Annotated in this window: 53 protein-coding genes and 1 pseudogene (2 of these 54 only partly in view); 18 read left to right on the top strand and 36 right to left on the bottom strand. The window is 63.5% G+C overall.

The window, feature by feature from the left end; translation table 11 throughout:
* The 7 genes from K288_RS0111080 to K288_RS45230 form a co-directional block, all read right to left on the bottom strand.
* On the bottom strand, window positions 1–802 hold the 5' portion of the coding sequence (locus K288_RS0111080; protein WP_027579615.1) for an MFS transporter. The gene continues 419 nt to the left of window position 1, outside the view; the window shows 802 of its 1221 coding nt (coding positions 1–802); the start codon lies at window positions 800–802; the stop codon falls past the left edge of the window.
* A 174-nt stretch (window positions 803–976) separates the two neighbouring features.
* Window positions 977–1633 carry a carboxymuconolactone decarboxylase family protein gene (locus tag K288_RS0111085; protein WP_244443126.1) on the bottom strand — a complete coding sequence of 219 codons (657 nt, stop codon included), beginning with the start codon at window positions 1631–1633 and terminating at the stop codon, window positions 977–979.
* 20 nt (window positions 1634–1653) lie between these two features.
* Window positions 1654–2802: an alpha/beta fold hydrolase gene (locus K288_RS0111090; RefSeq protein WP_027579617.1), complete on the bottom strand. Its 1149-nt coding sequence runs from the start codon at window positions 2800–2802 to the stop codon at window positions 1654–1656.
* A gap of 45 nt (window positions 2803–2847) precedes the next feature.
* Entirely contained in the window at window positions 2848–3465 is a 618-nt protein-coding gene (locus tag K288_RS45220; protein ID WP_051334472.1) for a hypothetical protein, read from the bottom strand.
* Window positions 3466–3535: 70 nt separating this feature from the next.
* Window positions 3536–3973 (bottom strand): MarR family winged helix-turn-helix transcriptional regulator, encoded by a 438-nt coding sequence (locus K288_RS45225; RefSeq protein WP_051334473.1) that lies wholly within the window; start codon window positions 3971–3973, stop codon window positions 3536–3538.
* Window positions 3974–4053: 80 nt separating this feature from the next.
* The gene (locus K288_RS0111105; protein ID WP_027579618.1) at window positions 4054–4422 is read right to left on the bottom strand and encodes a YciI family protein; all 369 of its coding nucleotides are present in this window, start codon (window positions 4420–4422) and stop codon (window positions 4054–4056) included.
* Between the two features lie 112 nt (window positions 4423–4534).
* Window positions 4535–5398 (bottom strand): AraC family transcriptional regulator, encoded by an 864-nt coding sequence (locus tag K288_RS45230; protein WP_160168959.1) that lies wholly within the window; start codon window positions 5396–5398, stop codon window positions 4535–4537.
* A gap of 231 nt (window positions 5399–5629) precedes the next feature.
* Here K288_RS45230 and K288_RS0111115 point away from each other — a divergent pair, with 231 nt between their 5' ends.
* The 3 genes from K288_RS0111115 to K288_RS45240 all read left to right on the top strand — a co-directional run bounded on the left by K288_RS0111115 (window position 5630) and on the right by K288_RS45240 (window position 8740).
* Window positions 5630–6607: an aldo/keto reductase gene (locus K288_RS0111115; protein ID WP_244443122.1), complete on the top strand. Its 978-nt coding sequence runs from the start codon at window positions 5630–5632 to the stop codon at window positions 6605–6607.
* Window positions 6608–7475: 868 nt separating this feature from the next.
* Entirely contained in the window at window positions 7476–7790 is a 315-nt protein-coding gene (locus K288_RS45235; RefSeq protein WP_043159631.1) for a helix-turn-helix transcriptional regulator, read from the top strand.
* A 74-nt stretch (window positions 7791–7864) separates the two neighbouring features.
* A complete protein-coding gene (locus K288_RS45240) occupies window positions 7865–8740 on the top strand; it encodes a reverse transcriptase family protein (RefSeq protein ID WP_160168960.1) in 876 nt (291 codons plus the stop codon).
* 436 nt (window positions 8741–9176) lie between these two features.
* On the opposite strand, the gene K288_RS0111125 is transcribed toward K288_RS45240, so the two are convergent.
* On the bottom strand, window positions 9177–10073 hold the full coding sequence (locus K288_RS0111125) for a LysR family transcriptional regulator (RefSeq protein ID WP_027579620.1): 897 nt from the start codon (window positions 10071–10073) through the stop codon (window positions 9177–9179).
* A gap of 287 nt (window positions 10074–10360) precedes the next feature.
* Here K288_RS0111125 and K288_RS0111130 point away from each other — a divergent pair, with 287 nt between their 5' ends.
* Window positions 10361–11095 (top strand): SDR family oxidoreductase, encoded by a 735-nt coding sequence (locus K288_RS0111130; RefSeq protein ID WP_027579621.1) that lies wholly within the window; start codon window positions 10361–10363, stop codon window positions 11093–11095.
* Between the two features lie 37 nt (window positions 11096–11132).
* Window positions 11133–11735, top strand: coding sequence for an NADPH-dependent F420 reductase (locus K288_RS0111135; protein WP_256378821.1), 603 nt, complete (start codon window positions 11133–11135; stop codon window positions 11733–11735).
* Between the two features lie 133 nt (window positions 11736–11868).
* On the opposite strand, the gene K288_RS0111145 is transcribed toward K288_RS0111135, so the two are convergent.
* From K288_RS0111145 to K288_RS0111160, 4 genes are all read right to left on the bottom strand, one after another.
* Window positions 11869–13137, bottom strand: a complete 1269-nt coding sequence (locus tag K288_RS0111145; RefSeq protein WP_043159643.1) for an Hsp70 family protein — start codon at window positions 13135–13137, stop codon at window positions 11869–11871.
* Window positions 13137–14735 (bottom strand): glutamine-hydrolyzing GMP synthase, encoded by a 1599-nt coding sequence (gene guaA, locus K288_RS0111150; protein ID WP_027579624.1) that lies wholly within the window; start codon window positions 14733–14735, stop codon window positions 13137–13139. Before guaA ends, K288_RS0111145 begins: the two co-directional genes overlap by 1 nt.
* Before the next feature lie 212 nt (window positions 14736–14947).
* Complete coding sequence (locus K288_RS0111155) at window positions 14948–16249, bottom strand: RsmB/NOP family class I SAM-dependent RNA methyltransferase (protein WP_027579625.1); 1302 nt, start codon at window positions 16247–16249, stop codon at window positions 14948–14950.
* Window positions 16250–16258: 9 nt separating this feature from the next.
* The gene (locus K288_RS0111160; protein WP_027579626.1) at window positions 16259–16642 is read right to left on the bottom strand and encodes an MAPEG family protein; all 384 of its coding nucleotides are present in this window, start codon (window positions 16640–16642) and stop codon (window positions 16259–16261) included.
* Window positions 16643–16780: 138 nt separating this feature from the next.
* On the opposite strand from K288_RS0111160, the pseudogene K288_RS45245 reads away from it, so the two are divergent.
* Window positions 16781–17622: pseudogene (locus K288_RS45245) on the top strand (metallophosphoesterase).
* Here K288_RS45245 and K288_RS45250 read toward each other — a convergent pair.
* The 6 genes from K288_RS45250 to K288_RS0111195 form a co-directional block, all read right to left on the bottom strand.
* A complete protein-coding gene (locus K288_RS45250) occupies window positions 17582–17896 on the bottom strand; it encodes a hypothetical protein (protein ID WP_064737315.1) in 315 nt (104 codons plus the stop codon). The pseudogene K288_RS45245 and the gene K288_RS45250 sit on opposite strands and share 41 nt — an antisense overlap.
* 209 nt (window positions 17897–18105) lie before the next feature.
* Window positions 18106–18366 (bottom strand): hypothetical protein, encoded by a 261-nt coding sequence (locus K288_RS45255; protein WP_201449661.1) that lies wholly within the window; start codon window positions 18364–18366, stop codon window positions 18106–18108.
* Window positions 18367–18613: 247 nt separating this feature from the next.
* The gene (locus K288_RS0111180; protein ID WP_027579627.1) at window positions 18614–19636 is read right to left on the bottom strand and encodes an NADP-dependent oxidoreductase; all 1023 of its coding nucleotides are present in this window, start codon (window positions 19634–19636) and stop codon (window positions 18614–18616) included.
* 120 nt (window positions 19637–19756) lie between these two features.
* A complete protein-coding gene (gene guaB / locus K288_RS0111185) occupies window positions 19757–21253 on the bottom strand; it encodes an IMP dehydrogenase (protein WP_027579628.1) in 1497 nt (498 codons plus the stop codon).
* A gap of 300 nt (window positions 21254–21553) precedes the next feature.
* Window positions 21554–21961, bottom strand: a complete 408-nt coding sequence (locus K288_RS0111190; protein ID WP_027579629.1) for a helix-turn-helix transcriptional regulator — start codon at window positions 21959–21961, stop codon at window positions 21554–21556.
* Between the two features lie 8 nt (window positions 21962–21969).
* Window positions 21970–22212, bottom strand: a complete 243-nt coding sequence (locus K288_RS0111195) for a type II toxin-antitoxin system RelE/ParE family toxin (protein WP_027579630.1) — start codon at window positions 22210–22212, stop codon at window positions 21970–21972.
* 194 nt (window positions 22213–22406) lie between these two features.
* Here K288_RS0111195 and K288_RS0111200 point away from each other — a divergent pair, with 194 nt between their 5' ends.
* The 3 genes from K288_RS0111200 to K288_RS0111210 all read left to right on the top strand — a co-directional run bounded on the left by K288_RS0111200 (window position 22407) and on the right by K288_RS0111210 (window position 26142).
* Window positions 22407–23882 (top strand): MFS transporter, encoded by a 1476-nt coding sequence (locus K288_RS0111200; RefSeq protein ID WP_027579631.1) that lies wholly within the window; start codon window positions 22407–22409, stop codon window positions 23880–23882.
* A 93-nt stretch (window positions 23883–23975) separates the two neighbouring features.
* Window positions 23976–24251 carry a FeoA family protein gene (locus tag K288_RS0111205; protein WP_027579632.1) on the top strand — a complete coding sequence of 92 codons (276 nt, stop codon included), beginning with the start codon at window positions 23976–23978 and terminating at the stop codon, window positions 24249–24251.
* A gap of 19 nt (window positions 24252–24270) precedes the next feature.
* Complete coding sequence (locus K288_RS0111210; protein WP_027579633.1) at window positions 24271–26142, top strand: ferrous iron transporter B; 1872 nt, start codon at window positions 24271–24273, stop codon at window positions 26140–26142.
* A 127-nt stretch (window positions 26143–26269) separates the two neighbouring features.
* Here the strand turns inward: K288_RS0111210 and K288_RS0111215 are convergent, their stop codons facing one another.
* Window positions 26270–26962 (bottom strand): RlmE family RNA methyltransferase, encoded by a 693-nt coding sequence (locus K288_RS0111215; protein WP_027579634.1) that lies wholly within the window; start codon window positions 26960–26962, stop codon window positions 26270–26272.
* Between the two features lie 16 nt (window positions 26963–26978).
* Window positions 26979–28034 (bottom strand): Ppx/GppA phosphatase family protein, encoded by a 1056-nt coding sequence (locus K288_RS0111220; RefSeq protein WP_084799552.1) that lies wholly within the window; start codon window positions 28032–28034, stop codon window positions 26979–26981.
* Between the two features lie 197 nt (window positions 28035–28231).
* Between K288_RS0111220 and K288_RS0111225 the strand changes: the two genes are divergently transcribed.
* Entirely contained in the window at window positions 28232–30607 is a 2376-nt protein-coding gene (locus K288_RS0111225) for a xanthine dehydrogenase family protein molybdopterin-binding subunit (RefSeq protein WP_027579636.1), read from the top strand.
* A gap of 152 nt (window positions 30608–30759) precedes the next feature.
* Here K288_RS0111225 and K288_RS0111230 read toward each other — a convergent pair whose 3' ends face one another.
* The gene (locus K288_RS0111230; RefSeq protein WP_027579637.1) at window positions 30760–31557 is read right to left on the bottom strand and encodes a hypothetical protein; all 798 of its coding nucleotides are present in this window, start codon (window positions 31555–31557) and stop codon (window positions 30760–30762) included.
* A 114-nt stretch (window positions 31558–31671) separates the two neighbouring features.
* Here K288_RS0111230 and K288_RS0111235 point away from each other — a divergent pair, with 114 nt between their 5' ends.
* The 3 genes from K288_RS0111235 (at window position 31672) to K288_RS0111245 (ending at window position 35183) form a co-directional block, all read left to right on the top strand.
* Window positions 31672–32184, top strand: a complete 513-nt coding sequence (locus K288_RS0111235; protein ID WP_244443123.1) for a YaiI/YqxD family protein — start codon at window positions 31672–31674, stop codon at window positions 32182–32184.
* Window positions 32184–33995 (top strand): ATP-binding cassette domain-containing protein, encoded by a 1812-nt coding sequence (locus K288_RS0111240; protein ID WP_027579639.1) that lies wholly within the window; start codon window positions 32184–32186, stop codon window positions 33993–33995. The genes K288_RS0111235 and K288_RS0111240 overlap by 1 nt, the downstream gene beginning before the upstream one ends.
* Before the next feature lie 108 nt (window positions 33996–34103).
* On the top strand, window positions 34104–35183 hold the full coding sequence (locus K288_RS0111245; RefSeq protein WP_027579640.1) for a D-TA family PLP-dependent enzyme: 1080 nt from the start codon (window positions 34104–34106) through the stop codon (window positions 35181–35183).
* A gap of 47 nt (window positions 35184–35230) precedes the next feature.
* On the opposite strand, the gene K288_RS54065 is transcribed toward K288_RS0111245, so the two are convergent.
* The 9 genes from K288_RS54065 to K288_RS0111290 form a co-directional block, all read right to left on the bottom strand.
* Window positions 35231–35377 carry a hypothetical protein gene (locus K288_RS54065; RefSeq protein ID WP_201449662.1) on the bottom strand — a complete coding sequence of 49 codons (147 nt, stop codon included), beginning with the start codon at window positions 35375–35377 and terminating at the stop codon, window positions 35231–35233.
* Window positions 35378–35684: 307 nt separating this feature from the next.
* Window positions 35685–36899 carry a TIGR03862 family flavoprotein gene (locus K288_RS0111255; RefSeq protein ID WP_152535475.1) on the bottom strand — a complete coding sequence of 405 codons (1215 nt, stop codon included), beginning with the start codon at window positions 36897–36899 and terminating at the stop codon, window positions 35685–35687.
* Window positions 36900–36901: 2 nt separating this feature from the next.
* Window positions 36902–37819, bottom strand: coding sequence for an SDR family NAD(P)-dependent oxidoreductase (locus K288_RS0111260; RefSeq protein WP_027579642.1), 918 nt, complete (start codon window positions 37817–37819; stop codon window positions 36902–36904).
* A 119-nt stretch (window positions 37820–37938) separates the two neighbouring features.
* Window positions 37939–38418, bottom strand: coding sequence for a MaoC family dehydratase (locus tag K288_RS0111265; RefSeq protein WP_027579643.1), 480 nt, complete (start codon window positions 38416–38418; stop codon window positions 37939–37941).
* Window positions 38419–38422: 4 nt separating this feature from the next.
* Window positions 38423–40156 (bottom strand): AMP-binding protein, encoded by a 1734-nt coding sequence (locus K288_RS0111270; RefSeq protein ID WP_027579644.1) that lies wholly within the window; start codon window positions 40154–40156, stop codon window positions 38423–38425.
* Between the two features lie 136 nt (window positions 40157–40292).
* Window positions 40293–41216 (bottom strand): 3-hydroxyisobutyrate dehydrogenase, encoded by a 924-nt coding sequence (gene mmsB, locus K288_RS0111275; protein WP_256378822.1) that lies wholly within the window; start codon window positions 41214–41216, stop codon window positions 40293–40295.
* Window positions 41209–42282, bottom strand: coding sequence for an enoyl-CoA hydratase/isomerase family protein (locus K288_RS0111280; protein WP_027579646.1), 1074 nt, complete (start codon window positions 42280–42282; stop codon window positions 41209–41211). Before K288_RS0111280 ends, mmsB begins: the two co-directional genes overlap by 8 nt.
* On the bottom strand, window positions 42279–43424 hold the full coding sequence (locus K288_RS0111285; protein ID WP_027579647.1) for an isobutyryl-CoA dehydrogenase: 1146 nt from the start codon (window positions 43422–43424) through the stop codon (window positions 42279–42281). The genes K288_RS0111280 and K288_RS0111285 overlap by 4 nt, the downstream gene beginning before the upstream one ends.
* A gap of 20 nt (window positions 43425–43444) precedes the next feature.
* On the bottom strand, window positions 43445–44941 hold the full coding sequence (locus K288_RS0111290; protein WP_027579648.1) for a CoA-acylating methylmalonate-semialdehyde dehydrogenase: 1497 nt from the start codon (window positions 44939–44941) through the stop codon (window positions 43445–43447).
* A gap of 176 nt (window positions 44942–45117) precedes the next feature.
* On the opposite strand from K288_RS0111290, the gene K288_RS0111295 reads away from it, so the two are divergent.
* Window positions 45118–46047 carry a LysR family transcriptional regulator gene (locus tag K288_RS0111295; protein WP_027579649.1) on the top strand — a complete coding sequence of 310 codons (930 nt, stop codon included), beginning with the start codon at window positions 45118–45120 and terminating at the stop codon, window positions 46045–46047.
* A gap of 82 nt (window positions 46048–46129) precedes the next feature.
* Here K288_RS0111295 and K288_RS0111300 read toward each other — a convergent pair whose 3' ends face one another.
* Both K288_RS0111300 and K288_RS0111305 read right to left on the bottom strand, forming a co-directional pair.
* Window positions 46130–46747, bottom strand: a complete 618-nt coding sequence (locus tag K288_RS0111300) for a TetR/AcrR family transcriptional regulator (protein ID WP_027579650.1) — start codon at window positions 46745–46747, stop codon at window positions 46130–46132.
* Between the two features lie 60 nt (window positions 46748–46807).
* Complete coding sequence (locus K288_RS0111305; RefSeq protein WP_027579651.1) at window positions 46808–47347, bottom strand: PaaI family thioesterase; 540 nt, start codon at window positions 47345–47347, stop codon at window positions 46808–46810.
* 133 nt (window positions 47348–47480) lie between these two features.
* Here K288_RS0111305 and K288_RS0111310 point away from each other — a divergent pair, with 133 nt between their 5' ends.
* From K288_RS0111310 to K288_RS0111320, 3 genes are all read left to right on the top strand, one after another.
* Window positions 47481–48251 (top strand): enoyl-CoA hydratase, encoded by a 771-nt coding sequence (locus K288_RS0111310; protein ID WP_027579652.1) that lies wholly within the window; start codon window positions 47481–47483, stop codon window positions 48249–48251.
* Window positions 48252–48528: 277 nt separating this feature from the next.
* The gene (locus tag K288_RS0111315; RefSeq protein WP_027579653.1) at window positions 48529–49725 is read left to right on the top strand and encodes an acetyl-CoA C-acyltransferase; all 1197 of its coding nucleotides are present in this window, start codon (window positions 48529–48531) and stop codon (window positions 49723–49725) included.
* Between the two features lie 169 nt (window positions 49726–49894).
* Window positions 49895–51187, top strand: coding sequence for an MFS transporter (locus tag K288_RS0111320; protein ID WP_027579654.1), 1293 nt, complete (start codon window positions 49895–49897; stop codon window positions 51185–51187).
* Window positions 51188–51269: 82 nt separating this feature from the next.
* On the opposite strand, the gene K288_RS0111325 is transcribed toward K288_RS0111320, so the two are convergent.
* The 3 genes from K288_RS0111325 to K288_RS0111335 form a co-directional block, all read right to left on the bottom strand.
* The gene (locus K288_RS0111325; protein WP_043159634.1) at window positions 51270–52616 is read right to left on the bottom strand and encodes a carbohydrate porin; all 1347 of its coding nucleotides are present in this window, start codon (window positions 52614–52616) and stop codon (window positions 51270–51272) included.
* A 19-nt stretch (window positions 52617–52635) separates the two neighbouring features.
* Window positions 52636–53655, bottom strand: coding sequence for a transporter (locus K288_RS0111330; protein ID WP_027579656.1), 1020 nt, complete (start codon window positions 53653–53655; stop codon window positions 52636–52638).
* A 134-nt stretch (window positions 53656–53789) separates the two neighbouring features.
* Entirely contained in the window at window positions 53790–54572 is a 783-nt protein-coding gene (locus tag K288_RS0111335) for an acetoacetate decarboxylase (RefSeq protein WP_027579657.1), read from the bottom strand.
* A gap of 152 nt (window positions 54573–54724) precedes the next feature.
* On the opposite strand from K288_RS0111335, the gene K288_RS0111340 reads away from it, so the two are divergent.
* Window positions 54725–55897 carry a patatin-like phospholipase family protein gene (locus K288_RS0111340; protein WP_027579658.1) on the top strand — a complete coding sequence of 391 codons (1173 nt, stop codon included), beginning with the start codon at window positions 54725–54727 and terminating at the stop codon, window positions 55895–55897.
* 105 nt (window positions 55898–56002) lie between these two features.
* On the opposite strand, the gene K288_RS0111345 is transcribed toward K288_RS0111340, so the two are convergent.
* On the bottom strand, window positions 56003–56882 hold the 3' portion of the coding sequence (locus K288_RS0111345) for a carboxyl transferase domain-containing protein (RefSeq protein ID WP_027579659.1). 680 nt of this gene lie beyond the right edge of the window; only the last 880 of its 1560 coding nucleotides appear in the window; the start codon falls outside the window, past its right edge — the gene reads right to left on this strand; it ends in the stop codon at window positions 56003–56005.

Below are 56882 nucleotides of genomic sequence, written 5' to 3' on the forward strand. Positions count from 1 at the left end.
GGCCGCCCATCCCCGCCAGACCCTCCACGCTGTAGATCGTGACGGCGGCGATCATCGGTATCCCGCAGCTGATCGCATAGCTCACCGTATGGATGATCGGCCCCGAATGCGTGGCGCAGCAGAAGAAATTCGTCGCGAGCAGAACGATGAACTGCGGCGAGCGTAGCGCTTGCGCCAGCGACATCCCCGGTTGCTGCTGGCCCACGCCGGAAGCCGGGGCGTGTTCGCGTTCGAGCGCCGGCGGGCGGCGCACCAGCAACGATAGGGGAATCATGATGCAGGCGACAACGACGGCCAAAATCTGAAGCGAGGTCCTCCAGTCATGGATCGAGACGAGCCAGGCCGCGAGCGGCGACATCGTCATGGGCGCCATCCCCATTCCCGCCGAAACCAGCGACACGGCAAGACTGCGATGGGTATCGAACCATCCGGTGACGCAGGCCATCATTGGCGCGAAAATAGCGGCGGCCGCGCCGCCCACCATCAGGCCGAAGATGAATTGAAACGCGACCAGCGATGAGGCGAGGCTGGCCAGCGCCAGGCTTGCCGCGAGCACGATCGACCCAGTCAGCACCACCGGCAGCGGCCCGAGCCGATCGGACAAGGTTCCCCAGATCATGCTCGTGAACGCCATCGCGAGAAAGCCAATGGTCATGGCGCTGGACACGCCAGTGACGGACCAGCCCGTATCCCGCGAGATCGGCAGGAGAAAAACCGGCAGCGAGAACATCCCGCCGATCGCAACGCAGCCCAGAAGCCCGCCGGCTCCGACAATCACCCAGCGATAGTGAGCATCCTTCATTCCCTGTCTCCACTGCAGCTATCCCTGGCTCCAAGACGAATGCGAGGCGCCAAAGACGACATGCGGAGGTTCGTTCCAGCTCACTTTTTTGCGAACGGCGCCGCATCCGTGGCTGGCCAGGAAAACAGCGGTGGAAGGCAGCGGTTCATTGCCCGCCCTGCGGACCAGCTTCCGTCATTCGGCAGCCTCCCGAGGGGTGACGCCCTGCTCGACGTCCAACTGCAGGATGTCGTTGAAGCGGTTGAACGCGCCGCACAGGGCGATGCGCCAGGTCAGTTCGACGATCTGAGCCTCGGAGAAATGCTGGCGAAGGCGGCTGAAGATCTCATCACGGGTCTTGTTCCAGTTGTTGGTGACCGCGATGGAATATTCGACGACCAGTTTGTCGACTGCATCCAGTTCGGGATGATCCTTGTAGTCGAGCAGGCGTTCGGCCCCCTCTTCCGAGACACCCTGGATCGCCAGCTTCGGCGCGTGATGCGACACGCAATAGTCGCACTTGTTCAACAGCGAGACCGTGACCAGCGCCAGCTCAAGATGGCGCTTCGATAACACCGCCTCGTCTGCCAGATCGACCAGCAGCGACCACGTATGCTTGAAGATCGGCGGCCGCTGCGCCATCACGCCGGCCTGATGCTCGAACGCCCCATAAGTGGTCATCTTATCCCAGAGCGGCTTCAGCTCTGCCGGCAGATCGTCTCTGGTCTTGATGGACACGCGCGACATGGATTCACCTTGAATCGGATGTTGAGAGGGGCGCAACGGGATGCAAGCAATCCTGCTACCACGGCGGCTGGCGCCGCTGGACGAGGATAGCAGCCCCGCCGCCACGTCAGTCAAGGCCCACGGGATTATTCGTCAAGCCATTGCATGAACTCGTCGACATGCTTCGCCCAGAGTTCTGGACGCGTCATCGTGTAGTGGCCGGGCGACGTCGGAGTTCCCGGCTGAACGACGTACCGGCCCAGCTTGAGCTTCGGCACGAGGCGTTGCAGAACCTTCAGCGTGTCAGGATTGAACTCGTCGTCGGCAAAATTGAGTGCGAAGAGCTTGGTCTTGATTTTGGAAAGCTCGGGCTCGGGGTTGTAGGTGAATGACGATTTGAGCGAGTAAAGGATATCATTCGGGTCGGTGTGCTCGGCCTGGAAGCGAGTGTTCGCGAGGAATTTGTCCGCCGCGGCACCATCAGGGATTTGTTGCTGAAGCGCCGGAGCGCTGTCGATCATCATTCGAAGCACCCGGAACCCGTAAGTCCAGCCGCGCGGAGGCTGCGTGTAGTCACCGTTGTTCCACTCCGGGTCGGAACGGATTTCATCGATCACCATGCGCCGCCACAGCAGGTTGCGCCCCGAGACTGTGATCGGCAGCGAGACCACGGGCATCACACCGTCCATCATGTCGGGATAGGCTTCGGCCCATTGCCACGCATTCATGCCGCCCATGGACATGCCGAGGATGGCGTGGAGATGCTTGATGCCCAGGGTCTCGGTGACGAGCCTGTGCTGGAGATCGACGATGTCGCCATAGTCGTAATTGGGAAATTTCGCCTTCAGGCCATCGCTCGGCTTGCTGGATTGGCCGTGGCCCACATTATCGGGAAAGATCAGGTAGTAACGGCTCGCATCGAGCGGGCGTCCTGGATCGAACAGCGCCTTGGTGTAGGTCGGGCTGACAAGGGCGCGGCTGTCCGCGCCGGTCCAGTGCAGGACGAGGACGGCATTGTCGATGTCGCCCTGGGCGTTGCGATGCGGCGTGCCGAGCGTCGCATAGTGGATCTTCAGCCGTTCCAGGGTCTCCCCATCCCGGAACTTGTAGTTGTCGAACCAGGCATCGGCCTGAACGGCCGCCTTGTTCACCTGCAGGTCCCACGCTGAAGCCGACCCGTTGGCAGCGGCGGCAGATGGCGAACTGGATTGGGCAAATCCGGTGCCTGCAAGCATTGTTCCGGGCAGCAGGCCGAGGAGGACGCCAGCTACAGCACGAGCACGTCGAGACTTCATGATGATTTCCTTGCACTGGTGGGAATGGCGAGTCTGCCGTCTCTGCTATGCGTTGGCGCGCTCGACGTGCTTGATCCCTACGCCACGACGAAGCAGGTCGAACGCCATGATGTGGCTCGCACCCGAAATGCCGACGCCATAAAGCGGGATCAGCGCCATCGGCAGCGTCTCGATGCCAGACATGCGCGGGTCGTTGAGGAGGAAGAGCGTCAGCCCCGTACCGACTGCCACGACAAAATCGGCGAACCCAAAGATGTGGAAGACGAGGTACCGGTTCCGACTTTCGGGCAGCAGCGTAACGCCAAGGGCCAGAAGACCCGCGACGAGGTCGCCCCATGCGGCGTTCCGAACAAAGATTTCCGGGAGGAGGTTGTACGCACCGTACCAGAAGAAGACCAATGCAGCCGCGATGCGCCAGATATGAAATGCCGTGAGCGGCCGCAGCCCGACGGCTTCGATGTACGCACGGAAGCCGTCGGATATCGCGTAGACGACAACGGGCACCACAATGCCCAAGGCAATGATGGGAGCGAGCACCAGCGGGTAGATGGCACGATAGACGCCTGCCTCGGCGGCGACGACGACGGCCAATCCCCAGATAGCCAGGACAGTCAGCAGGACGTGCGTTCCGTGGCGCTTTTGGTCCTCAATTTCGCGAGCCATGAGATATCTCCATTTTAGGTGTAGTAACACGTTTCTGAGCACCGAAGAGCGCCACGCTTTTTCTCGCTTCTCAGCCTGACAGCAAATCCAGAGCGGGTCTGAGTTCGTCCCAACGATTGGGGCCGATGCGACGATTGCTCTCCCGTTGCGCCGTTCGCCAGAGCGGCACCGCTTCCTTGAGAAGTGTCCGCCCTTTGGCTGTCAGCGTCAGACTGCGGATACGTCGATCTCCCGCGTCTGGCTGAATCGCAACGAGCGCAAAGGTTTCCAGGGGCCTCAAGTTGCGCGTGAGCGTCGTGCGGTCCATGCCGAGCAGATCGGCCATATCGCTGATCGGCATCGGCTTGTCGCGCTTCAACGCGGACAGGATCGTGAACTGTCCGGACGTCACGCCGATAGGCTTCAACGCCGCGTCGTACCGGCGCGATGTGGCGCGGGCCGCCCTGTTCAGACCAAGACACACGCAGGCCTCGTAAAAATCCGACGCTGTAAGATCGTCCTCTTTCATCTGTGACTCTTATAATAAGAGTTACTCACGCGCAAATCACGCTTATGGCAACAGCGTAAAGCTATCCACCCTGGGCTCCCTCATCGCAAATCAGCCATCTCGTACAGCGGCCGGATTTCGATCTCGCTCGGTCCCGGCATGGGATTGGGGCAGCGCTTTACCCAGGCGACCGCTTCGTCCATGTCCTTGACGTCCCAGAGCCAGAAGCCGGCGACCAGTTCACGGGTCTCGGCGAAAGGCCCGTCGATGACCGTGCGGCCGGGACCATCGAATGCAATGCGCTTGCCCTGCGAAGACGGTTTGAGGCCATCGGCGGCGCGCAAGATGCCGGCCTTGCGCAGCTCATCATTGAACCTGCCCATCGCCTCGAGCATCTCAGTCGTCTCAGGCGTGCGGAAAAAGCCCTTCTCGCTGTCTTCGGTAGCCTTCACGAGCACCATCACACGCATCGTCTGTCTCCTTGCTTTGGGCGGCCTTATCGGCTTGGCATCGGAACGACGAACGGGATTTTCGGAGGCCGACATCGTCCTGCGAATTTTTTGACGGTGAACTGCAGCCCGCTCAGGCGGCCCGCCCGAGTTTTAGCCCTTTGATGTCGCGCATTGGTGGCTCACCAAAGAGACGGCGGTACTCGCGATTGAACTGACTGACACTTTCATAGCCCACACGAATGGCCGCAGTTGCGGCATCCACCCCCTCGGACAGCAGCAGGCGGCGCGCTTCGTGAAGCCGGAGATGTTTCTGGTATTGAATCGGGCTCATCGTCGTGAGCTGTTGGAAGTGACGGTGAAGCGTTGAAATGCCCATGCCCGCTTGGTCGGAGAGCTGCTCGATCCGCAGCTTCTCGGTGTAGTGATCTCGCAACCACGCGATCGCCTTGGCGATACGATGGCTGGGCGAGCCGAGCCGGACAATCTGCCGGAGCCGCTCGCCATTCGGTCCCGCGGCTATCCTGTAGAGGATCTCGCGCTGGATCAGACCACTGAGCACGGGAATGTCCCGGGGAGACTCCACCAGCCGAACGAGACGGACCACCGCGTCAAGAAGCGGCTCGGTCAACTCGTCGATCGCCATGCAGGCGTCTTCGTGAGGAGTTTCGATATGATTGAGCTCGATCTCAGCGATAACTTGTCGCGCGATTTCGAGATTCAGATCGACCTGAAGGCCGATATAGGGATCGTCCGGCGCCGCTGCTTCGATAGTTATGATCGTTGGCATCTCGATGGCGGTCAGCAGAATGCGGTTGGCAGGATGCACAAACGTTCTTCCGCCGAGGTCGATCCGCTTTGCGCCTCGTACACACACGCACAGGCTTGGCCCATACAGATAGCTTGTCGGTGGCAGCGGGCTTGTGATCCACGACAGGCTCAGACCCGGTACCGAAGTTCTGACAATGGACCCCCGCCCTGTCGCAGCTTCGATCATACCCACGAGTTCCGCGCAGGCGGAGCGTCGCACCAAGTCTCCAGGGAGAGATTCAGATATCATAGGACCCCGATATTTCATCGCCCGTTTTAGCTAGGTCTCCGGCGGCAAGCATTCAAGAAACCCAACCGAGAGATTATCAGGCAATCATTTGGCAGGATTTGGCTCTCCTGCATCGTCGCATTCGCGATAGCGTTTTCGGTGAATCAACCAGACAACGGGACGCGGATGATGAGCGTGAAATTGCCGACGACAACGCTAGGTGAGCACGGTCCGGTGGTGGGCTCCCAAGGCTTCGGCTGCATGGCGATGGCCACCGGCTATTATGGCGAGACCGACGAGGCGGCAGCGCGCGCAACGCTCGATCGGGCGCTGGACCTGGGCGTGACGCTGTTCGATACGGCCGACGTGTACGGCGGGGGCGCGAACGAGGAGTTCATTGCCCCATTCGTCCAGGCGAACCGCGACAGGATCGTGATCGCAACGAAGTTTGGCCTTGTCCATCGCGACGGCAAGACCTGGATCGACAATCGGCCGGAATATATCCGCCAGTCGCTCGAGGGTTCGCTCCGCCGATTGGGAGTCGACACGATCGACCTCTACTACATGCACCGGCGCACGCCTGATGTGCCGATGGCGGACTCCGTCGGAACGATGGCCGACCTCGTGCGCGAGGGGAAGATTCGCTATCTCGGCCTCTCGGAAGTCTCCGCCGCGGAGCTACGTGAAGCTCACGCCATCCATCCGATCACGGCGCTGCAGACTGAATGGTCGTTGTTCTCGCGCGAGGTGGAAGCCGAGATCGTTCCTGCCGCCGCCGAACACGGCATCGCACTCGTTCCCTACTCTCCTCTCGGCCGGGGCCAATTGAGCGGCGCCACTCAGGGAGTCCAGCTCCAGGCGTCGGACGTGCGCCAGCACATGGCGCGCTTCAGCGAGGAGAATCGCGCTGCGAACGATGCGCTGATCGCCGGCATCTCGAACCTGGCCTCTCGGCACGACTCCACGCCGGCACAGGTGGCGCTGGCCTGGCTGCACCATCAGGCAGCCGTCCACAGTCTGACCATCGTTCCCATCCCCGGCACACGAAAGCCCTCGCGCGTCGAGGAGAATGTCGGCGGCGCAACGCTGCGATTGGCGGACGAAGATTTCGATGCTCTCGATCAGCTCGCGGACGCTGTAAGGGGCGATCGGAGCCGGACGATCTGATCTTCATTCCAGAGGGTGAATAGACTTCGGTGCAATTTGCTCGCCCAGACCGAATGGCGGATTACGCTTTGCACCTCAGCTTTTCGCGCTGCGACGGAAAGCTAGTCCACCCTGCCCTCGCTGCGGGAGAGCCGCGAGGGCGAAGTCACCTTCGAACATGATCGGCCGGTCAGCCAATTTCGGGACCCCGACGTCGACATCGTGGCGAAGGACTTGATACCCCGCTCGCGACGATCCTTCCAAGGCCGCCGCCTGAATCGAAGCGATCCGAGAAGACGTCAGAAAGCTAGGAGAGATTTGAACTCTCTGGCGCCCGATTCGGCGCTTGACGTCAAGTGTAAAAGCTGATTTTGTGAATAAAGTTCGCTGACAGCGAATTTAGTTTGGCGAATGGACGCGAATCAGAGATGGATGGAACCACGCTTGGGTGACATTCATGCCTCCCAAACCGAGCGCGGAAGCGCTCCTGGGGTTTGCAAGAGCCCTCCACTGACCGGCCCACGAGGCGCATGTGAGTGCGTCGCGCGGCCCCCGGCCATAGGCGCGCATCGATAAGGCTCGATGCGCGCCTGGGAAGCTTAGAGGTCCTTTCGTTCGAGATGCTCTTTGTTCAAAGGCACCGGGGCAATTCCGCTCCGGGGAACGGAGAGAAGATCAATGGTAGTTACCGGCGATCCACCAAGCGACGAACGAAAGCGTTCTGATTTCTGGAGACGAGTGCGCAGCTTAGGCCGCAACCTTGTCAATAGACAGACGTTCATTCTAGCAACTCGCATTATCATGTTGATCGTGCGGTTAGCTGAACTAGTGAGCAGGCTGCGCAGCGACCACTAAGCTAGTTTTCCCAATTCTCGAGAGGTTTAGAGCCATGTACGACCGGGCGCTGAAACTAATCCGGCAGTATCATCGTCTGTCGCAAGCGGAGCTTGCTGACTCGCTCAATCTTTCGCGTTCGTTTGTTTCCGAGCTCGAAAAATCAGGAGGAAAAAAACCCAGCATTGATGTGCTCGAACGTTACGCCAGCCACTTTAAGATCCCCGTTTCCTCACTTCTATTATTTGCGGAGCGTTCTGGATCGTCGGATTTGCGTGAGCGGTCGCGAACCTATGCTGCTGACAAAGTCTTGAAGATGCTGGAGTGGCTGGAAGAGACTACGAACGATGAAACAGGAACTCAACACTGAAGATGGCTAGGAAGCAGCGTAGGGACCTAAAGTTATCGGATTGCTGGCTTTACGCTGTTGCTTCGCCCGGCGACTTGGCCGAACGCCTTTCTACAAAAGGAAATAAGCTGACCGTCAAGGACCTCCGTGCGCTTGCGGCAGATGAAGGCAATTTTCAATTGTTCAACCTTGTAAATGACAAGGGTAAATCGCGCGCCATCCAATGGCCAAAAAGGCGATTGCAAAAGATTCATTCACGAGTGCACACACTACTGTCGAGGGTTGCAGTGCCAGCCTACCTTCACTCCGCTGTGGAAGGAAAATCTTACATTTCGAACGCGGTCGCCCACGAATGTGCTGTATCAGTCGTAAAGATCGACATAAAGAAATTCTTCCCGTCTGTCTCGCGCGCGGCAGTATTCAGGTTCTTTGCAGACCTGCTTAGGTGCCGTCGCGATGTTGCTGGCCTGCTTGCCGATATTTTGACCTACAATGCACATTTGCCGACCGGCGGTGCTGCCAGCCCAATCATCGCGTACTATTCATTCAAAGAAATGTTCGATGAAATCGACCGCCTTGCTCGATCGCGAGATGTCACCATGACGTGTTACGTGGACGACATGGCTTTAAGTGGCCCGCGCGCAGACAAGGGTCTGTTGCGTGATATTCGACAGATCATTTCGAAGTACGGTCTTAAGTCTCATAAAGCTCACAAATTTGCTGCTTCCCAGCCGAAGGTGGTCACGGGAGTTTGCATCACTGCCAACGGCCCTCGCGTTCCGAACAAGTTGCATCTCAAGATCAAGAATGGCTTTAAGGACTTGTCCCTTGCAGAGACGTCTGATGCAAAAGCAAAAGCCTTAAGCCCGCTCATTGGAAGAATGGAAGCCGCGGGACAGATAGACCCGACTTTTAAGGCGCGTGCAAAAACGCTCCGCGACCAGCAGCTCAAGCTCTTCCAACCCAGATAATCCTCTCGGGTCTAGAAAAATTTGCCTTGTCCAATGGACACTTGCCCTGACAGCTGAGTCCTAGGGAAGCCACTTCGGAGCTGCAGCTCGATAACTATCGACGCGACTTTCGGCGATTATCCCTCTACTCCCACTCGATTGTTCGCATCGTCCCTAATGAGTTGATTTGTCGTTGCAGAAAGTTCTCCGCCTTGAGAACTCCCGTCGCCCGAACCGTCAGATGCGCATGGCTTTTGAATTCAAAGAGGAATTTGACCGCTCCAGAAAATCTCCGCTTTCAGCGACTATCAATATCGATCGGTCCACTTTTCTCGAATCCACTGGCAGTGCCGCACCGCCGACATAGCCGAAGACTACCGTCAGCAGCACGAGTGGAGCGATCGCAGCTCGGCTTCCAACCGGATTACGGCAAGGCTCGCCGGCAACTTGCCGCGCGTCAGTCGCGCGATATGGACAGCCCCGCGAGAAGCGGAGCGTACGCGGCGAGCCTGCGGGATACGAACTCCGTGAAGAGTCGCACGCGCTTCGTCTTGCGTGTCTCCCCCTGTGTGAGAAGCCAGAGCGTTCCGTACATGTGCAGGTCAATGCCCGGCACCCTCATCAGTTGGGGGTCGGCATCTCCGACGAAGCACGGCAGTTTCGTCATCCCGATCCCTTGTCGTGCCGCAACGAGCTGCGCCTCGGCGTCAGGGGTCCTGAACGGAACCTCCGTGACGCGAACCTCTCCCTCACGGGCCCAATCCGGGAGTCCAAGATTGTCTATGACGATCCATCGGATGGGGTCAGGCGCGCCCGCACGCCACGCGGCTAGTCGATCGCGCGATATGTAGATGCCTCCGAACAGCTCCGGCCCCTTCAGGCCGTGAAGATTGAGCGGCAGAGTCTTGCGGTCGGAGACGATGCGGATCGCGATATCGGCCTCTCGGTTGGTCAGATTGGCCGGCTCGCCGGACGACTGGATTTCCATCTCGATGTCCGGATGCAGACGCGCGAAATCGGCGAAGTCCGGCATGAGCAGGTGTGTCGCGAAGAACGGCGGCAGCGTCACCCGCAGAAGCCCGCTCGCGCTCTGGTCGCGCCCGAAGACGCGCGTCTCCAGTCGGTGCGATGATGCTTCCATCTGGTCCGCGAACTCGAGGACCTCCTCGCCCGCGGACGTCAGGCGATAGCCCGAAGGCAGCTTTTCGAACAGATGCGCCCCGAGGTGTTCCTCGAGCTGGGCGATGCGTCGCAGCACGGTCGAGTGGTTCACCCCGAGGCGCTCGGCGGCGGCCCGCACCGAGCCTCCGCGCGCGACGGCCCGAAAGTAGCGAACGTCATCCCAATCGATCATGGTGCAATCCCGCACAGCGGGGCTTGCCTTCGAAAGCCCGAGTCCAACACCATCGAACATCCTCTCGAATGTGGGGTAGCACGGGCGGGTGATCACTGCCTATGCCGACAAGCACGGCCCAATTCCGAAAGGCGGGCACCGATCGCGCCTAGCGTCAGTCGTCCAGCCGGATCGATTTCGCACCACCGATGTGCGCGCCTCCGCACTCAACGCCTGACACCGGAACACCCATTTCGGCGGTCTCGGGGACCCCCCGATCAGCCAAAGACGGAGTCTGAAGGAAAGTCATGGAAAAGCTTGAGGGTAAGGTTGCAGTCATCACGGGTGGATCGAGCGGCATGGCGCTGGCAAGCGCCAGGCGGTTCGTTGAAGAAGGCGCCTATGTTTTCATCACGGGCCGGAGACAGGAGGCGCTCGACGAGGCCGTCAAGCTGATCGGCCGGAACGTGACCGGCGTGCGCGGCGACGCGTCCGATCTCGACGACCTCGACCGCCTGTTCGATACGGTCAAGCGGGAAAAGGGCAGGATCGACATCCTGTATGCGAGCGCCGGCACGGGCGAAGCCGTTCCACTGGGCGAGATTACCGAGCAGCATTTCGACGCGACCTTCGGCCTGAATGCGCGCGGCACCCTGTTTACGGTTCAGAAGGCTTTGCCGCTGTTCAACGATGGCGGATCGATCTTCATGACCGGGTCCGTTGCTTCGGTGAAAGGTTTTCCTGGTTACAGCGTGTATGCGGCGAGCAAGGCGGCGCTGCACGCATTCGCACGCGGGTGGCTCAACGAACTGAAGGGCAGGAATATCCGGGTGAACGTGTTGCACCCGGGGCCGATCGCCACACCGATGCAGGACCAAGTTCTCACCGAGGAGGCGAAGCGGATGTTCGAATCCCTGATCCCGCGGGGAAAGATGGGTCGTCCTGAGGAAATTGCGGCTGCCGCGCTGTTTCTTGCCTCAGACGATTCCAGCTTCGTGAATGGGGTGGAGCTGTCTGTCGACGGCGGCTTCTCGGCCATCTGAAAGGCGCGGAATCAATATCAACACGGATCGGAGAAGTATTATGAGCTATGCGATTGTAGGATTCGGTAAGGTGGGCCAGGCCCTCGCCCACGCCTTCGCCCGTAAAAACATCGACGTGACCGTCGCGAGCCGCCGGCCGCCCGAGGCGTTGGCGCCGCAGGCCCGGGCGATTGGACCCACGGTCATCGCCAAGTTGCTGCGGGAAGCACTCGAGGCCGACACAATCATCTTGGCGGTCCCGTTCGGGGAGCATCGCGAGGTTGCGAAGGCCCTGCCGAGCTGGAAAGGCAAGACGGTCATCGACGCGATGAACGCGTTGGTTCCCCCTGAGGAGCTGGACGGTCTCCTGTCCTCCGCCTTCGTCGCGAAGGCGTTCACCGGCGCCAAGCTCGTGAAAGCTTTTAATCACCTGGTTGCGGCCACCCTGGCTGCCGATCCGATCGTCGAGGGAGGGCACCGGGTCGTCTTTCTGTCTGGTGACGACGAGGACGCGATCGGTCCCGTGATGGCTTTGGCCAAACAACTCGGCTTCGCACCCGTCAAGCTGGGAAAGCTCAACGAGGGTGGCGCGCTGGTGCACGCACGCGGCCGCGTTTGGGGCCAGCTCATCTTCCAGGATTTGTTCAAGAAGGAGCAGTAATCGATCTACGACCGTGTGATCGACGCCGAGAACTGGTCGCGCGCGCCAACTTTCTTCGAGCAGCGCGCGACCGAATATTTGAAGTGGTGCGGCCAACGAAGGCTTCGGGCGGCCGGCATGAAAGCCCTTGAGGTTAAGACGTCCCGTAACGCCGTGCGGCCTCGATGGTCAGTCCCTTGCCGACAGCCCCGAACGTATCTCCATCAATCGCCCGCGCCGCTGGTAGTTTCGCCGTGATTGCCTTGCGGACATGGGCCAGTTGAACCGACCCTCCGGTCAGAAACACCGCGTCGATGTCGGCTCCCGCAAGGCCGGCCTGCTTCAGGCAAATGTCTATCCGCGCCTCGATGCGGTCGGCAAGGCGCTGGGTGTAACTGACCAGATCCTTGCGTCGTACCTCGGCTTCCAGGCCCTTCTCAATCCACTCCAACGCGATATTGGATTTCGGCGTCTCCGAGAGCCCTATCTTGACGCCTTCGACATCCATCGCAAGCGTGTGTCCGCGCTGCTCATCGAGGACCCGCACCAGACGATCGAGCAATTCCGGCTCCTTCGCCTCATAACGCACCTGACGTATTTCGCTGATGACTTTTGAGTCATACATGCGATTGATGCTCGACCACGTCGCGAGGTCGTGGAAATAGCTCGACGGGACTTCCAGATCCTCCCGCTTCATGGCCGAGCGATAGCCGAGCAACGGCATTACGACACCAAGGCTGAGATACCGATCAAAATCGGTGCCGCCGATGCGGACGCCGTCGTTGGCCAGGATATCGTCCTTGCGCTCGGCGTGGCGATGCCGCTCCGGCGACAACCGAACAACCGAAAAGTCCGACGTTCCGCCGCCGATATCGGCGATTAGTGCGATTTCCTCGGTCCCGATTTGACGTTCGTAGTCAAGCGCCGCTGCGATCGGCTCGAACTGAAATGAGATGTCATCAAAGCCCGTTCGCTTGGCTATATCGCGCAACGTCGCCTCCGCCCTGGCATCGCCAGTCGGATTGTCATCGACGAAGTGTACGGGGCGGCCATGTACGACGTGACGCAACGGGTATCCGACGACCTCTTCCGCGCGTCGCTTCACCGCACCAATATAGTAAGCGATGACATCACGGAAGCTGACGCGCGCGCGGCCGACGCGGGTGGTCTCGTCGATCAGCGTCGTGCCGAGCACCGATTTGAGGCTGCGCATCAGTCGCCCGGCGTCGCCCTCTACATAAGCTTCGATGGCACGACGGCCGATATGGGTGCCGGCGTCGGTTTTGTAGAAGATTGCGCTTGGAATCGTGGCGTGATCGCCCTCAAGCGCAGCCAACACCGGGCTATCGCCAATGATTGTGCCAAGCGTAGTGTTCGACGTCCCGAAATCCAGACCGCAAATCGCTCCCGGGCGGGAGTAAATTATTCCCACTCAATCGTCCCCGGCGGCTTGCTCGTCACGTCGTACACCACGCGGTTGACGCCCTTCACCTCGTTGATGATCCGCGTCGCGGTCGCGCCGAGGAAGCTCATGTCGAACTGATAGAAGTCCGCCGTCATGCCGTCGGTGGACGTCACCGCGCGCAGGCCGACGACGTATTCATACGTCCGGCCATCGCCCATCACGCCGACCGTCTTCACCGGCAGCAGCACCGCGAAGGCCTGCCAGATCGCGTCGTAGAGGCCGGCCTTGCGGATCTGGTCGATGTAGACGGCGTCGGCCTGGCGGAGGATGTCGAGCTTTTCGCGTGTGATGTCGCCGGGGCAGCGGATGGCGAGGCCGGGGCCTGGGAATGGGTGGCGCCCGACGAAGGCTTCGGGGAGGCCGAGCTCGCGGCCGAGCACGCGGACTTCGTCCTTGAACAGCTCGCGCAAGGGCTCGACCAGCTTCATGTTCATGCGTTCGGGGAGACCGCCGACATTGTGGTGCGACTTGATCGTCACCGACGGGCCGCCGGTGAAGGAGACGCTTTCGATCACATCAGGGTAGAGCGTGCCCTGCGCCAGGAATTCGGCGCCGCCGATCTTCTTAGCCTCCGCGTCGAACACGTCGATGAAGAGGCGGCCGATGGTCTTGCGCTTCTGCTCGGGGTCGGTGACCCCCGCGAGCTCGCCCAGGAATTGCTTCGACGCATCAACGTGAACCAGCGGGATGTTGTAGTGATGGCGGAACAGGTCGACGACGGTCTCGGCCTCGTTGAGGCGCAAGAGGCCGTGGTCGACGAAGACGCAGGTGAGCTGGTCGCCGATCGCCTCATGGATCAGCACGGCCGCGACCGCGGAATCGACGCCGCCGGAAAGGCCGCAGATCACCCTGCCCTTGCCGACCTGGGCGCGGATCTTCTCGATCGCCTCGTCGCGGAAGGCGCGCATGGTCCAGTCGCCGGTGAGGCCTGCGACCTTGCGGACGAAGTTGCGCAGCAGTTTTGCGCCGTCGGGCGTGTGCACCACCTCGGGGTGGAACATGAGGCCGTAATATTTGCGCTTCTCGTCCTGGATCACCGCGAACGGCGCGTTGGCCGAGATGCCGGCCACGGTGAAGCCCGGCGGCATCTTGGTGATGCGGTCGCCATGGCTCATCCAGACCTGGTGGCGGTCGCCCATCGACCAGGTGTCGTCGAACAGCTTGCTCGCGGTCTTCACTTCCAGATCGGCGCGGCCGAATTCGCGGTGATGGCCGCCCTCGACCTCGCCGCCGAGCTGGGCGGCCATGGTCATCTGGCCGTAGCAGATGCCGAGCACGGGGACGCCAGAGTCGAAGATCGCCTGAGCGGCGCGCGGCGAACCCTCCTCATGCACCGATTCCGGGCCGCCGGAGAGGATCACCGCCTTGGGCTTCATCTCGTTGAAGGCGGCCTCGGCCTTCTGGAACGGCACGATCTCGGAATAGACGCCCTCCTCGCGGACGCGGCGGGCGATCAGTTGCGTCACCTGACTGCCGAAATCGACAATCAAAATCTTGTCATGCGCCGAGGCCACTGATGGCGTCGACGACTCGCGGTCGGGCTTGGCGGCTGTCATGGACAGCAGATACGCGACGGGGGGCGGCATCGCAACCCTCCCGGGGACGGCGGAGATGGGCTTCCACGGGGTTTTGCGCGGGCCGGGCCCCGAAGGAGGCGGCCGATGGGGCGATTTGTAGGATGGGTAGAGCGAAGCGAAACCCATCATCCATGGCACGGGCGCAATTGATGGGTTTCGCTTCGCTCTACCCATCCTACGGCCCTACGCAGCTAGCCAGTTCGCTTCAAAATCGAGACAAAAAACCCGTCGGTTCCGGTGCGGCGGGGGGTCATCAGCCAGGCCTCGGGCGACGGCAGGGCCGCGGCGGCGAAGGCTTCGGCCTTGTCCCAGAGGACGCTGGCGGTCTGTTCGGGCGGGACGATGGAGAACTCTGGGTGGCGCGCGATGAATGCGTTGACCTGCTCGCCGTTCTCGACCGGGAGCACCGAGCAGGTGATGTAGGCGATCCGACCGCCTGCCTTCACCAATGGCGCCGCTCGCTCCAGAACCTCGGCCTGGTCCTTCAGCCGCACCTCCAGTGAACCCGGGCGCATCCGCCATTTGGCGTCCGGATTGCGGCGCCAGGTGCCGGTGCCCGTGCAGGGCGCGTCGATCACGACCAGATCGGCGCTGCCCTTGACGTCAGAGAGCGGGTCGCTGTCTCCCTTCGGCGTGCGGACATCGCAATTGTGCACGCCGGCGCGCGACAGGCGCTCATGGATCGGCGCGAGCTGGCGCTTGTCGCGATCGGTCGCGATCAGCCGACCCTTGCCCTGCATCATCGCGGCCAGCGCGAGCGTCTTGCCGCCGGCGCCGGCGCAGAGATCGATCACCTGCTCGCCCGGTTTTGCTGCGGAGAACAGCGCGGCGAGTTGCGAGCCTTCGTCCTGAACCTCGATGCCGCCCTTGACGAAATCCTCTTCGGCATGGATGCCGACATTGCGGGCGTCGGCGCCGAGCTCGATGCGCAGACCGAGCGGCGACCACGGCGTCTCCGTCGCGCCGAGATGCTTCAGCCGCGGCAGCATCTTGTCGCGGCTCGTCTTCAACGTGTTGACGCGCAGATCGAGCGGCGCGCGGCTCGCCATCGCGGTCGCTTCCGCCACGCGATCGTCGCCGAACACTTTTGCGAGATATGGATCAAGCCATTCCGGATAATCGCCGGCGATGTGCGCCGGCGCGCCGGCAAGCGAGCGCGAGGTAAGCGCGGTGCGCTCCGCATCGGTGAGCGGCGATGGCGCGAAGCGGCCGCCGTCGCAAAGGGCGGCGATGGCATCGACGTCCATGCCGCGCTCGAGATGGAGCATGCCGAGCACACGGGCGCGGGCGCTGTCGTCATCCATCAGGTACGCGCTGGAGGATTGCCGGCGCAGCACGTCCCAGATCAGGCCGCTGATTGCGGCGCGATCGCCGGAGCCGGCGTAGCGGTGCGCGGTGCCCCACTCCTTCAAGGCTTTCGCCGCCGGCACGCGCTCAGCGTCGATGGTGTCGATCAATTCAATGGCGGCGGAGAGACGCGCGGCGGGGGTCATCTAGAACTTTCAGATCAGGAGCAGGAGTTTCAGGGCGAAATAGAGCCACATCGCAAACAGCACTAGCGCGCTTGCGAGCCAGGCCGTCGAGCGTGGTGCGGAATCATTCGAAGTGACGAAGATGCCGGCATGGGCAAAGCGCGTCACCACGAACACCCAGGACATCAGCACGATGAAGAGATCGGCACGACGCAGCGGCAGCGCAAGTGCGATCAGGAGATAGAACAAGACAGGCAGTTCGAACTGGTCGCGGTAGCAGTCGGCAAGCTGCGTCGCGCGGTTCGGGCCGCCAGGCGCAGTGTCTTCGCGCCGCGTTCGCATCATGCCGAGCAGAAGCGCGAAGGTGAGGCCGACCAGCACGAAGACCGGCAGCAGAACCATTTGAACCGACATGGGAAACTCTCCGGGCTCGGAGGTATAAGGGACAAGCTAATAGCGGCCGCTGCCGCCGCTGACAATGCGCCGGCGATGTCGTGGCGTCATCATTCCGACTTCCGGCCGATCTAGGATGGCAGCAAACAGGAATTTCGCATGTCCGAATTTCGCCTGACCCAGATTTCCGACACCCACCTCGCCCGCCGCCGGCCGACGCTGATCGCCAATTTCGAGGCGACCGCCGAGCATATCGACGCGACGCGGCCCGACCTCGTCCTCAACAGCGGCGACGTCGCCTTCGATGGGCCGAACAGCCGCGCCGATCTCGAATTCGCGAAATCGCTGCATGCGGCGCTGCCGGTCGATTGCCGCTACCTGCCGGGCAATCACGACATTGGCGACAACCCGACCGCGGTCGGCACGCCGCCGACAGAGCCGGCGACGGAGGAGCATCGCGATGCGTTCTGCTCGCTCGTCGGCGAGGATCGCTGGTGCTTTACGGCCGCAGGCTGGTGCGCTTCATCGGGCTCAATTCGCTGATCATGAATACCGGGCTTGCCAGCGAAGCCGAGCAGTTCGATTGGCTCGCTTCACAGCTCGCCAACGTCAACGGCAAGCCAGTGGCGCTGTTCCTGCACAAGCCGCTGTTCCTGCATCTGCCTGACGATGCCGAGCTTGCGGAAACCGCAATCCGCTATGTTCCGCAGCCGGCGCGCCGCCGCCTGATTGAGATGTTCAGTGCGGTCGACTGGCGCCTGGTCGGCAGCGGCCATGTGCATCAGCGACGCGATTTCACTTATCGCGGCGTCCGCCACATCTGGGCGCCCTCCGCCGGCTTCGTCATTCCCGACGACAAGCAGGATGTGATCGGGATCAAGGAAACCGGAATAGTCGAATACCGCTTCCGGCCCGACACTGTCGAAGTCCGCCACGTCAGGGCGAAAGGCCAAATCGATATCAGCCTCGACGCGCTGCTCGCAGAGATGGCGGCAGATTAGGCCGACGCGGCAAATCTGCGCGGTAGCCTTCGGATCCTGCTGGATCACTGTCGTTCAGATCCTGCTGGATCACCGTCAGCAGCGCCTGCAGGGATTCCGCGTTGGGGCGCTGAGCGGGCGGCGGCACCAGCGGGCCGATGCCGAACGCCTCAAGCTCGGGTTGGGGCTCGACGAATTTGCCGTGCAAAACATCAGCGCGGCGGCCGATGACCCACATGGCCACCGCATAACCGGCCGCCAACAAAATGACGCAGAATATGCCGATTTCAAACATGACTACACCTGAAAATAATGTATTAATTCAATGTGTTGCATGCACAGTCAAGCAAAGGCGGCGCTTGCGCGAATCATTTGGTTAACGCTGTGACCTTTCGGGTACGCTGCTCCTTGCGACGTGGCTTCCCGGACACAAAAAGTCCGCCGCGTTGGCGCGGCGGACTGGTGTCGCTTTCAAATATTTCCCGGAAGAACCCGCGACGGGCGTCAGTAGCCGTAGCCCGGCGCCGCGTAAGGCGAGCCGTAGTAGGCCGGCGGCGGGGAATCATCCCAGGGCGCGGTGGCGAATGCGCCGACGCGCGGCCCCGGATAATAGGCCGGCCCGCTGCGATAATACGGGACGGCCGGAGTGGCCATGTCAGGATCCACCACGGCGGGTCGCTGCACGTAGCGCTCGCGGGCGGCGACAGGGTTTGCCAACGTTGCCGTCGCAATCAGTGCTGCCGATAGGACTGCGAGTCTTCTCATTAGCTGCTCCATTCCGATGCGGGGAACCTGTGATATTCGGCTTCCCGGCATCTTGGCTTGCTGGTTGCGCATGATCCTCGCGCGGGAGCGTTTCGCGTCATCGCGAGCGAAACGTTCCCGGTTTTTTCGGATCATGCTCCGCCACCAACAGCTGCATGCAGCAGAGCGTTCCTGATTTCTCTTCACCGATGCGCGAGGTCGGAGCACTGCGATCAATGGATCGCAGTGCTCGCTGAGCTGTGATGGCTCACGCCTTGTCCGGACCGACGCGCACGAGCTGCTTGCCGAAATTGGCGCCCTTCAAGAGCCCCATGAACGCATCGGGCGCGCTCTCGAGACCGTCGGTAACGAACTCCTTGTATTTGACCTTGCCCTCGCGAACCCACTGCGACATGTCGCGCAGGAAATCGCCGTGACGGGCGGCGAAATCGCTGACGATGAAACCGCGGAACGTCAGGCGCTTTGTTAGAATTGCGCGCATCATCGTAGCAGCCCATTTCGGCGGCTTGCTCTCGGTATCGTTGTAGTGCGCGATCAGGCCGCAGACGGGCACGCGCGCGAACGGGTTCAACAGCGGGAACACCGCCTCGAACACGGCACCGCCGACATTCTCGAAATAGACGTCGATGCCCTTGGGGCACGCCTCCTTCAACTTCGCAGCTAGGTCGGGATCGCGATGGTCAAGGCAATCGTCGAAGCCGAGCTCGTTCTTCACGAAGTCGCATTTGTCCTTGCCGCCGGCGATGCCGACCGCGCGGGCGCCCTTGATCCTTGCGATCTGCCCGACTGCGGAGCCGACCGCGCCTGACGCCGCAGCCACGACCACGGTCTCGCCCGCTTGCGGCTTGCCGATATCGAGCAGCCCCGTATAGGCGGTCATCCCGGGCATGCCGAGCACGCCGACCGCAGTCGAGATCGGCGCGAGCTTTGGATCGACCTTGGACAGGCCCTTGCCGTCGGAGAGCGCGTGCGTCTGCCAGCCGGCGCGCGACAGCACGATGTCGCCCTTTGCAAAACCGGGATTGTTGGACGCGATCACTTCGCTCACCGTGCCGGCTTCCATCACGCCGCCGACCGGCACCGGCTGCGCATAGGACGGGCCATCGCTCATACGCCCACGCATATAGGGATCGAGCGACAGCCAGATCGTGCGCAACAGGACCTGGCCTGCGCCCGGCTCCGGCACGGCGTATTCCTCGAGACGGAAGTCGGATGGTTTGGGCTCGCCAACGGGACGTGAGGCGAGAACGATGCGCTTGCCCTGGGACATGGTGTTTCCTCCGATGTGTTCGTTATTGCGTAGCGGAGCAATCCACAGTTCCGCAAGCGGAGCAATGGATTGCTTCGTCGCTATCGCTCCTCGCAATGACGCCGGAGGAGGAAAAGTCTCTTACGCCCCGCCCGGATAGTTCGGGGATTCGCGGGTGATGGTGACGTCGTGGACGTGACTCTCGCGCAAGCCGGCACCGGTGATCCGGACGAACTCCGCCTTGTTGTGGAATTCGGCGATGTTCTTGGCGCCGACATAGCCCATCGCGGCGCGCAGGCCGCCGGCGAGCTGGTGCATCACATTGGCCACCGGGCCCTTGTAGGGGACCTGCCCTTCGATGCCTTCGGGAACCAGCTTGAGCGTATCCTTGATGTCCTGCTGAAAATAGCGGTCGGCCGAGCCGCGTGCCATCGCGCCAACCGAGCCCATGCCGCGATAGGCCTTGTAGGAGCGGCCCTGCCACAAAAAGACTTCGCCGGGCGTCTCGTCAGTGCCGGCGAGCAGCGAGCCAACCATCGCGATGTCGGCACCGGCAGCAAGCGCCTTGGCGAGGTCGCCGGAATATTTGATGCCGCCATCGGCGATGACAGGCACATTGGCCTTCTTCGCCGCTTCGACTGCATCCATGATCGCGGTGAGCTGCGGCACGCCGACGCCGGCGACGATGCGGGTGGTGCAGATCGAGCCCGGACCGATGCCGACCTTGATCGAGTCCGCACCGGCATCGATCAGCGCCTGCGCGCCGTCCCGGGTCGCGATATTGCCGGCGATCACCTGCACTGCGTTGGACAGCCGCTTGATGCGGTTGACGGCTTCCAGCACGCGCGAGGAATGACCGTGGGCGGTGTCCACGACGATGAGATCGACACCGGCGTCGATCAGGCGCTCGGTACGCTCGAAGCCGCCCTCGCCGACCGTGGTCGCCGCGGCGACGCGCAGGCGGCCCTGCGCGTCCTTCGCAGCCAGCGGATGCGCCACCGCCTTTTCGATATCCTTCACGGTGATCAGGCCGACGCAGCGATATTGATCGTCGACGACCACCAGCTTCTCGATGCGATGCTTGTGCAGCATCCGCTTGGCTTCGTCCTGGCTGACGCCCTCGCGCACCGTCACGAGGTTTTCATGCGTCATCAATTCCGAGACCTTCTGCCTGGGATCGGTGGCAAAGCGCACGTCGCGGTTGGTGAGGATGCCGACCAGCTTGCCTGGGACATTCTTGGCTCCGCCGGTCACCACGGGAATGCCTGAGATCCCGTGATCCTTCATCAGCGCCAGCGCATCCGCGAGCGTGGCGTCGGGGACGATGGTGAGCGGGTTGACCACCATGCCGGATTCGAACTTCTTCACCTGCCGCACCTGCGCGGCCTGGCCCTCGGCATCGAAATTGCGATGGATGACGCCGATGCCGCCGGACTGCGCCATCGCGATCGCCATGCGCGCCTCGGTGACGGTATCCATCGCGGAAGCGATGATCGGGATATTGAGCGGGATGGCGCGGGTGACGTAGGACCGGATATCGACTTCGGAGGGAAGCACGTCGGAGAGGCCGGGCTTCAGCAGCACGTCGTCAAACGTGAAGGCCTCGCGGATCGCCGGGGATGCCTGTACCGTCGCCATTGCCAACTCCTTTCGGCGGCGATCCGCCGCGATAACGTAAAAGGATGAGCGCCGCCCGCGGCGCTGCCTGCTGCATCGCCGTCGAATCGGAGCCCATCGGTGGGGTTGACGCTGGTCGATAGCATGGCGACATGACGAATCAAAGTGTTTGCCAGCCATGCACAGGCTTTTTCGGCACTTGCCGGCAACCCGCGCCGCCGCTTGCCTTTGGCCTGAATGCCGCGTCAAGTTAGGGATTTAGGTGGTTTTCCGCCGGGAACAATAGCCGGGTCTGGTCACGGGTGGCCTTTAGAGCCGAACCTAGTCGATCAGCAGGTCGACCGGCACGCCCAATGCGCGAGCGAATTTTTTCTGCAGCTCGGCGGGCCCTTTGCGGCGGCCGGTCTCGATCTCGGACAGGTAGTTCTGGCTGATCCCGACCGCGACGGCCAGTTCGCCCTGAATCATGCCGCGCCACTCACGGATGACGCGTACTGCATTATCGCCGTTCGCCAGACGATCGGCGACGGCCTTCGGCAGCACGACCTCGCGCCCCTCCCTCAGGGCTCGCATGGAATTGCGGACGATCCGGCTCGCGCCGGTATCCTCTTGCGCCTCAGCAGCCAAGGCGACCAGTCGATCATATTCATTGCGTGGCATCACGGCGAGATCGTCACCGCCGGGCGTGCGGATAAACTGGACACTGCTCTTTGCGCCGGCTTTTGCCATGCATCCTCTCAATCATAAATCTCGCGGCGGTGGCCCACGGCGTGAACCGTGATGATATTGCCCTTCATCGTGAACAGCACGCGCCAGTCACCTGAACGCAGCCGCATGCCTGATACGCCCTTGAGCGCTTTCACATCACCAACGCCGGTTTCCGCAAATGTCTTTAGCTTGAGATCAATCTGGGCACGCGTCGCAGCGCTGAGTTTGCGCCATTGGCGAACGGCAGCGGAGGTGAATTCGATCTCTTTCACGACTCACTATCGCATAACGCGATTTATCTGACAAGGCACCAATCGCATAATGCGATAAAATCCGTGCAGCGGAACTGGCGGAGAAGGTTACATAGGATTTAGCTTTCGCAGACACTCCACAATAGCCTCGTCTGCGACGCGGTGCTAAGTCGCACCCGCACCCTGCCCCTTGCCTTTCCTGTTCTCCGATACCGATGGACAAGCAACGCCTGATCCCGCTGATCGTCGCCACCGCCCTTTTCATGGAAAACATGGATTCGACGGTCATTGCGACCTCGCTGCCGGCGATCGCGGCGGATATCGGCACCAGTCCGCTGACGCTGAAGCTCGCGATCACCTCCTATCTGCTCTCGCTTGCGGTCTTCATTCCGGCGAGCGGGTGGACCGCCGACCGGTTCGGCGCGCGGATGGTGTTTGCGGGGGCGGTCGGCGTGTTCATGCTGGGATCGATCGGCTGCGCGCTGTCGTCCTCGGTCACCGATTTCGTGTTCGCGCGCATCCTGCAGGGCCTCGGCGGAGCGATGATGACACCGGTCGGCCGGCTGGTGCTGTTGCGATCGGTCGACAAAAGCGCGCTGGTCAATGCCATGGCTTGGGTGACGGTGCCGGCGCTGATCGGCCCCGTGATCGGGCCGCCGCTCGGCGGCTTCATCACCACCTATTTCTCCTGGCACTGGATCTTCCTGATCAACATTCCGATCGGGTTCCTCGGCATCTTCATGGCGCTGAAATACATCGACCCGATCAAGAGCGAGAACCCGGAGCCATTCGATCTCTACGGCCTCGTGCTCGCCGGCATCGGCCTTGCGGGCATCGCCTTCGGGCTTTCGGTCGCCGGCCTCAACCTTTTGCCATGGACGGTGGTCGCCGCGCTGATCACGGTCGGTTCGATCTCGATGACGCTGTACGTCATCCACGCCAGGCGGACCGGATCGCCGGTGCTGGATTTCTCGCTGCTGAACCTGTCGACACTGCGCGCCAGCATCATCGGCGGCTTCATGTTTCGCCTCGGTATTGGCGCCCTGCCGTTCCTGCTGCCTTTGTTGATGCAGGTCGGCTTCGGCCTGTCGCCGTTCCAGTCGGGCCTCGTCACCTTCGCGTCCGCCGTCGGCGCCATGGGCATGAAGACCCTCGCGGCGCGCATCATCCGCAGCTTCGGCTTCCGCAACCTGATGACGGTCAATGCGGTGATCAGCTCGGTCTTCCTTGCCGCCTGTGCGCTGTTCACGGCGGCGACCCCGCTGCTCCTGATCATGATCATCCTGGTGGTCGGCGGCTTCTTCCGCTCTCTGCAGTTCACCGCGATCAACACGGTCGCCTATGCCGAGGTCGAGCCGGCGCAGATGAGCCGGGCGACCACGCTGGTCAGCGTCAACCAGCAGCTTGCGATCTCCGCCGGCGTCGCGGTCGGCGCGTTCTCGGTGGAGACGACGATGTGGCTGCACGGTGCAACCGAGTTGACCGCGACCGTGTTCGCGCCGGCCTTCCTCGTCGTCTCAGTCGTCTCCGCGGCCTCCGCCTGGTTCTTCTGGCAGATGCCCGACGATGCCGGCCACGAGATCTCCGGCCGCAAGGCGGTCGAGATCTCCAGCCGCAAGGGCGCGGCCACCGCCGCCGTCAAGGCCGCAACGGAAGGAACGCAGGACGCGCGGGATCAGCGCCTGGGGTAGTGCCCGCCCCTCCAACTTGTAATCGTTCTAAATCCCCGCTTCGTGTTGATCGCAGCGCTTGACCCTTTCGCGCCCGGCTGGAAAACACGAGCAATGAGCGAACAAACCGATATCCGAACATCTCAGCCGTTGGGATTGGCCAAGCGGGGATATTCGGGCGTGATCCAGCATCTGGCCGTGGCTGACGCGGCTTCCGCGCTCGCCGGCCACGAACTTGAGAGCCGGTTGATCGAGCTCGGTTTCGTCGAGGGCGCCCGGGTCGAGGTGCTGCACGAGGGGATCGTTGGACGCGACCCGATCGCGGTCAGGGTCGAGAACGTCACGATCGCCCTGCGCCGGCGCGAGGCCATGGCGATCATCGTCGCCTGATGGAGCGATCGGTAACACGATGGAAGCCCCACTCCTGCATCTGGCGCTAGTTGGCACGCCCAACAGCGGCAAGACCTCGCTTTTCAATGCGCTGACGGGCAGCCGCCAGAAGGTCGCGAACTATCCGGGCGTGACCGTCGAGCGCAAGGAAGGGTTCTTCGTCACCCCCGCCGGACGGCAGGTTTCGGTGGTGGACCTGCCCGGCACCTATTCGCTGCGCGGGCGCAGCCCGGACGAGGAAATCACCCGCGACATGGTGCTGGGCCGCACCCCGGGCGAGGTCGCGCCCGATCTCATCCTCTGCGTCGCGGACGCGACCAATCTGCGGCTGACGATCCGTCTGCTGCTGGAGCTCAAGAACACCGGCCGGCCGATGATGCTGGTGCTCAACATGTTCGACATTGCCGCCCGCCGCGGCGTGGACGTGGACGTGCCGAAATTGTCCGAGGCGCTCGGCATGCCGGTGGTGACGTCGATTGCGGTTCGCAAGGGCGGAATCGCCGAACTGTTGCGCCGAACCGACGAGATTGCGGCGCGGGAGCAGATACCCGTCGGGCCGAATCGCTGGCAGCCCCTCACCGTCTCCCAGTTGCGCGCCACCCAGCGCGAGGCCGACCGGATCATCGCGTCCGCCGTCACACTGCCGGCCAAGCCCGACACCTGGACCGCGCGGATCGACGCGGTGGTGCTGCATCCGGTGGCAGGACTTTTCATCCTCGCGCTGATCCTGTTCCTGATGTTCCAGGCGGTGTTCGCCTGGGCACAGCCGCTGATGGAGCTGTTGTCCTCGGCCTTCGACGCGCTCGGCCAGTTCGTGCATGAGACGCTGCCGGAAGGGCTGCTGCAAAGCTTCCTGCAGAACGGTGTCATCTCCGGCGTCGGCAGCGTCATCGTGTTCCTGCCGCAGATCATCATCATCTTCCTCTTCATCCTGCTCCTGGAAGATTTCGGCTACATGGCGCGCGCGGCGTTCCTGATGGACCGCATCATGGGCGGCGCAGGCCTGCACGGCCGCGCCTTCATTCCGCTGCTGTCGAGCTTTGCCTGCGCGATCCCCGGCATCATGGCGACGCGTGTGATCGACAACCGTCGCGACCGTCTGACCACCATCCTGATCGCGCCGCTGATGACGTGCTCGGCGCGAATTCCGGTGTACACGCTGATCATCTCGGCCTTCATTCCGGACCGCGACGTCTGGGGTTGGTTCAACCTGCGCGGCCTTGTCCTGTTCGGCCTCTATGCGGCTGGAATCACCAGCGCGCTCGCCGTCTCGTTCCTGGTCAAGTTCTTCATGCTGCGCGATTACGCCCCCGCGCCGTTCATGCTTGAATTGCCCGACTACAAACTGCCACGCCTGAAGAGCATCGCGATCGGCGTCTATACGCGGGCGAAGATGTTCCTGCAGCGGGCCGGCACGACGATCTTCTCGATGATGGTGCTGATCTGGTTCCTGGCATCATTCCCGACCGCGCCGGCCGGCGCCGAAGGACCCGCCATCAACTACAGCCTCGCGGCGATCATCGGCAAGGCGCTTGAGCCGCTCCTGGCACCGCTCGGATTCAACTGGCAGATCGCAGTGGCGCTGATCCCCGGCATGGCCGCGCGCGAAGTCGCGGTGGCGGCGCTCGGCACCGTCTACGCCATCGAGGGCGGCAAGGAAGCCGCCGACCAAATCGGCCACGTGCTCGCCACCAAATGGAGCCTTGCTACCGCGCTGTCGCTGCTGGTCTGGTACATCTTCGCCCCGCAATGCGCCTCGACGCTCGCAGTGATCCGCCGCGAGACCGGCGGCTGGCGATGGATGGCGGTGACGTTCTTCTACATGCTGGCGCTGGCGTATCTTGCGAGCTTGGCGACATACAATATCGCGGTCGCGTTGGGCGCTGGTTAGCTTTCTCCGTCGTCCCTGAGAAAGCAGTCCGTAGGATGGGTAGAGCGCAGCGAAACCCATCGCGATGGATCGAGCCGAGCGAACGATGGGTTTCGCTTCGCTCCACCCATCCTACACACTCGCCACGTCATTGCGCCGTCTTCGCCGCGCCGCGAAAGCCGGTGGCCAGCACGTAACGCTCGGAAGAATCCTGGCGGCTGGCGGCGGGCTTCACGTGGCGCACCGTCGCAAAATCGCGCTTCAATTGCGCCAACAGCTCCGCGTCCGCGCCGCTCTGAAACACCTTGGCCAAAAACGCGCCGCCGGGGCTGAGCACGTCGCAGGCGAAGGCAGCGGCGGTCTCGACGAGGCCGACGATGCGGAGCTGGTCGGTCTTGCGGTGACCGGTGGTGTTGGCGGCCATGTCGGACATCACGATGTCGGCGCGGCCGCCCATCATCGCGATCAGTTTTTCCGGCGCGTCATGGTCGAGGAAATCGAGCTGCGCGAACGTGACGCCGGGGATCTCGCCCATTTCCAACACATCGATTGCGATCACCTTGCCCTTGCCATCGACGGCGCCGACACGCTTGGCCGCGACCTGACTCCAGCCGCCGGGCGCAGCGCCGAGATCGACCACGGTCATGCCCGGCTTGAGCAGGCGATATTTGTCGTCGATCTCGGTCAGCTTGAAGGCCGCGCGCGAGCGGTAGCCCTGCGCCTTGGCCTTCGCGACATAGGGATCGTTGAGCTGGCGCTCCAGCCAGAGCTTTGAGGACAATTTCCGCTTGCCGCCGCTCTTGACCGTGACGTGCAGCCGGCCGGTCGAATCTTTCGCCATACTTATCTCGATCTCGTTAGGTCGCCTGCAGGCACGCCGTCAGAGCGCCGTCCTCGCGCATCATCTCGACCAGCATGCCTTCGCGCAGGCCGCGGTCGGCGACGCGCAGCCGCGGCAGCGGGAATGCGTTCCTGACGGCATCCAGGATCGCGCAGCCCGCAAGCACGAGATCGGCACGCTCGATGCTGATGCAGGCGTTGTTGGCGCGCTCCTCATAGCTCATGCCCAGCAGTTTCTGGATTATCGCGGTAAGCTCGGCGTCGTTCATCCAGATGCCGTCGATGCGGCGGCGATCGTAGCGCGGCAGGTTGAGGAATACGCCTGCGAGCGTCGTCACCGTGCCTGAGGTGCCGAGCAGGTGCATATCGCGCAAGTCGGTGCCGTGCTCGGCCGCGAACGGCGCAACATATTGCGCGACCTCCGCCACCATCCGCGCATACAACTCTTTTGTGACATTGCGACCGCCGAACTGCTCGGCAAGGCTGACCACGCCGAACGGGATCGACATCCAGGACTTGATCCAGGGCGCGGCGTCCGGCCGCGCCGGATCGCGTTCGATCCGCACCAGTTCAGTCGAGCCGCCGCCGATGTCGAACAGGATGGCGCCGCGGCCCCTCCGGTCGAGCAGCGGCGAACAGCCGATGACGGCCAGCGTCGCCTCGGTCTCGCGGTCGATCACTTCGAGCTTGATGCCGGTCTCCGCGGCGACACGGGCGCGGAAACTATCGGCATTGGCGGCGGCGCGGCAGGCCTCGGTCGCGATCAGCCGCAGCCGGCGGGCCCTGCGGTAGCGGATCTTGTCGCTGCAGATCGAGAGCGCGGCGATCGCGCGCTCGATCGCGGCGTCGCTGATGGAACCGGTCGCCGAAATCCCCTCGCCGAGCCGGATGATTCGCGAGAAGGAGTCGACGACGCGGAACCCGTCCCCGGTGGGACAGGCGATCAGGAGCCTGCAGTTGTTGGTGCCAAGGTCGAGCGCGGCGTAGACGCCGCTTTCGACGGCCGCCGTAGCCAACCCTGACGGGCTCTCGCGGGCCGCAAGGCCGACGCAAGGCCGCGTGTCATCCTTCATCCACTGTCTTTCCGCCGGCGCACGGCGCCCGCCGAAGAAAATTTCCCTTCACGGAAACTTTAGCAGCGCCAAAGGCCTACGCAACAAATCATCACACGCGACATGCCTAATCGGGCGTTGTCGCTTACGTCACCCTACGTTATCTCGTCGAAACTCAGCGAAATTGCTCCAAATCGCGGCATTTCAGGTCATTTACCATGCAAGATCACACATCTCCCGCCGCCCTCGAAAATGCCCTCGCACTGCAAAAATACGGTGTCGGGCAGCCGGTCCGCCGCAAGGAGGACGACACTCTGGTGCGCGGCAAGGGCAAATATACCGACGATTTCTCCCTGCCCGGCCAGGTCTATTGCTGGATGGTGCGTTCCTCGCACGCCCACGGCCTCATCAAGGGGATCGACACCTCGGCCGCCAGGGCGATGCCGGGTGTGCTCGGGGTGTGGACCGGCGCGGACCTCGCGGCCGCCAACTACAACCCCTTCACCTGCGGCATGCCGCTGAAGAGCCGCGATGGCTCGGCGCTATTGCAGACCAACCGGCCGGCGCTGCCGACGGACAAGGTCCGCTTCGTCGGTGACCCCATCGCCTTCGTGGTGGCGGAAACGGCGGCGCAGGCGCGCGATGCGGCCGAAGCCGTCGAGGTCGATATCGAGTCGCTGTCGGCGGTAACGGATGCCGCCGAGGCGGCCAAGCCCGGCGCGCCACAGCTCTACGACCACATCCCGAACAATGTCGCACTCGACTACCATTACGGCGACACCGACAAGATCAATGCGGCCTTCGCCAGCGCCACGCATGTAACGAAGCTCGACATCGTCAACACACGCGTCGCTGTCGTCTCGATGGAGCCGCGCGTCGCGCTTGCCGCCTACGACAGGACAACCGAGCGCTATACGCTGCAAGTGCCGACCCAGGGCGTCTCCGGCAACAAGGCGACCTTGGCAAAAATCCTCAACGTGCCGCCGGAGAAGGTGCGGATCCTCACCGCCAATGTCGGCGGCTCCTTCGGCATGAAGAACCTCAACTACCCCGAATACACCTGCATCGCGCATGCGGCGAAGGAACTCGGGCGTCCGGTGAAATGGACCGACGAGCGCTCGACCAGCTTCCTCTCGGACAGCCAGGGCCGCGCCCAGCTCATCCATGCCGAGCTCGCGCTCGATGCCGACGGCAAGTTCCTGGCGGTGCGGCTTTCCGGCTATGGCAATCTCGGCGCCTACATCACCGGCGTCGCGCCCGGGCCGCTGTCGCTCAACACCGGCAAGAACCTCGCAAGCGTCTACCGCACGCCGCTGCTCGGCGTCGACATCAAGACGGTGCTGACCAACACCACGCTGATGGGCGCCTATCGCGGCGCCGGACGGCCCGAGGCCAATTACTACATGGAGCGGCTAATCGATAAGGCGGCCGACGAGATGGGCATCAACCGCCTGACGTTGCGGAAGCGCAATTTCATCAAGCCGTCACAACTGCCCTTCCCGGCCGCATCAGGCGTTACCTACGACAGCGGCGATTTCCAGGGCGTGTTCGAGAAGGCGCTGGAGATTTCAGACTACGAGAATTTCAGCAAGCGCAAGCGGGAGAGCAAGAAGAACGGCAAATTGCGCGGCATCGCGGTCGGCTCCTACCTCGAGGTCACCGCGCCGCCGAGCGGCGAGCTCGGCAAGATCACCTTCGATCCGGACGGATCGGTGACGCTGACCACCGGCACGCTCGATTACGGCCAGGGTCATGCAACGCCGTTCGCGCAGGTGCTGTCCGACCAGCTCGGCGTGCCCTTCGACAAGATCAAGCTCGAACAGGGCGACAGCGATCTCGTCCGGTTCGGCAACGGCACCGGCGGCTCGCGCTCGATCACCGCAACCGGCCAGGCCATCGTCGAAGCGTCCGCGCTCGTCATCGAGAAGGGCAAGAAAGCCGCCGGGCATCTGATGGAAGCATCCGAAGCCGACATCGAATTTGGCGGCGGCCGTTTCACCATCGCCGGCACCGACCGCTCCATCGGCATCATGGAGCTCGCGCAGCGGATGCGCGAGGGCCAGATTGCCGAGGGCGGACCTGACACGCTTGACGTCGACCATGCCACCAAGGAGACGCCGTCGACCTTCCCGAACGGCTGCCATGTCGCGGAGGTCGAGATCGATCCGGACACCGGCGTCACGAAGATCGTGCGCTACACCGGTGTCAATGACTTCGGCACCATCGTCAATCCGATGATCGTCGCGGGCCAGTTGCACGGCGGTGTCGCGCAGGGCATCGGCCAGGCGCTGATGGAAGAGGTCAATTACGACGGCTCCGGCCAGCCGATCACCGGCTCGTTCATGGACTATGCCCTGCCGCGCGCCGAGGACATTCCGAGCATGGCGGTCGGCGATCACCCCTCGCCGGCGAAGTCGAATCCGCTCGGCACCAAGGGCTGCGGCGAAGCCGGCTGCGCCGGCAGCCTCGCCACAGTGGTGAATGCTGTGGTCGATGCGCTGTCGGAATACGGCATCAAGCATATCAACATGCCGCTGACGTCGGAGAAGGTGTGGCGAGCGATCCAGGACGCGAGGAACGCGAAGGCGGCGTAGGCCGCCGGCCAGGGCGAGTCTAAGGGAGTTCGTAGCCCGGGTGGAGCGCAGCGCAACCCGGGACTTCTGCATCAGCGTTGGCGAGCGGCCCCCGGGTTACGCTGCGCTTCACCCGGGCTACGGGTCTCCCGTAGAGAGAGGCGAAGAAGAAGTCACGCTGCGGCCTGCTCGCGTGGCTGGTAGATTGCGATGTGCCAGCAATGGGCGAGCGGCGTGGTGCCGTTGGCGACGACGATCGCGTCGAGCTCGACGAAGCGGTGGCCCTTCTTGTCGTAATTGGCGGTGACGCGCGCGCGGGCCGTCAACTCATCGCCGGCTTTGGCGGCCGAGAGCAATTGCATCCGGCTGCCGACGTGAATCCAGGGGCCGAGGATGGCGTTGTCGACCAGGAGCTTGTTCATCACTTTCTGCAGCATGCCGGGATGGCCGAGATTTTCGCGCGCGTAGATTTCATCTGTTTCGCGGATATCAGCCAGATATCCTTTGGCGGCATCGCCGACCCAGGCATAAGGCCGGGTGCCGAGCCATTTGCCGACTTCGTAGGACAAGGCACTCACCGGCTCCCGCTCGGCGACCGCGGGGACCACGGTGTAATCCTTGATCGAAACGGCGGGCACCGCGGCTGGCAGCGACGCGTTGCCGGTGGCGCAAAGCTCTCCACGGCTGAACACCTCGATCGATAGCGTGCCATCGCGCTCTGCGCCCCTCACCTCGGCCTGCTCGCCGTCATAGACCGGCTTGACGAAACGCGCGTCGATCAGGCCACGCGCGAGGAAATCGCGGCCCCATTTCGCGACCGGCAGGTGCATCATGTAGGCCATCACGTCGACGCCGGGGACCAGCCCGCCTGAGAAGCCGTACCGCCGCGCCACCGTGTCGTCATGGATCTTGTTCTCGGACTCTTTCGAGGTGTTATAGGCCGAGACGCGGTAGGTCTGAGGATTGCTCATGGGGTTCCCCTTATTTCGGTTGTTTTCTGGCGGGATCGTACGCGATCAACGGTCCGTGGCAAGCCTGCGCCCGGCTCGCAATTTTCCGCCCGATGGGTTACATGCGGCTCACGAATGAACCACCAAGCCGTGATGCCAACTGAAAACCCTACCCGCATCTATGTCGATGCCGACGCCTGTCCGGTGAAGGACGAGATTTATCGCGTCGCGCTCCGGCACGGGCTTGCCGTCAGCGTGGTCGCGGGCAATTTCATCCGCGTGCCGCAGGATCCGCTGATCGAGCGCGTCGCCGCCGGTTCCGGCATGGATGCCGCCGATGACTGGATCGCCGAGCGCGCCGGAGATGGCGACATCGTGATCACCGCGGATATTCCGCTCGCGAGCCGCTGCGTGAAGGCGGGCGCAGACGTGATTGCGCCGAATGGCAAACCGTTCACGGAGCAATCGATCGGCATGACGCTGGCGATGCGAAATCTGATGACCGATCTGCGCTCGTCAGGTGAAATCACCGGCGGGCCACCATCGTTCTCGCCGCGCGACCGCTCGGCATTCCTCTCGGCGCTCGATACCGCGATCCGCCGCATCCAGCGCCGACGCGCTGAACAGACCGCACCGGGACAAGGCTGATGGCGCCTCCTCTCATCCAGCTTAGGGATATCCGGCTGACGTTTGGCGGCACGCCGCTACTCTCGGGCGTCGAGCTGTCGGTTTCCGCCGAAGAGCGCGTGTGCCTGATCGGGCGCAACGGCTCGGGCAAATCGACGCTGCTCAAGATCGCGGCCGGACTTGTCGAGCCTGACGCCGGCAGCCGCTTCGTGCAGCCGGGCGCGACCATCCGCTATCTGCCGCAGGAGCCGGATTTTGGCGATCACGCCACCACGCTCGCTTATGTCGAAGCGGGACTCGGACCGGGCGATGACCATTATCAGGCGCGCTACCTGCTCGAGCAGCTCGGACTGCATGGCGACGAAGATCCCGCGCATCTCTCCGGCGGCGAAGCGCGTCGCGCGGCGCTGGCGCGGGTGCTGGCGCCCTCGCCCGACATCCTGCTCCTGGACGAGCCGACAAACCATCTCGACCTACCGACCATCGAATGGCTGGAGGGCGAATTGCAGAACCGGCGCTCGGCGCTGGTCCTGATCAGCCACGATCGCCGCTTCCTCACCAATCTGTCGCGCGCCACCGCCTGGCTCGACCGTGGCCAGATCAGGCAGATCGACCGCGGCTTCGGCGCGTTCGAGGCGTGGCGCGACGAGGTGCTGGCGGAGGAAGAGCGCGATCAGCACAAGCTCGACCGCAAGATCGTCAACGAGGAGCACTGGCTGCGCTACGGCGTCTCCGGCCGCCGCAAGCGCAACGTCAAGCGGCTTGCCAATCTGCATGCGCTGCGTTCACAGCGGCGGAACTATCGCGGCACCGCGGGCAGCGCCAATCTCGCTGCTGCGGAGGCGGAGAAATCCGGACGGCTGGTGATCGAGGCGAAGAACATCGCCAAATCGTTCGGCGAGCGCAGGATCGTCGAGGATTTCTCGACCCGCATCCAGCGCGGCGACCGCGTCGGCGTGGTCGGTCCGAACGGCGCCGGCAAGACCACACTGGTCAACCTATTGACCGGCGCGGAGACGCCCGACGCCGGCAGCGTGCGGCTCGGCGTCAATCTCGAAATGGCGACGCTGGATCAGCACCGCGAAAGCCTCGATCCGAAAGCGACGCTGTCGGAAGCACTGACCGGCGGCCGCGGCGACCATGTGATGGTCGGCGGCAAGCCGAAGCATGTCGTCAGCTACATGAAGGATTTCCTGTTCTCGCAGGAGCAGATCCGCACGCCGCTGGAAGTGCTGTCCGGCGGCGAGCGCGGCCGGCTGATGCTCGCGCGCGCACTGGCAAAGCCCTCGAACCTACTGGTGCTGGACGAGCCGACCAACGACCTCGATCTCGAAACCCTCGACGTGCTCGAGGAGATGCTCGGCGATTACGAGGGCACGGTGATCCTGATCAGCCACGACCGCGACTTTCTCGATCGCGTGGTGACGTCGGTGATCGTGCCCGAGGGCGATGGAAGCTGGATCGAATATGCCGGCGGCTACACCGACATGCTGGCGCAGCGTGGCGCGGATTTGAAGCGCGAGGCGGTGAAGACGGCGGTCGTCGAAGAGAAAAAGGAAGCCAAGGCTGCGGCGCCTGCCGCCGCGCCAAAGCGGCGGCTGAGCTTCAACGAGAAGCATGCGCTGGAGACGCTGCCGAAGACGATCGAGAAGCTGCACGCGGAAATCGCGAAGCAGCAGAAGCTGCTTGACGATCCGAACCTCTACGCCAAGGATCGCAAGACATTCGACGGCGCCTCCGCCGCGATTGCCAAGGCGCAGCAGGAGCTTTCCGCCGCCGAAGACCGCTGGCTCGAGCTCGAAGTGCTCCGCGAAGAGATCGAGCAGGCATGAACCGTAGGATGGGTGGAGCGAAGCGATACCCATCATGTGACCGCGACGAGGTTTGATGGGTTTCGCTGCGCTCTACCCATCCTACGGCGTCGAACAGAGAGAAGAAGCATGACCACTCCCCTCGCCGCAAAAATCGCCCGTGAATATGGCACGCCCTGCGCCGTCATCGACATGGACCGCGTCGAGCGCAACATCGCGCGGATCCAGGCGGCCTGTGATGCGGCGGGCGTGGCGCATCGCCCTCATATCAAGACGCACAAGAACCCGATGCTGGCGCAGATGCAGATCGCGGCCGGTGCCAAGGGCATCACCTGCCAGAAGCTCGGCGAGGCCGAGATCATGGCGGATGCCGGGATCTCCGACATCCTGATCAGCTACAATTTGCTCGGCGACGAGAAGATGGCGCGGCTCGGCGCACTGCAGGGCAAGGCAAACGTTACCGTGGCGGCCGACAACTCCGTTGTTGTTGCAGACCTGCCGAAGGCGGCGGCTGCGTCGGGCCGCACGCTGTCGGTGGTGGTCGAATGCGATACGGGACGCAAGCGCGCCGGTGTCGAGACGCCGACTGAGGCGATCGCATTGGCGCGGGAGATCGCAGGCAGCAAAGGCCTGCAATTTGCGGGCTTCATGCTGTATCCGACCGAGACCGGCTGGGCGGACGCACAGAAATTCTTCGACGAGGCGCTGGCCGGCGTGCGCGCCCACGGCCTTGACGCAACCATCGTGTCCACCGGCGGCACGCCGAACCTGAAGAATCTCGGCAAGCTGAAAGGCGCGACCGAGCATCGCTTCGGCACCTATATCTACAACGACCGCATGCAGGTCGCAGCCGGCGTCGCCAGCTGGGACGACTGCGCGCTGCACATCTATTCGACGGTGGTGAGCCGCGCCGCTACGGACCGCGGCATCCTCGATGCCGGCTCCAAGACGCTGACCACCGATACCGGCGGGCTCGAAGGCCACGGGCTGATCCTCGAACACCCCGAGGCCAGGATCGCAAAGTTCGCTGAGGAGCACGGTTTCCTTGATCTCTCCCGCAGCAACACGCGCCCCAATGTCGGCGACGTCGTCCGCATCGTGCCCAATCACGTCTGCGTCGTCGTCAACATGATGGACGAGGTGGTGATGGTGCGCGGCGAGGAGATCATCGGCACGCTGCCGATCGCGGCGCGCGGGAAGCTGCGTTAGCTGGAGCGGCGTCAGCACCAAATCACGCGCGGTTAGCTGCGACGTCGCTACATTTCCGCGCTGACTGATCCGCAGGGCTTGAAGGTTTGGAGCGAGCGCCCGTGCAAGCACCCTTCATGTTTCTGGGCATAGGCAAGCACGCCCACGATGACCAAAGCCACCACGACCAATCCGGCTACGATGTTCTGCACCATGACTGCGCCACTCCAGCTCAACTCATGAACAAGGCGACCAGCGCGATCGTGCCCCGGCGCGATCGTGGGGATCAACGCCGGGGCGCGCCCCCTCTCGGCCGACCGGGGCTGGGGGCTGAGTGGTCAGCGAGAGGTCGCGCAGCCAAGGAGAGCATAACCGTCGAACTGATGGCAGTGCAAACTGTGCCGCGCTGCGCAAGAAATCCGGACGTCGTACGGTGCCCTTCGGCGCAGTGCAGCGAAGCCGATTAATTCCGGATCGGGACGAAGATGATGGGTTTCGCTCCGCTCTACCCATCCTACGCATCTACAGATTAAGCCACTTCAGCGCGCCGTTCCCCGCGGCGGCACCGGTCGCAAATGACGCCTGCAGCAGATAGCCGCCGGTTGGGGCTTCCCAGTCGAGCATCTCGCCGGCGGCGAAGACGCCGGGCAAACGGCGAAGCATGAAGTTGTCGTCGAGCTCGTCGAACGCGATGCCGCCGGCGGTGGAGATCGCGCGGGAGAGCGGTGCCGTGCCGGAAAGACGCAGCGGCACTGCGTTGATGAGGCGGGCGAGGTCGGCGGGAGACTGCGACGGCAGAGATGTCCCGGAGGTTTTCGCGACTTCCTGCAGCAGGCCTATGCCGATCGGCGCGAGGTTGAGGGCTTTGCGTAGGAAGTTCGAGAACGACTGCTTGCCCTTCGGCGTCGATAGCTTCGTGACGAGGTCATCGATCCCGAGATCGGGCCGCAATGCTATATGGAGGGTCGCCTCGCCGTCGCGGAGGATCGTCTCGCGCAGATCGGCCGATAGCGCATAGATGGCGCCGCCCTCGATGCCGGTGCGGGTGACGATCGCTTCGCCGCGCACTTGGTGCCCGCCGAAGCTCAGCGCGACGCCCTTGAGCGGCTGGCCCTCGAAGCGATCGCGGAAGATATCCGACCAGGCGACAGTGAAGCCGGAATTGGCCGGCCGCAGCGGCGAGATATTCACGCCTCTTGCGGCAAGCACATCCACCCATGCACCATCAGAACCGAGCCGCGGCCAGCTCGCGCCGCCGAGCGCCAGGACGGTGGCGCGAGCCTCGACGGCCCGTTGTCCTTCCGGCGTTTGAAACAGCAGGCGGCCGTCATTGTCCCACCCGGTCCAGCGATGCCGCAGCAAGAGCCGCACGCCGGTGCCGTCGAGCCGACGCAGCCAGGCCCGCAACAGCGGCGAGGCCTTGAACGCTTTCGGGAACACCCGGCCGCTGGAGCCGACGAAGGTCGGTTGCCCCAGCGCCTCGCTCCAGTCGCGCAACGCTTGCGGCGGGAATGCTTCGATCGCGGCCTCAAGATGCGGCATCGCCTCGCGATAGCGCGCGAGGAAGCTTGGCAGCGGCTCGCTGTGCGTGAGATTGAGGCCGCCGCGGCCCGCCATCAGGAATTTGCGGGCGGCCGACGGCATCGCGTCGTAGATCGTAACCTGTGCGCCGGCCCGCGCCAGCACCTCGGCCGCCATCAGGCCGGCGGGGCCGGCGCCGATGACGGCGATGGGCATCGTCAGAGCTTGATCCCTGCTCTTGCCGCCGCCTGGGCGACATACTTTTGCGTCTGCTCGAATGCGCCCTGCAACGCCTTGGCCTTCGACATGTCGCTGATGTCGGCGAAATGCGCGGCGATGGCGTCGGGGGTCCATTCGGACGGCGGCAGGTTGATGCCCTCGGTCTCAAGGATCCTGATCACCGCAAACGAGCCGGCGCCGGCGCCCATGATGGTGCGGGTCGGCGCGTCCTCGCTCAGCATGTATTCCACCGCCGGCGTGATCGCTTCCGGCTTCATCAGCGCGAGCGCCTGCGGCGGCAGCAGCTCTTCGGTCATGCGGGTGGCGGCCGTCGGCGAGACCGTGTTGACGCGGATGTTGTTCTTGCGGCCCTCCTCGGCGAGGACGTTCATCAGGCCGACCATGCCGGCTTTGGCCGCGCCGTAATTGGCCTGGCCGAAATTGCCGAACAGACCCGAGGACGAGGTCGTCAGCACGATACGGCCGTAATTGCGATCGCGCATGCCCGCCCACACCGCCTTGCAGCAGTAGAAGCTGCCGACGAGATGGACGTCCAGCACCTTCTGGAAATCGGCGACTTCGAGCTTGCCGAACGACTTGTCGCGCAGGATGCCGGCATTGGCGCAGAGCAGATCGACGCTGCCCCACTCCTTGGTGGCGCGCTCGACCATCGCCGTGACCTGCTCGAAATTGGAGACGTCGGCGCCGTCGGCCATGGCGGTGCCGCCGGTTTTTCGGATCTCCTCGACCACTGCTTCCGCCGGCGACAGCGAGGCGCCGGTGCCGTCGCGCGCGCCGCCGAAATCGTTGACCACGACCTTGGCGCCGCGGCTGGCGAGCCCCAACGCGTGCGCGCGGCCCAGACCATTGCCCGCGCCGGTAACGATGGCGACGCGTCCGTCAAACCTGATTGTCATGAAGTGTGTTCCCGGTTTGCCATGCCCGGGCTTGACCCGGGGATCCATCAAAAATCAGAGCGTTTTGAGCAGCGAAGGATGGCCGGGTCAAGCCCGGCCATGACGAGTGGGGGAACGGCTCAGGCGAAGTAGATCAGCGCGAGCCAGTCGGCGATCAGCGCCGGCTTGTCCTCGCCTTCGATCTCGACGGTGACATTGGTGCGCGACGCCAGCTCGTTCGGCTTGCGCAGCTTGGCCTCGGCAAGGACGAAGCGGCCGCGGACGCGCTTGCCGGAGCGCACCGGCGAGATGAAGCGCAGCTTGTCGAAGCCGTAATTGACGCCCATCGTCGTGCCCTCGATGACGGGCATCACCTGATAGGACATGATGCTGAGCAGCGACATCGTCAGGAAACCGTGCGCGATCGTGGTGCCGAATGCGGTCTCCTTCTTCGCCCGCTCGGGATCGACATGGATGAACTGGTGATCCTCGATCACGTCGGCATAGGTATCGATCCGCTTCTGATCGATCAGGTGCCAATCGGACACGCCAATTTCCTTGCCGACCATGCCCTGATAGGTTTCCAGGGACACCGGCGGCTTCGTCCAGACTTTATTCATTTCTCTAGTTCTCCGATCCCGTCGCGCGCACCCGCTGCAGCTCCGGGAATTCTTCCTCGCGGAACTCAACGCCACGCAAACTGTCTTCGCGATTATCCTCATGTTCGAGCCGGCGCAACTGCACACGGCGGATTTTTCCGGAGATGGTCTTGGGCAGCTCGGTGACCAGCTCGATCTTGCGGATGCGCTTGAACGGCGCAAGGCGCGTGTGCAGGTGGCTGAAGATCGACAAAGCCGTCTCCGGCGTGCGCTCGACGCCCGAGACCAGCAGCACATAGGCCTTGGGGATCGCGAGCCGGATCGGATCGGGGCTCGGCACGACGGCGGCTTCCGCCACCGCCTCATGCTCGAGCAGGACGCTCTCCAGTTCGAACGGGCTGATGCGATAATCGGATGACTTGAACACGTCGTCGGTGCGGCCGACGAAGGTCAAATACCCCTCCTCGTCGCTGAAAACGACGTCGCCGCTGCGATAGATCGCGCCGTCGGCCCCCGACAGCTTGCCGTCATCGCCCTGATAGCCCTGCATCAGGCCGGCGGGCCTGTCGGCACCGAGTACCAGCGTGACCTCGCCCTCCCGGGTCGGATTGCCGTCGAGATCGGTGATCTCGACGCGATAGCCGGGCAGCGGCCGGCCCATCGAGCCGATCTTGACCTTCTGGCCCGGCGAGTTGCCGGCCAGCGCCGTGGTCTCGGTCTGCCCATAGCCGTCGCGAATGGTCAGGCCCCAAGCCGCCTGCACCTGATCGATCACTTCCGGATTGAGCGGCTCGCCAGCGCCGCAGACCTCGCGCAGCGATACCTTGAAGGCCGACAGCTTCTCCTGGATGAACAGGCGCCACACCGTCGGCGGCGCGCACAGCGTGGTGACGCCGCAGCGGCCGATGGTCGATAGCAGCGACTTGGCGTCGAAGCGCGGCTGGTTGACGACGAACACGGTGGCGCCTGCATTCCAAGGCGCGAAGAGGCAGCTCCAGGCGTGCTTGGCCCAGCCGGGCGAAGAGATGTTGAGATGCACGTCGCCGGGCAGCAGGCCGATCCAGTACATGGTCGAGAGATGACCGACCGGATAGCTGCGCTGGCTGTGCCGCACCAGCTTCGGCTTGGCCGTGGTGCCCGAGGTGAAATAGAGCAGCATCGGGTCATCGGCCTTGGTCGGCCCATCGGGCGTGAAGATTTCCGACGCGTCTGCCGCCTGCTCGAACGGCAGCCAGCCGTCCTGCTGCGATGTTGCGCCGACCACGATGCGAACGAGCTTCTCGCTGCCGAGAGCGGCAAACTTTCCGACCTGATCCTGCGTTGCGACCACCGCCCTCGCCTTGCCGCGGTCGAGCCGGTCGCGCAATTCGTCTGACGTCAGCAAGGTGGTCGCCGGGATCACGACGACGCCGAGCTTGATCGCGGCCAGCATGGTCTCCCAGAGCGGCACGACATTGCCGAGCAGAAGCAGCAGGTGATCGCCGCGCTTCAAGCCTTGCGCGCGCAGGAAATTCGCAACCTGGTTGGACCGGCGCGACAGCGCGGCGAAGGAGAGCTTTGTCTCGCGGTCGCTGCCGGCATCGACGATCCACAGCGCCGCGCGATCACGGCTGTCAGGGTTTTGCGCAAGCTCCGCATCGAACCAATCCAGCGCCCAGTTGAAGGGCACCGGATCGGGCCATCGGAAACCCTTTACGGCGGTCTCGTAGTCCGTGCGATGCTGAAGCAGAAACGCGCGCGCTTCCTGAAAGGTCGTCATCAGGTCGTTCCTCCGCGCCCTTGTGGTCGCTAAACCGTAGCCCGGATGGAGCGAAGCGCAATCCGGGGCCGGTCGCGCCAGTGGACGAAGCTGTCCCGGATTTCGCTTCGCTCCATCCGGGCTACGAGTGAAAGCGTTATTTTCCGGCGAGTGCCCTAACGTGCTGGATAATTCCGGAAAAGTCGACCCCGCCATTCCCGGCCGCATCGAACGCCTTATAGATTTCCTGCGCGTGTTTGCCGAGCGGCGTCACCGCGCCGGCGGTGTTGGCGGCGTCCTGCGCCAGCGTCAGATCCTTCACCATCAGGTTCGCCGCGAAGCCGGGCTTGTAGTCGTTATTGGCGGGCGAGGTCGGAACCGGGCCCGGCACCGGGCAATAGGTCGTCAGTGACCAGCACTGGCCTGACGAGGTCGAGGCAACGTCGAACAGCGCCTGGTGCGAGAGCCCGAGCTTTTCCGCGAGCACGAAGGCTTCGCCGACGCCGATCATGGAAATGCCGAGGATCATGTTGTTGCAGATCTTGGCCGCCTGCCCTGCGCCGGCGCCGCCGCAATGCACGATCTTCTTGCCCATGTTCTCGAGCACGGGCTTGGCCGTGGCGAATGCCTTGTCCTCGCCGCCGCACATGAAGGTGAGCGTCGCCGCCTTGGCGCCGCCGGTGCCGCCGGAGACCGGCGCATCCACCGACAACACGCCATGCCTGGCCGCTAGCGCATGCGCCTCTCGCGCGCTTTCGACATCAATGGTCGAGCTGTCGATGATCAGCGCGCCCTTGGTCACCGCGGGCAGGACCTCGTTCCACACCGACAGCACGTGCTTGCCGGCCGGCAGCATGGTGATGACGATGTCGGCACCCTTCACCGCGGACACGCTGCTTTCGGCAATCGCAGCACCGTCGCTCTGGGCTTGATTGCGCGACGCCGCGACCAGATCGAAGGCGGTCACCTTGTGGCCCGCCTTCACCAGGTTGGCGGCCATCGGGCCGCCCATGTTGCCGAGGCCAATGAATGCGATCGTTGCCATCTCGATTTCCTCCCCGTCCTGTCTTCTATTATTTATCGAATGTCAGCTCGTCGGCGCCGATCCCGGCGAAGTATGGCGCCAGCATTTCCGGTGTCACCTCCTCGACGCGCGGCGGCGACCATTTCGGATTGCGGTCCTTGTCGATCACGGCAGCGCGCACGCCCTCGCGGAAATCGTCGCTGGCGAACACGGCGAGCGCGGCGCGATATTCCCGCACCAGGCATTCCTCGAGCGAGGATGATGTCCGCCCCAGCCGCAACAGCTTCAGCGTCACCACCATGCCGCGGGGCGACTTCTCGTTCAGCACCTTCAGCGTCGAGAGCGCGAATTCCGAGCCGTCGCGCTGCAACGATGCGATGATGTCCTCCATGCGATCGTGCGCGAACCAGGCATCGATCTTCGGCTGCATCGCCGCGACCGGACCCGACGTTTCGCCGGTCGCAAAGCCGTCGATCAGCTTCCTGACCTTGGCATGCGTCACGCCGGCGCCGACTTTGGTGAGCGCCTCGCGCAATTCAGGCAGTTTCGACGACAGCACCACGGCGTCGGCGAATTTGGCATAGATCGCGTCGGGCCCGTTCATGGTCTGCCCGGTCAGGCCGAAATAAGCGCCGAGCTCGCCGGGCGAGCGCGACAACAGCCAGGTGCCGCCGACGTCAGGAAAAAAGCCGAGCCCGACTTCGGGCATTGCCAGTTTCGTGCGCTCGGTGACGACACGGTGCGAACTGTGGCCGGACAGGCCGACGCCGCCGCCCATCACCAATCCATCCATGAACGCGACATAGGGCTTCGGATATTTCGCGATCCGGGCGTTCATGATGTATTCCTGGCGCCAGAAGCGCTTGCCGAGATCGCCTCCCGCCTTGGAGCTTTCATAAAGCCCGCGGATGTCGCCGCCGGCGCATAGGCCGCGCTCGCCGGCGCCTTCCAGCAGCACGACGGCAACAGCAGGATCGTTCTCGAACCGGTCCAGCGCCGCGTCGATGCCCTCAGACATCTCCAGCGTCATGGCGTTGATCGCCTTGGGACGGTTGAGGCGGATCACGCCCGCCGCTCCTTCGCGGCGAACGATCAGGTCGCCTTCCTGTACGGCAGCATTCATCGCGCCCCCTCGATCATCTTGCGCGCCACGATCAGCCGCATGATCTCGTTGGTCCCTTCCAGGATCTGGTGCACGCGCAGATCGCGCACGATCTTTTCGACGCCGTATTCGCTGAGGTAGCCGTAGCCGCCGTGCAGTTGCAATGCCTGGTTGGCGACTTCGAAGCCAACATCGGTGCCGAAGCGCTTTGCCATCGCGCAAAGCTTGGTCGCCTCCGGGTCCTTGCGGTCGAGCGCGGCGGCGGCGCGCCAGAGGAAAGTGCGCGCGGCCTCCAGTTCGGTCGCCATGTCGGCGACGCGGAACTGCAGCGCCTGGAATTCGTCGAGCCGCTTTCCGAAGGCCTTGCGGTCCTTCATGTAGGCGAGCGCCTTGTCGAGTGCGCTCTGCGCGCCGCCGAGCGAACACGCGGCGATGTTGAGCCGGCCGCCGTCGAGGCCGGCCATCGCGATCTTGAAGCCGATTCCCTCCTCGCCGAGCCGGTTCTCGACCGGCACGCGCGCATTCTCGAAGATCACGGCGCGGGTCGGCTGCGCATTCCAGCCCATCTTGCGCTCATTGGCGCCGAGCGAGAGGCCGGGCGTATCGGCGGGGATGACCAATGTCGAGATGCCGCCGGGACCATCGCTGCCGGTGCGGACCATCACGACATAGAGGTCACCGCCGCCGGCGCCCGAGATGAACTGCTTCTGGCCGTTCAGCACGTAATGATCGCCGTCGCGCACCGCACGGGTGCGCAGCGCCGCTGCATCCGAGCCGGAGCCGGGCTCGGTCAGGCAATAGCTGGCCAGCAACTCCATCGTGCAGAGTTTCGGCAGCCACTTCTGGCGTTGGGCGTCGTTGCCGAAGGCATCGATCATCCAGGACGCCATGTTGTGGATGGAGATGAAGGCCGACGTCGTCGGGCAGCCGGTCGCGAGCGCCTCGAAGATCAGCGCCGCGTCGAACCGCGTCATCGCCGAGCCGCCGACATCATCCTTGATGCAGATGCCACCCATGCCGAGGGCGGCGGCCTCGCGCATCACCTCGACCGGGAAATGCTTCTCCTCGTCCCAGCGCAGCGCATGCGGCGCAATCTTCTCCGCCGCAAACGCCCGCGCCATGTCGCGGATGGCGATCTGGTCCTCGTTGAGAGCGAACTGCATCGCGCCCGCCTCTGACGAGGTCACTTCATCGTCGGGATCGAGAACTCCGCGCCTTCCTTGACGCCCGATGGCCAGCGCGAGGTGACCGTCTTGGTCTTGGTGTAGAAGCGGACGGAGTCTGGACCGTGCTGGTTGAGATCGCCGAAGCCCGACTTCTTCCAGCCGCCGAAGGTGTAATAGGCGATTGGCACCGGGATCGGCACGTTGATGCCGACCATGCCGACATTCACCTTGGCAGCGAAATCGCGCGCCGCGTCGCCGTCGCGGGTGAAGATCGCAACGCCGTTGCCGTAGTCATGGTCGGACGGCAACGCCAGCGCTTCCTTGTAGTCGTGCGCGCGCACCACCGACAGCACCGGGCCGAAGATCTCTTCCTTGTAGATCCGCATGTCCTTGGTGACGTTGTCGAACAGCGAGCCGCCGAGATAGAAGCCGTTCTCGTAGCCCTGCATCTTGAAACCGCGGCCGTCGACCGCGAGCGTCGCGCCTTCCTTGATGCCGATGTCGATATAGCCCTTGACCTTCTCGACCGCCTCGCGCGTCACCAGCGGGCCGTAGTCGGCGGACGGATCGATCGAGGTGCCGATCTTCAGGCTCTCCACGCGCGGGATCAGCTTTTCCATCAGACGGTCGGCGGTGGTCTTGCCGACGGGAACGGCGACCGAGACCGCCATGCAGCGCTCGCCGGCCGAGCCGTAGCCGGCACCGATCAGTGCGTCGACCGCCTGGTCCATGTCGGCGTCGGGCATCACGATGGCGTGATTCTTGGCGCCGCCGAAGCACTGGCAGCGCTTGCCGGTCGCGGCGGAGCGCTCGTAGATGTATTGCGCGATCGGCGAGGAGCCGACGAAGCCGATGGCCTTGATGTCGGGATCGTCGAGGATGGCGTCGACCGCCTCCTTGTCGCCGTTGACGACATTGAGGATGCCCGGTGGCAGCCCAGCCTCGATCATCAATTCCGCCAGCATCATCGGCACGCCAGGATCGCGCTCGGATGGCTTCAGGATGAACGCATTGCCGCAGGCGATCGCGGGCGCGAACTTCCACATCGGGATCATCGCGGGAAAATTGAACGGCGTGATGCCGGCGACGACGCCGAGTGGCTGGCGCAGCGAATAGATGTCGATGCCGGGGCCGGCGCCTTCGGTATATTCGCCCTTCATCAGATGCGGGATGCCGATCGCAAACTCGACCACCTCAAGTCCGCGCTGGATGTCGCCCTTGGCGTCGGGAACGGTCTTGCCGTGCTCGCGCGCGAGCATCTCAGCCAGCTTGTCATAGTCGCGCTGCGCCAGTTCCAGGAACCTCATCATGACGCGGGCGCGGCGCTGCGGGTTGGTCGCCGCCCATTCGGGCTGCGCCGCCTTGGCGTTCTCGACCGCGGCGCGCAGCTCGGCCTTCGAGGCGAGCGCCACCTTGGCCTGCACATCGCCGGTCATCGGCTCGAAAACGTCGGCCGTCCGGCCCGAGGTGCCCTTGACCTCCTTGCCACCGATGAAATGTCCGATAGAGCGCATGAGAACCTCCCTTCGTCCCGGCCGGACGCCTGATCCGCACCTATAGTTTCGACGCGTTTTCTTCACGCGAACCGGAATCCACTTCGCTCGAAAACGCTCCAGATCGCTTTACAAACCCTATTGACCCGCATTTTATGGGATTCAAGTCCGATAAATTGCACCATAGATGTGCGGAAATGCTGGATCAAGGCGGCGCGATCGACTGGGATGATTTTCGCTTCGTGCTCGCCATCGTGCGCGGCGGATCGGTGTCGGCTGCGGCAAAACAACTCGGTGTCGATCATGCCACAGTGATCCGGCGTGTCGACCGGCTGGAGCATCACCTTTCGGCGAAGTTGTTCGACCGCCGCAAGACCGGCTACCTCCTCACCGAAGCCGGCCAGCGTGTCGCCGACAGCGCGGAGGCAATGGAATCGACCATCGTCGCCAACCAGGAGGCGGTCGGCGGCTCGCGCGCGCATCTGACCGGCACGGTGCGGATCGGGGCGCCCGACGGCTTCGGCAGCCACTTCCTGGCCTCGCGTCTGGTGAAATTCACCGATAGGTATCCGGATGTCGATCTGCAGCTGGTGGCGACGGCGCGATTGTTCAGCCTGTCGAAGCGCGAGGCCGATATCGCGATCAGCCTGTCGATGCCGAAGGAAGGCCGCATCGTCGGCCGCAAATTGCTCGACTACAGCCTCGGGCTTTACGCTGCACCCGCCTATCTCGACCGCGCGCCGAAGATCACTGCGCGCATCGACCTGCCGACGCATCGCTTCGTCGGCTATATCGAGGAACTCCTGTTCACGCCCGAACTCGACTATCTGCCGCAGGTCTCGCCCAAGATTTCCGCCAAATTCCGTAGCGCCAATCTGATCGCGCAGCTCAACGCGACCATCGCCGGCTACGGCATCGCGGTGCTGCCGCATTTCATGGCGACATCGCATCCGGAACTGCGCCCTGTGCTGCCGGAGGACGTGCGCATCTCACGCACCTTCTGGCTGTTGATGCATGCCGACAGCAAGGACCTCGCCCGCATCCGCGCCGTGGCCGACTACATCTACGAGACGGTCGAGGACGAGCGCGCGCTGTTCAATGGAAGCGAGCCGCGCAACGATTTGTAGGTTGGGCAAAGCGCAGCGTGCCCACCTTTTCTTGCACCGAACGTAGGATGGTGGGCACGCTGCGCTTTGCCCACCCTACGGGTCAGTGCGCCTTTGCGCGCGGCTTCTTGGCTGCCGGCTTCGCGGCGGCACGGGACAATACGGCTTCGCGGCCGGCGGCGAGGATATCGTCGGAGAACTCGCCATTGCCGGCGACGCGGGCCATCACGACGGTTCCCATCATGGTCGCGAGCGCAGCCATCGCCTGCTTGCGCGCGGTCTTGGGCGGCACGTCCGGAATCTGATCGGCTATCATGTCGATCATCCGCTCCAGCCTGGCGGCGAAGGCCTTGCGGGTCTTCGGGCTTTCGCGGGCGATCTCGGCGCCGAGCGAAGGAACCGCGCAGCCACGGCCGGGATCGTCGCGATGCGTCGTCGACAGATAGGCCTCGACGATGGTCGCCAGCCGCTTCTCCGGCGGGGTCTCCTCGACAAGCTTGCGCCAGCGCTCGTTGCCGCGGTCCATGGCATAGCCGAACGCCTCGATCACCAGCGCCTCGCGGGAATCGAAATGGGCGTAGAAGCCGCCATGGGTCAGTCCGACCTCCTTCATCAGGTCGGCGACGCCGATGCCATGGGCGCCGCGCTCGCGCAGCCTGACCGAGGCCTGCTTCACGATCCGCTCGTGGGTCTCAGTCTTGTGTTCTTTCGAATAACGCATGGGAGTCTCATTGGATGTTTCCGGTCATATAATAACATCCGCCCGGGAAAAAAGCTGCATTTATTTCGGACTCGCACCGCCCCCGATCATGGAAAAGGTCGCGGTTGCGTGCACTGCAAGCTTGCCGGCACCGTCGCGGACGAAACCTTCGGTATAGCTGGTCTGGCGGCCAAGCTTGATGACCTTGCCTTCGGCGCGGATTGTGCCTGAACGCACTGAGAGCGGTCGCAGATATGTGAGCTTCAGATCGAGCGTGACAGAGGCCTGGCCGGCGGGGAGCGCGGTCGTGATCGCGCAACCCATGGCGGTATCGAGCAGCGCCGCGGCGGTCGCGCCGTGCAAGAGGCCGATCGTGTTCTCCAGGCTCTCCTCGGGATCAAGTTCCATCACGATTCGGCCAGGCTCGACTTCCGCCATGCGCAAGCCCATCAGCTTGGCGAACGGTGGCGGCGGCAGGATGCCGTCGCGAATCCCGCACATCGCTTCCATGCCGGACATCGCGGCAGCAACCTTCGCGATCGGTTGAGGCGTCTGCCAATGCACCACGCGCTCGCGGCGGGACGCCGGCGAGTGCAGATCGACAGTATCGGAGGAGGTCATGGCAACTCCTTTTAAATGATGATCATCATTCTATTGCACGCACTGCCGCATCGCAACACCGGTTGCGACGGCTTGACAAGCGCCGCCATTGTCCGGGAAGTGGCCGGATGTTCCCCTGCCCCGAGATGATCCCATGGAAATGCTCAATCCCCATTGCGGCGTCGATCGCGACTCCCGCGGTGTGGTCCGCCTCACCGTCTGCAACGCCGGCTCGCTGAACATCCTGAGTTCGGCCGTCACCGATGGCGTCCGGGAAGGGTTCGAAAAACTTGCCGGCGACCGCGATATCCGCGCGGTGATCCTGGCCGGCCAGAGCGAGAAGAGCATGATCGGCGGCGCCGACATCAAGGAGATGGCGAGGCTCGAGCAGAAGTCGGCGGAGGTCTTCATCACACGGCTGCGCGACCTCGGCGAGGCCGTGCGCCGGTTTCCGGCGCCAGTCATCGCGCGAATGCCGGGCTGGTGCCTCGGCGGCGGGCTGGAAGTGGCCGCGGCCTGCGATTTCCGGATCGCGGCGCATGACGCGAAGTTCGGCATGCCCGAAGTGCGTGTCGGCATCCCCTCGGTGATCCACGCCGCGCTGCTGCCGCGGCTGATCGGCTGGAGCCGCGCGCGCTGGCTGGTGATGACGGCTGAGAACATCGACGCCCCCACCGCACTCGCCTGGGGCCTCGTCGACAAGGTCGCGAAAGCAGGCGAGCTTGACGCTGAGGTCGAACACACCGTGACGGCGCTGCTCGAATGCGGCCCGGAAGCGCTGCGCATCCAGAAGGACTTGCTGCGGCAATGGGAGGAACTGCCACTGACGGAGTCGGTCAATTTGAGCGTCGGCGTGTTCGGAAAATCGTTCCTGACCGGCGAACCGCAGCGGCTGATGCAGGGATTTCTGGAGCGGAAGCGCTAGCCGCATAAGACGCCGTCATGCCCCGCGAAGGCGGGGCATCCAGTAACCACCGGACGTCGTTCTGTGGTTACTGGATCATCCGCCGGAGCCTGTCATCGGGCGGCGCTTCGCGCCGACCCGGTGGCGGATGATGACAGCGGGGCGGATGAACCAGTTCCCCGGTCAGTTCATGCGTCGGGCGACAATTTCTCATGCGGGCGGGGCGTTGCAATTTTTGCAATGCATCATATGATCATCGTCATGTGACAAAGAATCCACCGATATCAGGGAGCCCGCCATGGCCAATGCCTCCGATCCCATCGTCATCCTTTCCGCCGCCCGCACGCCGCTCGGCCGTTTCCTGGGCGAATTGTCGCCATTCAGCGCGCACAAGCTCGGTTCCCATGTGATCGGCGCGGCGCTGGAGCGGGCAAAGCTCGCGCCCGAGCGCGTCGACGAAGTGTTCATGGGCAACGTGCTGCCGGCCGGTCAGGGCCAGGCGCCGGCCCGCCAGGCCGCGCGCGGCGCTAAACTGCCGGACGCGACCGGCGCCACCACCGTCAACAAGGTATGCGGCTCCGGCATGAAGGCGACCATGCTCGGCCACGACATCATCAAGGCCGGTTCGGCCGAGATCGTGGTATCCGGCGGCATGGAGAGCATGAGCAACGCGCCCTACCTGCTTGCCAAGGCGCGCGGCGGCTATCGCGCCGGCCATGATCGCATCATCGACCACATGATGATGGACGGACTGGAGGACGCCTACGAGACCGGACGTTCGATGGGCGATTTCGGCGAGGCGACGGCGGAGGCGTATCAGTTCACGCGCAAGGACCAGGACACCTACGCGATGGAGACGCTGACGCGGGCGCGCAACGCCGTCGAGGGCGGCGCGTTCAAGGCCGAGATCGTGCCGATCACCATCACGGAAAAAGCCGGCCCGCGCGTGATCGCCAATGACGAGCATCCGCTTAAAGTGGATCCCGCCAAGATCCCCGGATTGAAGCCGGCATTCCGCGCCAACGGCACCATCACGCCGGCGGCCTCCTCCGCCAATGCCGACGGCGCTGCGGCACTGATCCTCGCCAAACGTTCGCTGGCCGATCGCGACGGCCTGCCGGTGCTGGCCGAGATCAAGGGCCACGCCACCCACAGCCAGGAACCGCAATGGTTCACCACGGCGCCGATCCCGGCGATCCGCAAACTGCTCGACAAGGTCGGCTGGAGTGCCGGCGACGTCGATTTGTTCGAGATCAATGAGGCGTTTGCGGTGGTGGCGATGGCCGCGCAGCGCGATCTCGGAATCCCCCGTGAAAAACTCAACATCAATGGCGGCGCCTGCGCGCTCGGCCACCCGATCGGCGCCACCGGCGCGCGGCTGATCGTGACGCTGCTGCACGCACTGGAAGCGCAGAATCTGAAGCGCGGCGTCGCCGCGCTCTGCATCGGCGGCGGCGAGGCCACCGCGATCGCGGTCGAGCGCGTCGCGCAGTAGACAGAGCGTTTTCGAGCGAAGCGGATACCGGTTCGCGTGAAGAAAACGCGTCAAAGTAAGAATCCGCCGTGATGTCCTGAAATGAGGGAAGCATGGCATTTACGTCATACGTCCCTCGGGGCAGTATCGCCTGATAGACTAACCTTCGCGTAGAATTTTCTGAGGCTGCATGATTTCGAACTGGCTGGCGGCCGCCCTCGGCCGCCGCAATATCCATTACGGCTGGGTGATGGTCGGCGTCACCTTCCTCACGTCGCTGATCGCCGCCGGCACAGTCGGCGCGCCCGGGGTGTTCATCGTGCCGCTGCAGAAGGAGTTCGGCTGGAGCACGGCCGAGATTTCGTCGGCACTCTCGATCCGCTTCATCCTGTTTGGACTGATGGCGCCGTTCGCGGCGGCGCTGCTGAACCGCTACGGCCTGCGCAACGTGACACTGACCGCGCAGCTCATTGTCGGCTGCGGCCTGCTCGCATCGCTGGCGATGACGCAGGTCTGGCAGCTGATCCTGCTGTGGGGTGTGGTGATCGGAATCGGCACCGGCATGACCGCGCTGGTGCTGGGCGCCACCATCGCGACACGCTGGTTTGTGGCGCAGCGAGGCCTCGTGATCGGCATGCTGACCGCGAGTGTCGCCACCGGGCAATTGGTGTTCCTGCCGCTGCTTGCGAGCGTTACCGATCGCTTCGGATGGCGCGTCGCACTCACACTGATCTGCGTCATGCTGGGCGTTTCCGCAGCGCTGGTGTTGCTCGCGATGCGCGATCGCCCGAGCGATCTCGGGCTGCGTCCATTTGGCGATGCCGGCACCGAGCCGCTGCCCGCTCCGGCGCCGAGCAAGGCACCGATCATGCTGGCTGCCCTCGGCACCCTTCGAGATGTCTCGAAATCGTCGGTGTTCTGGATCCTGTTTGCAACCTTCTTCATCTGCGGCGCCAGCACCAACGGTCTGATCCAGGTGCACCTGATCCCGATGTGTGTCGATTTCGGTATTCCGCAGGTGCAGGCTGCAAGCCTGCTCGCCGCGATGGGCATTTTCGACTTCTTCGGCACCATCGCGTCAGGCTGGCTCTCGGACCGTTACGATAACCGCTGGCTGCTGTTCTGGTATTACGGACTGCGCGGGCTGTCGCTGGTGTTCCTGCCATTCACCGACTTCTCGTTCTACGGGCTGTCGCTGTTTGCAGTGTTCTACGGGCTCGACTGGATCGCAACGGTGCCGCCCACGGTCCGTCTCACCGCGCAGCGCTTCGGCGCCGAGCGCGCCAACCTGGTTTTCGGCTGGATATTTGCGGGCCATCAACTCGGCGCGGGCATCGCCGCCTTCGGCGCCGGCCTCTCGCGCACCATGCTAGCGACCTACCTGCCCGCCTTCTTCGTCGCCGGCGCACTCTGCATCGTCGCAGGCTTGAGCGTGCTGGCGATCAAGCGACCGGCCCTGAAAGCGGCCGCGGCAGCCGCTTAGAGCGTGATGTTGGTTTACCTCTCCCGCAAGCGGGAGAGGGAGCGCAGCATTCCTCGCGGATACAACTCAACCCTATCATGCCTTAATACGAGATGATCGTGCGCACGCCGACCATCACGCCATCCTTGATGCGATGCGTCTGCGTGGGATCGTAGGGATCGACCGCGCCGCCACCGGGATGCGCGATATATTGAAGCACCGGCTGCAGCGAGAAGTTGGGCGTGACCTCATGCTGATAGGTGATCTCAAAGATCGCCTCGTAGTCGCGGATCGGGTATGGCGTGCCGGTGAAGAACTGGATGTCGCGGTCGAGGGCGCGGGCGCTGTCGGATATCCTGGCGTAGGTTGCAGCGACGCCGAACCGGTCGTTCGGATAGGCGTCGCTGAAACCGGTGAACAGGAAGCCGCCGTCGACATAGGCGTTAACCAGGTTGCGATCGGACGGGCTCACCGAGGCCCGCATAAAGAAGGCAATGCCCTTGTCCGACCCGGGTGCGGCGCGCGCGAGCAATTGCTCATAGACCATGAACAATCCGTTGTTGCGTCGCAGCCAGAGTGGATCGCCGGAGCTGTTGGGATCGGCGAGTGACAGGCCGTCGGCCGAAAAGCGCTGATCGGGAAACGACATCATGTGATACCAGCCGCCGCCGGTGATGGTCGCCGGCAACCGGCTCTCGCCAATCTCGAACTTGTATTTGAGCTGGCCGATCCACCAGGGCGGATCGTTGACGCGAAACAGCAGACCATTGGCATTGGCGATCTGCGCATCGTCCGCGTCGGGCGGCGCGGCGCTGCCATCGAACAGGGCAAGATAGGCGGTGATCTTGTCGGAGAGCCGCGCCTTCACACGGATTCCCGGGACGGCAAGCGGCGGCGACGGCCCCCCGCCAGGCAGGTTGATCCCGGTGATGCCGGGCCAACCCAGCGCGGAGTTGATGAAGATGTCGTCGTACTGGCTGTCGATGAACTCGATGTCGGAGGCCTGCTGGCCGACGCGGACGGCGAGCCTGCCGTCGAGCAGTTGCTGCTCGATCCAGAACTCATAGAGGCGTGTGGAAGGCAGCGCCTCGACGCCCGAGACCAGCATCAGATTGCCGATATAGCTGCGCGACAGGCCGTCGCCATGGATCTGGAACATGTTGGCGTGGAACGTCGCGCCGGTCCAGCCCATCACCTTTTCCAGGTCGATGGTGGTGCCGAGGTCGAGGCGCCCGGTATAGATCGCGCCGGTGCGCATGCCGCCAGTAACGTTGGCGAGCCCCTCGCCGATATAGGTCAGGGTGAACTGGTAGCCAGCGTCGGCCAGCTTGTCGCGCAGGTCCTTGTTGTTACTGCTGTCGGGCTGATCGCCGGCGTGGACGGCTGACGCGAGGGCAACGGCGGTGATCGCCGCGAATACCCTGACCACGCGGATGAGCACTCGGTACATGCAATAATACCGCAGCCCGTTATTTGACGATGCCCAGGCGACGCATGATCAGATAGGCAAGGCCGGAGGCGCTGATCATCAGCACCGCGGCCCAGAGGAAGCCGCTGTCGACGTCGGTGAGCGGCAGCCCCTTGGTGTTCATGCCGAAGATGCCAGTGACCAGCGTCGGCGGCAGCAGCATCATGGTCACGACCGACAGCGCGTGCAGATGGCGGTTGCTCTCCTCCTCCAGCTTGAAGCGAAGCTCCTCCTCGAGCAGCCGGCTGCGCTCGCGCAGCTCAGTGATATCGTGGTCGAGGCCGTCGAGCCGCTGTGCGAGCTTCGCCGCATGCAGGCGCAGCGCCGGGCTGAGATTGTCGGGGTTCTTCTGCTCGAGCCGGTGGAACAGGACGCGCAGACCGGCAAGCTGACGGTGCAGCCGCAGACAAGTCCGCCGCAACCGGCCCAATCCAGCCCGCATGTCCGACTTGGTCTCGCCGGACACCACCCGGTCCTCAATGTCGTCGATCTCGGTGGCGATCTTGTCGGCCATCCGGTCCATGGTGTCGGCGACCTCGTCGATGATCTTCTCGAGCAGCGCCGCCACCGTCGCGACGCGATGGCCACCCTCGAGCACGCGGCGCGTGGCATCGACCGCGCACAGCGCCTGATGGCGGCCGCTGATCAGGAAGCGCTCGGTCATCGCGAAGCGAAGGAAGCCGGTTTCCTGCGTCGGGGAATCGATCTCGCGCACGAGATCGGAGAACACGCCATAGACGCAGTTGTCGATGATGTGGAGCTGCTGGAAATTGTCGTGCGACAGCAACAGATCGCGCGCGAGCGCGGGAATCTGCAGGTCGGCAAGCCATTGCCGCGTGCGACCATCCGCCAGATTGAAATGCAGCCAGAGCCTGCCATCATGGCTGAACTCGATCGGCGCATCGATGGCTAGGGATTCAGCGCTGCCGTCGCTATGCAGACGGAATGCCCACACCAGGCCCGGGATCGCCGGCATGGTGTCCGCGGGCACGTTGACGATTTTCGCCGGTTCAGCCGACATGACCAGCCCGAAGCTCAACGCGATACATCGCTAACCCCTGCGGTAGCCAGCACAATACCCGTGCGGGGCATCCACCCCGCACGCACGCCAGCACACGATACAATTACGTTTTTGTTACAGTTTAATGTCGCGGACTACTCCGCCGCGAGACCCGTTGCGGCAACCTGCTCGCCTTCCTTGTTGTAATCGTGCACGACGCGGCCAAACGGCAGCGTCAGATCGGCGAGGAAGTGATGCGCGCCGACCACTCGCCGCACCGGAAAATCGGCAACCGGCGCATTGACATGCGGCACCAGATGCAACCGGCCGGGGCCGATCCATGAGCCCTTGACGTTGATATCGGTCAGGTTGATCGCAACGAGCTGACAGACTTCGAGACGGCCGTCGACGCCCGGGATCATCTTCAGATTGATCTGCGTCTTCGACAGCGTGGCGCGGGTGATGTCGCCATTGCCCGCCATGCTCTCGTGCTTGTAGCCCATGGTGCCCATGGCGACGAGCTGGCCGGCATATTCCAGCGTGCCGGTCAGCGTGTCCTTGACGATCTCGAGCTTGGGATGGGCGTATTTCTTCGGAAATCCCCAGATCTCCCGGCCCGCCGCAATCGGCGGATCATCGTCGAGGTACATCTGCGAAACAAAATTGACCTCTTCGCCGTGCAAGCGCGCCGGGATCACCAGACCGGACTCGGTATAGCTGCCGAAGCCCGAACTATCAGGCATTTTGATCCACTCGTAATGCACGATCGGCTGATCAATCGGCTCGAGCGGCTCGGGCAATCCGGCACGGATCAACTCGGGATCGGTCTCGTAGGTAATGACCAGAAATTCGCGATTGACGAAACGATACGGTCCTGCGGGATAACTCGGACCCGCGGCCGGCATCGACGGAAGCCTCAAAAGCTCTTCCCGGCGCATCGCAAATCCCCTGTTTGCAATTGGTCAGCCGAACGCTAGCGGCGGACATTGACACTGATATGAGGGATTTCCTTCAGCCGCATGACCCGGCGTAGCTGTCATCAGCACGTCACGGGCACACGGAATCGTTGGCGCGCAGGGAGTGTCAGGACATGGATGTGCGTAGCCCACATTTCGACGAACAAGAAACTGCAACCTCCCATCGCGGCTGGCGGCCGGAGCGTTGCGACCGTGTCGCGCTGGTGCTGCAAGGCGGCGGTGCGCTCGGCGCCTACCAGGCCGGCGTTTACCAGGCGCTGCACGAAGTTGGTATCGAGCCGGACTGGATCTGCGGAGTCTCGATCGGCGCGATCAACTCGGCAATCATCGCCGGCAATCCGCCGGAGCGACGGCTGGAGCGGCTGCACACATTCTGGGACCGCATCACCAGCCGCAAGATCTGGCACTATACGCCGGACGGCGACATCTTCCGCAAAGCGCGCAACTTCACCAGTTCGTTCATGACGACGGTGATGGGCCAGCCCGGCTTCTTCGCACCCCACACCACCAACCCATGGCTCAGCGCGGCCGGCGCCAGGACCGCCACGAGCTATTACGACACGGCGCCATTGCGCGAGTCGTTGCTGGAGCTGGTCGATTTCGAGCGCATCAATTCCAAGAAGATGCGCTTTGCCGTCGGCGCCGTGAACGTGCTGTCGGGCAACTTCATCTATTTCGACAACGCGCATGACGAGATCATTCCCGAGCACATCATGGCGAGCGGCGCGTTGCCGCCGGCGCTGCCGATGGTGAAGGTCGGCACCGACCATTTCTGGGATGGCGGCATCGTCTCCAACACGCCGCTGCAGCATCTGCTCGACCAGTCCGACAGCCGGAATTCGCTGGTGTTCCAGGTCGACCTGTTCTCGGCCCGCGGCGTGCTGCCCCGCGACATCCAGGACGTGATGGCCCGCCACAAGGACATCATGTATTCCTCGCGCACGCGCTACAACACCGACATGTATCGCAAGACCCACAATCTCCGCGCCCGCCTCTACAAGGCGCTGTCGAAGATTCCGGACGAGCAGTTGTCGGCGGAAGAGCGCGAACTGCGCGATTCCAACAGCGCCCTGCCGAGCATCGCGATCCTGCAATTGATCTATCAGCAGAAGGCCTATGAAGGCCACGCCAAGGATCACGAATTCTCGGGCACCTCGATGCGCGAGCACTGGATGAGCGGGCACGAGGACACCAAGCGCACGCTGATGCGGCGCGACTGGATCAAGATGCCCGACAACGGCATGGGCATCGTCGTCCACGACGTGCACCGCGAGAACGAGGTGTAATTCCAAGCGTCATTGCGAGCGGAGCGAAGCAATCCATGCCGCGACTTGTGGAGAGATGGATTGCTTCGTCGCTTACGCTCCTCGCAATGACGGAGGGGCCGACGGCTAAGGCCGTGTCGACATGTTGCTCGGCGGCCCCGCTGTGCGGACCGGCTCCGCCAAACGCGCGAACTCGCAGAGCAGGGATCGCGTCCTGCGGGGATCGATCACTTCCTCGACCCAGAATTTCTCGGCCGAGCGAAATGGCGAGCGCAGCTTGTTGAGGCGATCCTCGATCTCCTTCAGCTTCGCCGTCGGATCGGGCGCCGCGTCGATGTCGGCGCGATAGGCGGCCTCGATGCCGCCCTCCAGCGGCAGCGAACCCCAATAGGCCGACGGCCAAGCGTAGCGCATCGAGAAGCGGTTCGCCGGCTGGTGCACCACGCCGGCGACACCGAACGCGTTACGCACAATGATCGTGCACCAGGGCACGGTGCTCTGGTTGACCGCCGCCATCGCGCGCACGCCATGGCGGATGGTCGCGCTCTTCTCCGCCTCGAGCCCGATCATGAAGCCGGGGCAGTCCATCAGGTAGACCACGGGCAGATGGAAGGTCTCGGCGAAATCGACCCAGCGGATCACCTTCTGGCAGGCTTCCGCCGTCCACGAGCCGCCATAGTGGAAGGGATCGCTCGCCAGCAACAACACCGCCCTGCCCTCCAGCCGCGCCAGGCCGACAATGATCGGCTTGCCGAAATTCGCGCTCACCTCGAAGAACGAACCCTTGTCGACCACGGCCTCGATGATCGGGCGCATCTTGTAGACCTGCCGGCGGTTGCGCGGCACGGCCTTCATCAGCGATTCCTCGACCCGTTCAGGATCGTCGGTGCAGGGCACGGTCGGCGGCAGCTCGAACACCGATTGCGGCAGATAGGAGAGGAAGCGCCTCGCGCACTCGAACGCCTCCTCCTCGGTATCGACCGCCTGGTCGATCGCGCCGGCGCGG

Source organism: Bradyrhizobium sp. Ai1a-2 (genome assembly GCF_000426245.1).
In the GTDB taxonomy this organism is placed as follows: domain Bacteria; phylum Pseudomonadota; class Alphaproteobacteria; order Rhizobiales; family Xanthobacteraceae; genus Bradyrhizobium.

Excerpts from the sequence above, each read along its gene's own strand:
- K288_RS0111245 (WP_027579640.1), top strand. The coding sequence starts at position 34,104 with ATGACCACTCCCCTCGCCGCAAAAATCGCCCGTGAATATGGCACGCCC.
- K288_RS45255 (WP_201449661.1), bottom strand. The coding sequence starts at position 18,366 with ATGAGAAGACTCGCAGTCCTATCGGCAGCACTGATTGCGACGGCAACG.
- K288_RS0111225 (WP_027579636.1), top strand. The coding sequence starts at position 28,232 with ATGCAAGATCACACATCTCCCGCCGCCCTCGAAAATGCCCTCGCACTG.
- K288_RS0111125 (WP_027579620.1), bottom strand. The coding sequence starts at position 10,073 with ATGATCGATTGGGATGACGTTCGCTACTTTCGGGCCGTCGCGCGCGGA.
- guaB (WP_027579628.1), bottom strand. The coding sequence starts at position 21,253 with ATGGCGACGGTACAGGCATCCCCGGCGATCCGCGAGGCCTTCACGTTT.
- K288_RS54065 (WP_201449662.1), bottom strand. The coding sequence starts at position 35,377 with ATGGTGCAGAACATCGTAGCCGGATTGGTCGTGGTGGCTTTGGTCATC.
- K288_RS0111280 (WP_027579646.1), bottom strand. The coding sequence starts at position 42,282 with ATGAATGCTGCCGTACAGGAAGGCGACCTGATCGTTCGCCGCGAAGGA.
- K288_RS0111300 (WP_027579650.1), bottom strand. The coding sequence starts at position 46,747 with ATGCGTTATTCGAAAGAACACAAGACTGAGACCCACGAGCGGATCGTG.
- K288_RS0111265 (WP_027579643.1), bottom strand. The coding sequence starts at position 38,418 with ATGAATAAAGTCTGGACGAAGCCGCCGGTGTCCCTGGAAACCTATCAG.
- guaA (WP_027579624.1), bottom strand. The coding sequence starts at position 14,735 with ATGACAGCCGCCAAGCCCGACCGCGAGTCGTCGACGCCATCAGTGGCC.
- K288_RS0111315 (WP_027579653.1), top strand. The coding sequence starts at position 48,529 with ATGGCCAATGCCTCCGATCCCATCGTCATCCTTTCCGCCGCCCGCACG.
- K288_RS0111200 (WP_027579631.1), top strand. The coding sequence starts at position 22,407 with ATGGACAAGCAACGCCTGATCCCGCTGATCGTCGCCACCGCCCTTTTC.
- K288_RS0111190 (WP_027579629.1), bottom strand. The coding sequence starts at position 21,961 with ATGGCAAAAGCCGGCGCAAAGAGCAGTGTCCAGTTTATCCGCACGCCC.
- K288_RS45235 (WP_043159631.1), top strand. The coding sequence starts at position 7,476 with ATGTACGACCGGGCGCTGAAACTAATCCGGCAGTATCATCGTCTGTCG.
- K288_RS0111270 (WP_027579644.1), bottom strand. The coding sequence starts at position 40,156 with ATGACGACCTTTCAGGAAGCGCGCGCGTTTCTGCTTCAGCATCGCACG.
- K288_RS0111180 (WP_027579627.1), bottom strand. The coding sequence starts at position 19,636 with ATGTCCCAGGGCAAGCGCATCGTTCTCGCCTCACGTCCCGTTGGCGAG.
- K288_RS0111235 (WP_244443123.1), top strand. The coding sequence starts at position 31,672 with ATGAACCACCAAGCCGTGATGCCAACTGAAAACCCTACCCGCATCTAT.
- K288_RS0111320 (WP_027579654.1), top strand. The coding sequence starts at position 49,895 with ATGATTTCGAACTGGCTGGCGGCCGCCCTCGGCCGCCGCAATATCCAT.
- K288_RS0111285 (WP_027579647.1), bottom strand. The coding sequence starts at position 43,424 with ATGCAGTTCGCTCTCAACGAGGACCAGATCGCCATCCGCGACATGGCG.
- K288_RS45230 (WP_160168959.1), bottom strand. The coding sequence starts at position 5,398 with ATGATCGAAGCTGCGACAGGGCGGGGGTCCATTGTCAGAACTTCGGTA.
- K288_RS45220 (WP_051334472.1), bottom strand. The coding sequence starts at position 3,465 with ATGGCTCGCGAAATTGAGGACCAAAAGCGCCACGGAACGCACGTCCTG.
- K288_RS0111255 (WP_152535475.1), bottom strand. The coding sequence starts at position 36,899 with ATGCCCATCGCCGTCATCGGCGCCGGCCCCGCCGGCCTGATGGCGGCC.
- K288_RS0111155 (WP_027579625.1), bottom strand. The coding sequence starts at position 16,249 with ATGACCCCCGCCGCGCGTCTCTCCGCCGCCATTGAATTGATCGACACC.
- K288_RS0111130 (WP_027579621.1), top strand. The coding sequence starts at position 10,361 with ATGGAAAAGCTTGAGGGTAAGGTTGCAGTCATCACGGGTGGATCGAGC.
- K288_RS0111205 (WP_027579632.1), top strand. The coding sequence starts at position 23,976 with ATGAGCGAACAAACCGATATCCGAACATCTCAGCCGTTGGGATTGGCC.
- K288_RS0111210 (WP_027579633.1), top strand. The coding sequence starts at position 24,271 with ATGGAAGCCCCACTCCTGCATCTGGCGCTAGTTGGCACGCCCAACAGC.
- K288_RS0111220 (WP_084799552.1), bottom strand. The coding sequence starts at position 28,034 with ATGAAGGATGACACGCGGCCTTGCGTCGGCCTTGCGGCCCGCGAGAGC.
- K288_RS0111290 (WP_027579648.1), bottom strand. The coding sequence starts at position 44,941 with ATGCGCTCTATCGGACATTTCATCGGTGGCAAGGAGGTCAAGGGCACC.
- K288_RS0111295 (WP_027579649.1), top strand. The coding sequence starts at position 45,118 with ATGCTGGATCAAGGCGGCGCGATCGACTGGGATGATTTTCGCTTCGTG.
- K288_RS0111090 (WP_027579617.1), bottom strand. The coding sequence starts at position 2,802 with ATGAAGTCTCGACGTGCTCGTGCTGTAGCTGGCGTCCTCCTCGGCCTG.
- K288_RS0111305 (WP_027579651.1), bottom strand. The coding sequence starts at position 47,347 with ATGACCTCCTCCGATACTGTCGATCTGCACTCGCCGGCGTCCCGCCGC.
- K288_RS0111240 (WP_027579639.1), top strand. The coding sequence starts at position 32,184 with ATGGCGCCTCCTCTCATCCAGCTTAGGGATATCCGGCTGACGTTTGGC.
- K288_RS0111230 (WP_027579637.1), bottom strand. The coding sequence starts at position 31,557 with ATGAGCAATCCTCAGACCTACCGCGTCTCGGCCTATAACACCTCGAAA.
- K288_RS45225 (WP_051334473.1), bottom strand. The coding sequence starts at position 3,973 with ATGAAAGAGGACGATCTTACAGCGTCGGATTTTTACGAGGCCTGCGTG.
- K288_RS0111325 (WP_043159634.1), bottom strand. The coding sequence starts at position 52,616 with ATGTACCGAGTGCTCATCCGCGTGGTCAGGGTATTCGCGGCGATCACC.
- K288_RS0111310 (WP_027579652.1), top strand. The coding sequence starts at position 47,481 with ATGGAAATGCTCAATCCCCATTGCGGCGTCGATCGCGACTCCCGCGGT.
- K288_RS0111335 (WP_027579657.1), bottom strand. The coding sequence starts at position 54,572 with ATGCGCCGGGAAGAGCTTTTGAGGCTTCCGTCGATGCCGGCCGCGGGT.
- K288_RS0111260 (WP_027579642.1), bottom strand. The coding sequence starts at position 37,819 with ATGACAATCAGGTTTGACGGACGCGTCGCCATCGTTACCGGCGCGGGC.
- K288_RS45250 (WP_064737315.1), bottom strand. The coding sequence starts at position 17,896 with ATGTTTGAAATCGGCATATTCTGCGTCATTTTGTTGGCGGCCGGTTAT.
- K288_RS0111215 (WP_027579634.1), bottom strand. The coding sequence starts at position 26,962 with ATGGCGAAAGATTCGACCGGCCGGCTGCACGTCACGGTCAAGAGCGGC.
- K288_RS0111340 (WP_027579658.1), top strand. The coding sequence starts at position 54,725 with ATGGATGTGCGTAGCCCACATTTCGACGAACAAGAAACTGCAACCTCC.
- K288_RS0111105 (WP_027579618.1), bottom strand. The coding sequence starts at position 4,422 with ATGCGTGTGATGGTGCTCGTGAAGGCTACCGAAGACAGCGAGAAGGGC.
- K288_RS0111115 (WP_244443122.1), top strand. The coding sequence starts at position 5,630 with ATGAGCGTGAAATTGCCGACGACAACGCTAGGTGAGCACGGTCCGGTG.
- K288_RS0111330 (WP_027579656.1), bottom strand. The coding sequence starts at position 53,655 with ATGTCGGCTGAACCGGCGAAAATCGTCAACGTGCCCGCGGACACCATG.
- K288_RS0111160 (WP_027579626.1), bottom strand. The coding sequence starts at position 16,642 with ATGTCGGTTCAAATGGTTCTGCTGCCGGTCTTCGTGCTGGTCGGCCTC.